Raw genomic sequence first — 57,486 nt, forward strand, 5'->3', positions numbered from 1 at the left:
GGTCCGCCCGTCCAGCCCGGCCGGTCCGGGCAGGCCCGCCGCCGCGCAGAACGTGGGGAACAGGTCGATCATCGACACGAACGCCGTGTCCTCGCGCCCGCCCGGGCGGGTCATCCCGGGCCAGCGGACGATCAGCGGGGTCCGGCTGCTCTGCAGGTAGCAGTTCGCCTTGGCGAACGGCACGGCGATCCCGTTGTCCGACAGGAACACCACCAGGGTGTCGTCTGCCGTGCCCGTCTCGTCCAGCGCGCGCAGCACCGCGGCGACCACGTCGTCGCAGCGGCGGGACGAGCTCAGGTACTCGCGGTACTCCCGCGCCACCTCCGGCAGGTCGGGCAGGAAACCGGGCACCCCTCCGACGTCGTCCGCCGGCCCGAAGACCTTCGACGGGGCCGGGTAGGAGGCCCTGGCCTCGGCCGGGAAGCGGTCCAGCTCGTCCTGGCCACCGGAGTACGGCCGATGCGGGTCGTGCGCGTTGGCCATGAGGAACCAGGGCCGCCCCCGCGCGGCCGCCTCTTCCATGAACCGCCGCGACGCCTCGCCGTAGGCGCGCGGATCCCGTCCCATCCCCAGCTCGCGCATGCCGAGCGCGTGGTCCCAGCCGAACGCCTCCACCGGCTGCAGATGCTCCACCTTGCCGAGGATGCCCGACATGTACCCGGCCTCGCGCAGGACCCGGGTGAGCACCGGCACTCCGTCGGCGATCGGCTCGAAGCCCTGCGCGCCGTTGCGATGCGGCCAGCGACCGGTCATGATCGCCGAGCGGCTGGGCTGGCACACCGCGATGGCGACGTGCGCGCGCCCGAAGGTCGTCCCCTCGGCGGCGAGCCGGTCCAGGGTGGGGGTCACCTCCGCCGGGCCGCCGAAGCAGCCCGGCGTGTCGCCGCCCATGTCGTCCGCGGTGATCAGCAGGATGTTCGGTGGCATGCGGCCTCCTCAGCGGCCGGCCGCGGCGATCCTGCGTTCCCACGCGGCGTGCCGCGCGGGCGTCCAGGCGGCCTCCGTGGCGTGCCACGAGACCGGCGTGGCGCCGGTGGCGGTGGACAGCCGCTCCGCGAGGTCGTCCGCGAGGTGGGCGCGGCCGGTGGCGCGCAGGTGCTCCATGTAGCGGACCGGGTCGTTGTAGTAGGTCGGCCCGACCTGCAGCGTCGCCTGCATGGGGTCGGGCAGCGCGCCCGGCCGGCCGGCGTAGGTGTGCCACCATTCCGACAGGTGCGTACGCATCTGCGCCGCCAGCTCCGGCTCCTTTTCAAGGAGATCGGTGGTGAGGTGGGGGTCGGCGGTGACGTCGAAGAGCTGCTCCCACTCGGCGCGGAAGCTGCCCGGATGGTAGGTGCGCACGTAGAGGTGGTCGCGGGTGCGGACCGCCCGCTGGTAGGTGTGGGCCCCGTGGCCGAGCACCAGGTACGGGCGCGACGGGATTTCCGAGCCGCGTACCGCGTCGGCGAACGAGGCGCCCTGCCACCCGCCCGGGATCGGGATGTCCAGCATGTCGCAGAGCGTGGGCGCGAGGTCGATGTTGTACAGCAGCGCGTCACAGCGCCGCGCGTCCTCGGGCAGGTCGTCGGTGACGCCCGGCCAGTAGACGACCAGCGGCACCCGGTGGACCGGCTCGTTGGCGTGCCCGTGCTCGGCGTAGGAGCCGTTCTCGCCGAAGGACTCCCCGTGGTCGGCGCTGACGATGATCGCGGTCTCCTCGGCGATGCCGAGCTCCTCGAGCGTGGCCAGCAGCTCGCCGAACAGGCTGTCCCAGTACATGATCGTGCCGTCGAACCCGTTGATGAGGTGCTCGAAGTCGGCGCGGGTGCGGATGGCCTCCGGCATGTTGTGCGGGACCGGGGAGCTGCGCGGCAGGACCGAGTAGTGCAGGTCGAGCGCGCCGCGCGGCCCGTAGACCTCCGCGTGGCCGTCGATGGCCTCCTGGTCCGGCCAGGCCGGGGGCGGCCCGGAGGCGGCCGCCCGCTCGGTCCAGCCCGGCTCGGTCAGGTACGGCGTGTGCGGCTCCCAGTACGTCAGGTGCAGGTACCAGTCGTCCTCGTGCGCGTGCCGGCGGATCCAGTCCAGCCCGACCCGGTTGATGTCGCGCCCGTCCTCGTCGTTGAGCTGGTTGCCGGCCCGGATCGATTCGCGGAAGTTGCCCAGGAAGTAGTAGGCCCGGTGCCGCTCGGCGAACATCGACACGGCTGCCGTGTAGTAGCCGTGCTCCCCCAGCCGCTGGCCGAGCAGCGGGCGTTCCGGATGGTTGCCGTGGCCCGGGTCGAGGCGGAACCTGGCGGCCTCGCCGAAGTGCCCGACGACGCCGTTCGTGATGCCGAACTGCCCGCTGGTCAGCGCGGTGCGCGAGGGCAGGCAGGGCGAGTCGCAGCAGTAGTAACGCTCGAACACCACGCCCTTGTCGGCCAGCGCCTGCAGGTTCGGCGTGGTCGGCCGTCGGTAGCCGTAGGGCTGCGTGTGGTCGGCTCGGAGCGTGTCGACGTCGATGTAGATGACGCGCATGGAGACCCTTCGTGTGTCGGTCAGTCGAGATCGCGGGCGCAGCGGAAGCCGGTGTTGCCTCCGGAGGTGTCCGGCGAGTTGTGCGAGCGGGCGGCGACCCGGTAGCGGTTGCAGTAGGAGGCGTGGCAGAGGTACGAGCCGCCGCGCGTCACGCGGTCGGTGCCCGAGGGCGGCCCGGCCGGGTTCCGCGCCTGCGCGGGGTGGTCCGTGCCCCACCAGTCGGCGCACCACTCCCAGACGTTGCCCGCCATGTTGTGCAGGCCGAAGTCGTTGGGCGGGAACGCGTGCGCCGGGGCGGTCCCGGCGTAGCCGTCCTCGGCCGTGTTCGTGACCGGGAAGCGGCCCTGCCAGATGTTGGCCAGGTGCCGGCCCCCGGGGGTGAGCTCGTCGCCCCACGGGTAGCGCCGCTGGTCGTGTCCGCCCCGGGCGGCGTACTCCCACTCCGCCTCGGTCGGCAGCCGCTTGCCGGCCCAGCGGGCGTAGGCGTCCGCGTCGTGCCAGGACACGTGGACGACCGGATGGTCGCCGCGGTCGTCCAGGCCGCTGCCCGGCCCCTCGGGATGGCGCCAGTCCGCTCCCCGGACGGCCGCCCACCACGGGGTGACCTCGGGCCGCGGCGAGATCCGGCGCAGGTCCCGGTTCAGGAAGCGGACGAAGACGTAGGACCAGCCGATCCGTTCGGCTTCCGTGACGTAGCCCGTCTCGGCCACGAATCCCGAAAAATCATCGTTCGTCACTGCGCAGCGGTCGATGAGGAACGGCGAGAGCTCCACCGCGCGGACCGGGCCCTCACCGTCGGAGGGGAAGCCCTCGGCGTCGTCGCTGCCCATCCGGAAGCGCCCGCCGGGCAGCCGCACCATCCCGGCGCCGGATCCGCGCCCCGCCTGCGGCGGGGGCCCCACCGGCGTGGACGCGCCGGACGACGGACGTCCCGGCGTGCAGCAGCCGCTCATGCCACCGCTCCGGCGGCGAGGTTCGGACGGGAGCATGGATGGCTTCGTACGCCTGTGCGCATGGTGGAACTCCTCGTGAACGCCGCCTGCGGGCGGGCTGCGCTTGGGTCGTCATGCCGACCGACGCACCGGCCCACGCGGGACCGGCGCCGGGTCTGGAAGGTCAGGCCTTCGTGCCCGGGACGGCTTCGAGCCGTAGCAGGCTCGTCTCGAAGAGCCCGCACATGTCGGTCGCCGGGTCGCGGAGCCACTGCAGTTGCAGGCCGTTCATCAGAGAGACCAGTTCGGCGGCCGTGGCGGCCGGATCGAGGGACGGGGACAGCCGCCCCTTCTCCTGGTCGGCGACGATCAGCCGGGCGATCCGCTCCCGGACTCGCTGGTTGCGCTGGTAGAAGAAGTCGTGGGCCGGGTGCGCCGGGTTGAGGCTCTCGGCCGACTGGACGGTGAACAGCCGGACGAGGCCGGGCTGGGTCTCGTTGCGGCGGCAGAACGCCATCAGCCATTCCCGGGTGGTGACCTCCACCCCCTGGAACTGCGCTTCGACGTGCTGCTCGTCTTGGAGGTCGCGCTGCTGGAGCACCGCGAGGATGAGGGATTCCTTGCTGTCGAAGTGGTGCAGCAGCCCCGGCTGGGAGACCCCGACCTTCTGGGCCACCTCGGCCAGGCTCGTGCCCCGGAAGCCCGCGACGGCGAACGCGTCCGCGGCGACGGCGAGGATCTGCTCCCGTCGCGCGGCGGCCGGGCGGCGGACCCGGCCGGTCTCCACTCGTGCCATGCGTTCCTCCTCTTCGGCGCCGACTGACCCAACTCGCAACCTACCGAGTACTCGGTAGGTAAGGAAGTCTCTACTCGTTAGTAACTTATCGGCGTCATGGCAGCCCGAAGGCCCGGGCACCGACGCGGTGCCCGGGCCTGGGATCCGAGGGGGCCTACTTGAGGCTGTCCGGGACGCCGGACTTGTCGCCGAGGCCGACGAGGTAGTCCGCGTACTCCTTCACGTTGTCCTTCTTGACGAGCTTGCCCTGCAGCGTCTCGCCGGCCTGCACCTGCTTGCCGCCCAGCACGTCGGAGGCCAGCGAGACCACCTTCTGCCCGAGCGCGAACGGCGACTCGGCGTTCGTGGCGTACATCTCCCCCGCCGCGACGGCGGCCAGCGCGTCGGCGATGCCGTCGTTGCCGACGACCTTGACCTTGCCCACCAGGTTGCGGGCCTTGAGCGCGGACAGCACGCCCATGGCCATCTCGTCGTTGGCCGCGTACACGCCGTCGATGTCGGGGTTGGCCTGCAGCACGTTGGTCATGACGTTCAGGGCCTTGGCCCGGTCGAAGTCGGCCGCCTGCGTGGCGACGACCTTGATGTCCTTGTGCGTGGCGATCTGCTGCTGGAAGCCCTTGCTGCGGTCCTGGGCCACGTTGGTGCCGAGGATGCCCTGGATCTCGACGACCTTGCCCTTGCCGCCGACGGCCTCGGCCAGCGCGTCGGCCGCGTTCTTGCCGGCCTGGACGGCGTCGTAGCCGACGAACGTGGCCAGCTTGCCGCCGGACGGCTTGCGGTCGAAGGCCATCACGGGGATGTTGGCCGAGTTCGCCTGGGTGACGGAGCTGCTGGCCGACTGGCTGCCCACCGGGTCGAGGATGAGGATCCCGGTCTGCTTGGAGATGGCGGTCGTCGCCTGGTTGAGGAAGGTGGCGTCGGAGTTGTCGGCGTTCTGGACGTTCAGGGTGATGCCGCTCTTGGCGGCCTGGGCCTCGGCGCCGTCCTTCACGCTGATGAAGAACGGGTTGCCGAGCGTGCTCATGATGATCGTGGCGTCCTTCTTGCCGGACGCCTGCGGGGCGCCCGTGGACGCCTCCTCGCCGCCCCGGCTGCAGGCGGTCAGGGAGACGGCGGCGAGGATCGCGACGGCGACGAGTTTGCGGGGAGTGCGCATGGATCTTTCCTTCAGATGTGCTGGGCGAGTTCCGGGGTACGGACGGGGGATTCGGTTCTGCGCGGCACGAGCCTGCGCAGGAGGTCCACGTTGCGGTCGAGGAAGACGGCCAGGAGGATGACCAGGCCCTTCACCACGTCCTGCAGGAACGGGGAGACGTCGAGCAGGTTCATGCCGTTGTCGATGACGCCGAGCACGAGCGCCCCGACGAGGGTGCCGAGCAGGGTGCCGCGGCCGCCGGCCAGGCTGGTGCCGCCGATGATGACGGCCGCGATCGCGTCCAGCTCCAGGCCGGCGCCGGCGGTCGGCTGGGCCGTGGACAGCCGGGCGGTGATGATGAACCCGGCCAGGGACGCCAGCACGCCGCTGATGACGAAGGCGAGGATCTTGACGCGGTGCACCCTGATGCCGGACAGCCGCGCGGCCTCGACGTTGTCGCCGGTGGCGTAGACGTAGCGGCCGAAGCGGGTGCGGGCCAGGACGTACCCGAAGATCCCGAACGCGACCAGCATGATCCACACCGGCACCGGCACGCCCGCGAACCGCGCCTGCCCGATCCCCTGGAAGTCGTAGTCCGTCACCGGGATCGGGTTGCCCGAGGTGAGGTGCAGGGTGAGCCCCGCGAACACCGACATCGTGGCCAGCGTCGCGATGAACGACGGCATCCTGGTCCTGGTCACGAGCAGGCCGTTGACCAGCCCGATGGCCGCGCCGGTCGCCAGGCCCGCGGCCAGCGCGGGGACCAGCCCGTACGTGCCGAGCGTCATGGCGGTGACGACGGCGGAGAAGCCGAGCGCCGAGCCCACGGACAGGTCGATCTCGGCGAGAATGATCACGTAGGTCTGCCCGGCCGCGAGCAGCGCGGCCACGGACGTCGCGAGGGCGACGTTGAGCAGGTTCGTCGGGGTGAGGAAGACCGGCGAGGCCACCGAGAGGACGATCCCTACCAGGAGGAGCATCCACACCGCGCGCAGCCGGCCCGCGACGGTCTTGAGCTTCGAGGTCATGCGGCACCTACCAGTGCGTGCTTGAGGATGGACTGCTCGTCGAGGTCGTCGCCGGTCAGCTCGGCGACGAGCCGTCCCTCGCGCATCACGACCACGCGGTCGGACATGGCGACGAGTTCCGGCAGGTCGGAGCTCACGAGCAGGACGGCCACGCCGTCCGCGGTGAGCTGGTTGATGATCCGGTAGATCTCGGTCTTGGCCCCGACGTCCACGCCGCGGGTCGGCTCGTCCATGAGCAGCACCCGCGGCCGGGTCATCACCCACTTGGCGAACAGGGCCTTCTGCTGGTTGCCGCCGGACAGCGAGCTGACCGCGATCGACGGGGAGGCGGCGCGCACCCGCAGCTCGGAGATGACCGCGCCGGTGGCCGCGCGCTCCTTGCCGCGCCGTACGACACCGCTCCCGGAGCTGAACTCGCGCAGCGAGGCCAGCGACACGTTCGCCTCGACCGACTGGCCCATGCACAGGCCCTCCGCCTGCCGGTCGGGCGACAGGTAGGCGATCCGGCTGCCGATCGCGTCCTGGACGCTCTCGACGCGTACGCCGGAGCCGTCCACGGACACGGAGCCGCCGGTCAGCGGCTGCAGGCCGAACAGCGCGCGCAGCAGGTCGCTGCGCCCGCAGCCGACCACGCCGCCGATGCCGACCACCTCGCCGGCCCTGACCTGGAGGTCGATGTCGCGGAAGCGGGCGCCGCCCCCGCCGCGCACCTCCAGCACGACCTCGTCCCTGGCGTTGCGCTCCTTGGGGTAGAAGTCGTCCACGGCGTCGCCGACCATGGCGGTGACGACCTCGGCCGGGGTGAGCCGCTCGGTGGGGTCGTCGAGCGTGACCCGGCCGTCGCGCAGCACGACGATGCGGTCCGACAGGGCGAAGACCTCGTCCAGCCGGTGGCTGATGTAGATCACCGAGACGCCGGCCTCGCGCAGCCGGTTCACCTGGGCGAAGAGCTGCTCGGACTCCTGCTCGTCGAGCGCCGCGGTCGGCTCGTCGAGGATGATGAGCCGCAGCTCGTGCGTCATGGCCTTGGCGATCTCGAGCATCTGCCGCTCGGCCACGCTCAGCTCGCTGACCTGGCGATGCACGTCGATCTCCATGCCGAGGCGGCGCAGTGCCTGCCTGGCCTCGGCGGCCATGCGCTGCTTGGAGACGAACAGGCGGCCGAAGACGCGCTCGCGGTCCAGCACGTACATGTTCTCGGCCACGCTGAGGTGCGGGAACAGGTTCTGCTGGAACTCCTGGTAGATGACCTCGATGCCGTGCGCCATCGCGGCCTGCGGGTCCTTGAACGCCGTCGCGGTCCCGTCGATCAGCAGCCGCCCCGAGTCGGGCTGGTGCGCGCCGGAGATCACCCGGGTGAGCGTGGACTTGCCCGCCCCGTTCTCCCCGACGAGCGCCACGACCTCGCCGGGACCGACGTCGAAGCTGACGCCGCGCAGGACGCTGTTGTCGCCGAAGGACTTACGCACATCGGCCAGCTGGAGATGCATGCCAGGCTCCCGATCAGTACACGACGCCCGCGGTGAGCAGGACGTTGGCGTACGGGGTGAACTCGCCGGAGCGCACGGCCGCCCTGGCGCCGGCGGTGGCCCGCTTGAACTCGGTGTGCGGCAGGAACTCCAGCGTCAGGCCGAGCCGGTCGAACCGCTCCTCGATCGCGGCCAGCATGTCCGGGCTGTGCTGCTTGATCTCCTCGGACAGCAGCACGCCCTCCACGGCCACCTCGTCGAGCACCGCGTCCAGCAGGTCGAGGAAACGCGGCAGGTTCTCCCTGACGGCCAGGTCCACGCGCTCCACCTCCCTCGGGATGGGCAGCCCCGCGTCGGTGACCACGATCGTGTCGGTGTGGCCGAGCTCGGAGATCACGCGGGCGAGCTGGGCGTTGAGCGTTCCTTGGTTGCGCCTCATCGGGTGGCTCCTTCCATGGAGGTGTTGACCAGTGGCTCGACCTCGTCCCTGCCGGGGAGCGAGGGGCTGGCTCCCGCCTTGGTGGTGGCCAGGGCGCCGGCCGCCATGCCGTACTGGATGGCGGTGTCCACATCGAGGCCGGCGGCGAGGGCGCCGCCGAAGAAGCCGGTGAACGCGTCGCCGGCCGCCGTGGTGTCCACGGGCGTCACGGCGTACGCGGGGAAGTGGCGGGTGCGCTCCTTCGTGACCGACAGGGCGCCGCCCGCGCCGAGGGTGATGATCGCGTGGCGCACGCCGCGCTCCAGGAACCAGGCCGCCGCCCGCTCCGCCGACTCCAGGTCCGTGACCTGCACGCCGGTCAGCACGGTGGCCTCGCTCTCGTTCGGCGTCACGATGTCGAGATACGGCCACACGTCTTCCGGCAACTCCTGGGCGGGCGCCGGGTCCAGGACCACGGTCAGCCCGGCCGCCGCGCCCTCCCGCGCCGCGTGGCAGGCGACCTCCGTCCGGATCTCGAGCTGGAGCAGCAGGACGCCGACCCGGTCGCGGACGCGCTCGATGCTCTCCGTGACCATCGCCTCGTCGAGGGAGGCGTTGGCGAGCGCCGTGATGACGATGTCGTTCTCGCCCGAGGCGTCCACCCGGATGTGGGCGACGCCCGTGCGGCCCTCGACCGTGCGGACCTCGGTGAGCGTGACGCCGTGCGTCTCCAGGCCGGACAGCACGATGTCGCGGAACGGGTCCTGGCCCACGCAGGCGGCCATCCAGGTCGGCGCGCCCGAGTGGGCCGCGGCCACGGCCTGGTTCGCGCCCTTGCCGCCGAGCACGAGGGTGAAGTCGTCGCCGAGCACGGTCTCACCGCGCCGCGGCAGCCGCCGGCTGAACGCCGTGACGTCCGCGGTGATGCTCCCGACGACGAGAACACCGGTGGGTTCCATGGGGGTTCCTCCAGATTCGGGGATGGGTGACCCGAGGGCACGGCCCATGCGCCGTGTCCTTGCGGGTGCGGGGTCGATCAGATCCCGGCGGGGTGCCAGACCGTCTTGGTCTCCATGAACGCGGTCATGCGTCTCGTCCCTTGGTCCTCCGCCGCGGTGAGCACGCGTTTGAAGTTCTCGGCCGCGGCCTGCTCGCAGGCCTGCTTCAGCTCGGGGGCCGCCACGCCGGTGAGGTCGAGCCCGTTGACGTCCATGTGCGCCGCCAGCCCCGGGGCCAGCTCGGCCTGGTGCCCGGTGAGGAGGTTCACCACCCCGCCCGGCAGGTCGGAGGTGGCCAGCACTTCGGCGAACGTGATCGCGGGCAGCGGCGCCCGCTCCGCGGCGACCACGACGCAGGTGTTGCCGGTGACGATCACGGGTGCGACGGCGGTGACGAGGCCGAGCAAGGGCTCGGCGGGCGCGATGACCGCGACCACCCCGACCGGTTCCGGCGAGGACAGGTTGAGGTACGGACCCGCGACCGGGTTGGCCGTCCCGCGCACGGCGGCGATCTTGTCGGACCAGCCCGCGTACCAGACGAGCCGGTCGACGGTGGCGTCCACCTGCTCCAGCGCCTGCTTGCGCGGGCCGCCGAGCTCGTCGGCGAACTGGGCGCGGCGGCCCTCCAGCATCTCGGCGACCCGGTAGAGGATCTGGCCCCGGTTGTAGGCGGTGGCGCCCGACCAGCCGGGGAACGCCTTGCGCGCGGCCACCACGGCGTCACGGGCGTCCTTGCGCGAGGCCCTGGCGGCGTGCTCCGTTCTGGTCACGGGGTAGGACCTCCCGCTCTCCGAGCGCGGGAACGCTCCACCGATGAAGAGCTTGTACGTTTTGCGCACGGTCACGCGTCGATCAGACATCGAGGTAGGCCTCCAATCCGTGCAAGCCGCCCTCGCGGCCGTATCCGGACTCCTTGTAACCGCCGAACGGCGAGGCCGGGTCGAACTTGTTGAACGTGTTGGCCCAGACGACCCCGGCCCGCAGCTTGTCGGCCATCCACAGGATGCGTGAGCCCTTCTCGGTCCAGATGCCGGCCGAGAGCCCGTACGGGGTGTTGTTGGCCTTCTCCACCGCCTCGGCGGGGGTGCGGAACGTCAGCACGGACAGCACCGGCCCGAAGATCTCGTCCCGGGCGATGGTGTGCGACTGCGCGACCCCGGTGAAGATCGTGGGCGGGAACCAGAACCCCCGCTCGGGCAGCTCACACGCCGGCGACCAGCGCTCGGCGCCCTCCGACTCCCCGACCGCCGACAGCTCGCGGATCTTGGCCAGCTGCTCGGCCGAGTTAATCGCGCCCACGTCGGTGTTCTTGTCCAGCGGGTCACCCACCCGCAGCGTGGCCAGCCGCCGCTTCAACGACGCCAGCAGCTCCTCCTGGACCGACTCCTGAACCAGCAGCCGCGACCCGGCGCAACACACGTGACCCTGGTTGAAGAAGATCCCATTCACGATCCCCTCCACCGCCTGGTCGATCGCGGCGTCCTCGAACACGATGTTGGCCGCCTTGCCGCCCAGCTCCAAGGTCAGCTTCTTGCCGGTGCCCGCCACCGCGCGGGCGATGATCCGGCCGACCTCGGTCGAGCCGGTGAAGGCCACCTTGTCCACCTCCGGGTGGCCCACCACGGCCGCGCCGGTCTCGCCCGCGCCGGTCACGATGTTCACCACCCCCGGCGGCAGCTCGGCCTGCCGGCAGATGTCGGCGAACCACAACGCGCTCAGCGGCGTCGTCTCGGCCGGCTTGAGCACCACCGTGTTCCCGCACGCCAGCGCCGGCGCGATCTTCCAGGCCAGCATCAGCAGCGGGAAGTTCCACGGGATCACCTGCCCGGCCACGCCCAGCGGCTTCGTGCCGAACCCGGCGTACTCCAGCTTGTCGGCCCAGCCCGCGTAGTAGAAGAAGTGCGCCGCCACCAGCGGCACATCCACATCGCGCGACTCGCGGATCGGCTTGCCGTTGTCGAGCGACTCCAGCACCGCCAGCTCACGCGCCCGCTCCTGGATGATCCGCGCGATCCGGAACAGGTACTTGGCCCGCTCCGCGCCCGGCAGCGCCGACCAGCCGCCGAACGCCTTACGGGCGGCTCGCACCGCCCGGTCCACGTCGTCGGCCGAAGCGGTGGCGACCTCGGCCAGCGTCTCCTCGGTGGCCGGGTTGACCGTCTTGAACGGGGCGCCCGCCCCGTCCACGAACTCGCCGTCGATGAACAGCCCGTACGACGCCTTGATGTCGACCAGGTCACGCGACTCGGGCGCGGGGGCGTACTCGAAGATCGCCATCATCAGTCCAGGGTGAAGTAGTCGGGGCCGGCATACCGGCCGGTGGCCAGCTTCTGGCGCTGCATCAGCAGATCGTTCAGCAGCGAGGAGGCGCCCAGCCGGAACCAGTCCGGCGACAGCCAGTCATCGCCGGCCGTCTCGTGTACCAGCACCAGGTTCTTGATGGCGTCCTTGGTGGTGCGGATGCCGCCCGCGGGCTTCACGCCCACCTGCCGGCCGGTCGCGTCACGGAAGTCACGCACCGCCTCCAGCATGATCAGTGTCACCGGCAGGGTCGCGGCCGGGGCCACCTTGCCCGTGGAGGTCTTGATGAAGTCGGCGCCGGCCAGCATCGCCAGCCAGGACGCGCGTCGCACGTTGTCGTAGGTGGCCAGCTCGCCGGTCTCCAGGATCACCTTGAGATGCGCCGGGCCGCACGCGGCCTTGACCGCCACGATCTCCTCGAACACCTTCAGGTACCGGCCGGACAGGAACGCGCCCCGGTCGATCACCATGTCGATCTCGTCGGCGCCCGCCGCCACCGCCAGCGCGGTGTCGCTCACCTTGACCTCCAGCGAGGAACGGCCGCTGGGGAAGGCGGTGGCGACCGAGGCGACCTTGACGCCGGTCCCGGCCAGCGCCTGGACGGCGACCTCGACCAGGTCGGGGTAGACGCACACGGCGGCCACCCGGGGTGCGCCACCGCCGGGGTGGACGGCCTTGGTGCACATCGCCCGCACCTTGCCGGCCGTGTCGGCTCCTTCGAGGGTGGTCAGGTCGACCATGGAGATGGCCAGGTCGATGGCCTGCGCCTTGGCGGTGGTCTTGATCGAACGGGTGCCGAGCATCGCCGCCCGCTGGTCCGCGCCGACCCGGTCAACCCCGGGCAGGCCGTGCAGGAAAGCTCGCAACGCCGCCTCGGAAGAGGCCACGTCCGCGAGCGAAGTGGTCGCTACGCTCATCGCGATCGGGTCTTTCTCGTGCGTGAGGGGGCCGGCCAGCCGCCCGGCGGGGCGGTGGAGGCGCGTTCGATCAGCTTGGTGTCCAGGACGACGCGGCTGGCGTTGCCGCCGGTCTCGTCGGGGTCGAGCCGGCGCAGCAGCAGGCGCATGGCGAGCACGCCCTGCTCGACCATCGGCCGGTCGATGACGGTCAGGGGCGGCTTGAGCAGCGGGCCGGTGTCCAGGTCGTCGAAGCCGATCAGGCTGATCTGGCCGGGGATGTCGATCCGCATGTCGTGCAGCGCCTTGAGCACGCCCAGCGTCATGAGGTTGTTGGCGGCGAAGATGGCGGTGGGCGGCTCGGGCAGCGACAGCAGGGACAGCGTGAGCTGGTAGCCGCTGTGCTCCTTGAAGTCGCCGACCAGGTCGTACTCGGGCGGCACCTCGACGCCCGCCTGGGCGAGCGTCCCGACGAACCCTTCGCGCCGCAGCCGCCCGGGGGTGGTGTCCAGGGTGCCGCTGATCGCGGCCACCTTGGTGTGCCCGAGGGCCAGCAGGTGCTCGGCCGCCTGCTTGCCGCCGCCCTCGTTGTCGACCAGCACGGCGTCGAACCGTTCGCCGCCCGCCAGATCGCGGTCCACGAACACCAGGGGCACGTCGGCGTCGCGCACGTGCAGCGGCGTCTGATCCTGCTCGGTGGCGGGGGCGAGGATGATGCCGTCGACCCTGCGCACCAGGTCCGCCAGCACGTCGTCCTCCTGCTCGCTGCTCTCGTCGCTGTTGGCGAGCAGGATGCGGTAGGGCTCCGTACGGGTGACGGACTCCATGCCCTTGACCACCGCGGCGAAGTAGGGGTTCGTGATGTCCGGGACGACGACGCCGATCGTGTTCGTGCGCCCGGACTTCAGCGACTGCGCCGCGGCACTCGGCCAGTAGCCCAGCTCGTCGATGGCGGCCTGGATCGCCTCGTACGAGCGCACCCGCTGGCCCCGCAGGAAGCGCGAGACCGTGGCGGGAGAGACCCCCGCCCGAGCTGCTACGTCATGGATGGTGACCAAGTGAGCTCCAAACTGAAATCGATGTCAGTGATGATGGCAGGATCTGGCCACGGAGTGTCAATGCCATGTTTCCAAGTCGTTACTTACTCGGACATTTGCCCAAATCAGAGCCCCGTCCGCCCGCTCTCCCCATGGACTGACTGAAACCGTTATCAGTAGAACGGGCTTGACGGAAACATCGGATGTAGTGGCACTCGCCGGCGCGGCAGCAGATCCCCTGGAGTCCCCGTCCGGCACTCCCGCCCGTGACCGCCACAGCCGCCAGGGCCTGGGCTGGGAGAGCAGCTTCGGGCCGGGCCGCGCGACTGATTCGCAACTCAGGAAACCCTTGACCACATCCGATGTTTCGCCTACGTTACCCGCAAGTCGACAGTTGCGAAATCTTTCGCACAGCGCCTACACGACAGAGGGTGTCACGGATGTCCGATTCCCGTATCGACGAATTCCGGCAGCGCAGGTTCGGCCTGTTCATCCACTGGGGGCTCTACGCGCTGGCCGCCCGCCACGAGTGGGTCAAGCAGCGCGAGCACATGTCCGACGAGCAGTACCAGCGCTACTTCGAGCGCTTCGACCCCGATCTGTACGACCCCGACGCCTGGGCCGAGGCCGCGCAGCGCGCGGGGATGCGCTACACCGTGCTGACCTCCAAGCACCACGACGGCTTCTGCCTGTGGGACTCGGCCCTGACCGACTACTGCGTGAGCGGCACCCCGTACGGCAAGGACCTGATCGGCCCGTTCGTCGAGGCGTTCAGGGGCAGGGGCCTCGGGGTCGGGTTCTACTACTCGCTGCTGGACTGGCATCACCCGGACTTCCCGATCGACGGGCTGCACCCGTCGTACGTCGAGGGCGGCACGTTCCCCGACCGCGATGTCACGAAATATGCGGACTATCTGCATGGGCAGGTCGAGGAGCTGCTCACCCGCTACGGCCCCATCGACACGCTGTGGTTCGACTTCTCCTACGCCGGCCGGGTCAAGCAGGGCAAGCCGGTCTACGGCGGCAAGGGCAAGGCCGAGTGGCGCTCGGAGGAGCTGGTCGACAAGATCCGCCGCATCCAGCCGGACATCCTCATCAACAACCGGCTGGAGCTGCCGGGCGACTTCACCACGCCGGAGCAGTTCCAGCCCCCCGCCCCGCTGTCCACGGTCTGGGAGGCCTGCCAGACGCTGAACGGAAGCTGGGGCTACGACCGGGACAACAAGGCGTGGAAGTCGCCCGGCCTGCTGATCCGGATGCTGATCGACTCGGTCTCCAAGGACGGCAACCTGCTGCTCAACGTGGGGCCCAACGGCCGGGGCGAGTTCGAGCCCCGGGCGCTCGACACGCTGCGGGAGATCGGCGACTGGATGCGGCTGCACGGCCGGTCGATCCACGGGGCGGGGACGAGCCGGTTCCAGGCTCCCGAGCACTGCCGCTACACCCAGCGCGGCGACCGGCTCTACGTGCACGTCTTCTCCTGGCCGTACCGGCACCTGCACCTGCCGGGGCTGGCGGGCAAGGTCCGCTACGCGCAGCTGCTCAACGACGCCTCGGAGATCCGCATGTGGGCGCCCGACCCGAAGGTCGACAACGGGAACGTCAACTTCTTCACGATCCCCGAGGGCACCCTCACCCTCGAGCTTCCCGTGGAGCCGCCGGACGTGGCCGTCCCGGTGATCGAGCTCTTCCTCTGAAAAGGCTGAAAGGCGATACCCCCCATGGACAACCCCCTGCGCGGCCTGAACACCGCCGGCCTGAACCGGCGCCAGCTGCTCAGCCTCGCCGCCATGGCCGCGGCGGCCGTACCCCTCACCGCCTGCGGGAGCGGCGAGCGCACCCGCCAGGCCGGCCCGGCCTCCTCGGCGTCCGGCGACTCCGCGGTCATCAACCCGGACCGGCCGGAGAGCGCGCTGTTCCCCTACGCCGAGGCGGAGAAGCTCTTCGACTCGCTGCCCTGGCCCAAGACCGACGTGCCGGAGCCCACGTCCAAGGTCACCGTCACCGTCGCGATCATCCCGGGCCAGCGGCACGAGGTGCGGCACGCGCAGTTCGCCAAGTTCATCAAGAAGCGGCATCCGAACATCGAGATCAAGGTGGAGGTCACGCCGTTCGACGACTTCCGCACCAAGTACCTGACGGGCGCCGCCAGCGGCGTGCTGCCCGACATCATGTACTCGCAGTTCCAGTGGGGGCAGAGCTTCATCAAGAACAACCTGTACCTGCCGCTGGACGACTACATCGCGGCCACGCCCGAGTTCAACCGCGCGGACTTCTCCAAGGCGGCGCTCAGCTACTGGGAACGTGACGGCAAGCTCTACGCGCTGGGCACCGACTCGGCGCCCAAGCTGCTCTTCTACAACAAGGAGATCTTCGAGAAGGCGGGCGCGAAGGTCCCCGACGCCTCCTGGACCTGGGACAAGCTCATGGAGGCGGCACGCGGGCTGGTCTCGGGCACGGGCGCGCAGAAGGTCTTCGGGTTCACGCCGGTGCCCAAACCCACCAGTGACCTCACCGCGACGTTCCTGCTCGCCCACGGCGGCCGCTACCTGACGGCCGACGAGACCAGGTGCGTGATCCAGGAGCCGGCCAGCCGCGACATCCTCAAGCGCTGGATCGACCTGCTGATCAAGGACAAGGCGATGCCCGACCTGGCCGAGACGCAGGCGACGGCGAAGGTGGAGCCGTTCACGCTGGGCCGGGGCGCCCTGTACGTCGGCGGCGCGTGGAACATCGTCACCCTGCTCACCCTGCCCGCCGAGCAGCAGTTCGAGTGGAGCCTGACGCACGTGCCCAGCGGTCCCGAGGGCCGGTTCACCCCGGTCCTGGGCAGCGCCTTCGGCATCACCAGCAGGACGCGCAACCCCGAGGCGGCGTGGATCGTGCTCAACTCCCTGCGCTCCTACGCCGGCCACCGGTTCTTCCTCGACACCCCGCCGTCGCGGCTGTCGGCGTTCGAGGAGAACCTCCAGGACCTCAAGCTCGACAAGGAGGTGATCGACACCACCAAGGACTCGCTGCACAAGTACGGCACCAGCGACGGCGTGCTGCGCCTGCCCGCGACGCCCAAGCTCGAGGACCTGACCAAGCCGATCTGGGAACGGGTCATGTCGGGGTCGCTGTCGGTGGACGAGGGGCTCAAGCAGGTCGCCGAGCGGGTCACGCCGATGCTCGCGGAGAACGTCTGATCATGGCCGCCTCCCCGCTCGCCCGGCGCGAGGCCCGCCGGTTCCACCTGTTCGCCCTGCCGTGGAGCATCGGCTTCGTCTTCTTCACCGGCGGGCCCATCGTCGTGTCGCTGGTGCTCAGCTTCACCCGCTACGAGCTGCTGGAGTCCCCGCGGTGGGTGGGCCTGGACAACTACGCCCAGCTGCTGCGCGACCCCGACTTCTGGATGGCGACGCGGAACACCGTGTACTTCGGCGCCGCCTCCGCCGCGGCCGGTGTCGTCTACAGCCTCGCCGCGGCGCTGCTGCTCAACATCAAGGTGCGCGGGCAGGCGATCTTCCGGACGATCATCTACATGCCGTCAGTGATCTCCGGCATCGCCACCGCCCTCCTCTGGATCCACGTGCTCCATCCCGACTACGGCCTGGTCAACTACCTGATCGGCCTCGTGGGCGTGCAGGGGCCCGGGTGGTTGACCGACGCGAGCTGGGCGATCCCCGGCCTGGTCATCATGACGACCTGGACCACCGGGAACGCGATGATCATCTTCCTGGCCGGGCTGCAGGGCGTGCCCGCCTCGCTGTACGAGGCCGCGCACATCGACGGCGCCGGCTGGTGGAGCAGGTTCAGGCACGTGACGGTCCCGATGATGTCGCCGGTCATCTTCTTCAACCTGGTCGTGGGCTTCATCGGCAGCCTGCAGGCGTACCAGCTCATCCTGTTCATGACCGACGGAGGGCCGGCCAACTCCACCCTGGTCCTGGGCCTGTACGTCTACCGCTACGCCTTCAAGTACTTCGAGATGGGCTACGCCTCGACGATCGCCTGGGCGCTGTTCTTCCTCGTCATCGTGTTCACCGTGATCCAGTTCGGGCTCGCGCGCCGCTGGGTCCACTACGAGGTCAAGTAGGTCACGAGATGGCAATCAAGGTCCTGCCCGCACAGGCCCGCCCGGTGGCGAAGCGGCCCGTCGCCCCCGCCCAGGCCGAGCGGATCCGCCGGGTCCAGCGGCTGACGGCCTACGCGCTCCTCGTCCTGGCCTCGGCGGCCAGCCTGCTCCCGCTGCTGTGGATGCTGACCACCGCGCTCAAACCGGCCGGAGCCGTGCTGGAGTTTCCGCCGAGGTTCCTCCCCGACGTCTTCACCTGGTCCAACTTCCCCGACGCGTGGACGAGCCTGCCCTTCAACACCTTCCTGGTCAACAGCGTCGTGGTGACCACGCTGTCGATCGTGGGCAACCTCATCTCCTGCATCCTGCCCGCCTACGCCTTCGCGCGGCTGCGCTCGCGGATGCGCGGCATGGCCTTCACGCTGATGCTGGGCACGATGATGATCCCCGCACAGGTGGTCATCGTGCCGAGGTTCCTGCTGTTCTCCCAGCTGGACCTGGTGGACACCTTCTGGCCGCTGTTCCTGCCCAACTTCTTCGGCACCGCGCTGTACATCTTCCTGCTCAGGCAGTTCTTCACCACGATCCCGCAGGAGCTGGTGGAGGCGGCGCGCATCGACGGCGCGGGAGAGCTGCGGATCCTGTGGCGGATCATGATCCCGCTGTCCAAGCCGGCGATCGCGACCGTGACGCTGCTGTCGTTCGTCGGGGCCTGGGGCGAGTACATCGATCCGCTCATCTACCTGCGCTCCACGGAGAACTACACGATCCCGCTCGGCATCTCGCTGTTCCGCGGCCAGTACTCCGACGACTACAACCTCATGATGGCGGTGTCCATACTCGCCCTGGTCCCGGTCATCGCGGTGTTCCTGGCGGCGCAGAAGTACTTCATCAGGGGGATCATGCTCACCGGCATGGCGGGCAGGTAGGACACCGTTTGCGAAACATGGCGAAAACTGGCGGCGTTCCGGAGCGCCACGCCCGTCACTCCGCCCACGCCTCCTTGCCGGTGGTGACCGGGCCGCCGGTCTTCGCCGACTCCCCGATGGCCAGGCTGAGCAGGTGGTCCTGGCAGGCCTCGGCCAGCGGGTACGGCGGTGGCCCCTCCTGGCGGGCCCAGGCGCCCGTGCGTTCGAGGAGGTCCGCCACCGCGATGTCGTCGTCCGACCGGGACGCGCCCTCGAACGGGTTGCGGTAGACCACCCGCCCGTCGAAGCTGATGTGCTTGAGGTCGCGCAGCTCCAGGTTGAGGTCGACGCCGGTGTCCCGCCGGATCAGCGCGGACTCCACCGGCGTCGTGGGGTCGACCAGCCGGATCACCCGGTCGTCGACCAGCTCGCCGATCGAGCCGCGCACCACGATGCGCCGCGTCCGCAGGGGATTCCACCACTGGTTGTCGGTGAAGTCGTACAGGCCCATCCTGCCGCCGAAGTCGAGGGTGGCGATGGTCGTGGTCAGCCGCTGCGGCGTGTCGTCGCCGCTCCACCCGCCGAACCCCAGCGGGTCGGCGAGCGGCGCCTCGAACGCGCCGGCGCGCACCTCGGCGGCCTCGAACCCGATGCCCAGCAGGCCGCGGATCAGCGACACCGCGTGATAGAGGTGGGTCGAGGAGACCTGGACCGAGGTCGGCTCGCCGATCACGCCCTCCCGGACGAGCGCCAGCCGGGCCGCGTGCCCGGGCATCAGCAGATACTGCTCGGCCACCTGGACCAGACCAGTGCCGCCCACGTCCCGCCACAACGAGCGCAGCCCGGCCAGGTCCGGCGCGGGTGGCGTCTCGGCGAGGACCGGGATCCCGTGCCCGGCCACCTCTCGGATCGCGTCCGGCATCGCGGCCCACGGCACCGCCGCGGCGAGGTAGTCGGGCCGCTCGTGCCGCAGCAGCTCGCCGATCGAGCGGAAGGCCGGCACACCCCATTCGGCGGTGACCTCTTCGGCCCGCTCCGCGCTGCGGGTCACGACGCCGCCGACCCGCAGCCGGTCCGGCATCGCCGCCGCCAGCCGCAGGAAGAACCGGGTCCGCCGCCCGCTGCCGATCGCGCCGAACGTCGTGGTCATGAAGCCGGGCCTCCTCGGGACGTACGGGATCGACTCCGGAACAGCGTACTCGGCGGCGCCGAGGCCATGATCGCCGTCTTCCGCATCTCCTGACTCTCCCGGGTCACAGATCTGTCAACCATAAATCTCGGCAAACCGTCGAACTGCTCCCCCACGGGCTCGCGTATCTCCCGGAGACCGGACTTCCACCCGGGTCATGAGACTTGTAAGGAGCAACAGCATGCGGAATCCGCTCGGGGGGAGACGACTCAGGTCGTGGCGAGCAGCCGTTTCCTTAGGGGGAAGCATCGCACTTGTCCTGACCGGCTCCTCACTGCCCGCGCAGGCGGGCACGGCGGCGGCGGCGCAGACCATCGTCTGCCCCAGCGTGGCGGACAAGCTCCCCGAAATACCGGCGGGGGCCAGGGCCGAAGTCGACAGGAACCTGGCCCTCCTGGAAACCCAGATCCAGGAGGCCAACAACCGCCTCGCCCGCTCAGCGGGAGAAGGAGGCCCCAACTTCGTCCAGAACGCCATCCTCGGCCCGCTGGCCGGCAAACGCGCCGCCACCCTGGACCGCATCGCGATCGCCATCGGCCGCACCGGTGGCCAGCGTCCCAACGGCCTCGGCAACCTGTCCACCTGCAGACTCACCGGCACTGCCAACGGCGGCAACAACGGCAACGGCGGGAATGAGGGCAACGAGGGCAACGGCGGGAACGGGGGTAATGGCGGCAACGGCTCCTCCCCCTCCCAGGCGCCGAGCCAGGGAACAGGGTCGGGGTCCGGGCAGACCATCGTCTGCCCCAGCGTCGCGGACAAGCTCCCCGAAGTGCCCGCGTCCGCCAGGGCCGAAGTCGACAGAAACCTGGCCCTCCTGGAAACCCAGATCCAGGAGGCCAACAACCGCCTCGCCCGCTCAGCGGGAGAAGGAGGCCCCAACTTCGTCCAGAACGCCATCCTCGGCCCCCTGGCCGGCAAACGCGCCGCCACCATCGACCGCATCGCCATCGCCATCGGCCGCACCGGCCAGCGCCCCACCGGCCTCGGCAACCTCGCCACCTGCACACTCGGCAACGGCGGGAACAACGGAAACGGCGGCAATAACGGCAACGGCGGAAATGGGGGCAACGGAGGCAACGGCGGCAACGGCTCGCCCAGCCCCGAGCCCAGCGGCGGTCAGGGCGACGGGAACGGCAACGGCAACGGTGAGGACCCCGCGAACGGCGTCGGACCGTTCGCCCAGGACTTCGTCGACATCCGGCAGGTTCAGCCGGGCCAGTCCAACCTCGCCGAGTTCGGGGCCGGCCGCAACGGCTCCCGCGGCACCTTCGTCGCCCAATGCGGAAGGAACGAGAACCGCCACAACAACTCGGACAACTTCATCGTCACCCCCGGCGTGAGCGACGGGGCGCACCACCTCCACGACTACGTGGGCAACCTGACGACGGACGGATTCTCCACCGACGAGAGCCTGGCCGCAGGGGGTACGACCTGCCAGCGGGGCGACCTGTCCGCGTACTTCTGGCCCGTGCTCAGGGACCGCACGTCGAACGAGAACGCCGACGACGAGCACGGCAACATCGGCCGGGTCCTGACGGCCCGCTCCGTACAGCTCCAGTTCCGGGGCAACGCGAGCTCCCAGGTCACGGCCATGCCGAGATTCCTCAGGCTGATCACCGGCGACGCCAAGGCCGCGACGAACGGCGGCGGCAACGCCCGCGCCGCGTGGACCTGCACGGGATTCCAGAACCGGATCACCGACAAGTACCCGCTGTGTCCGCGCGGCAGCCAGGTCGTCCGGATCCTGGACTTCCCGAGCTGCTGGGACGGGCAGAACATCGACAGCGCCAACCACCGCACGCACGTGGTCTTCCCCGGCCAGAACGGCGCCTGCCCCCAGGGCACCCAGGCGGTTCCCCAGCTGCGCATGACCCTCGCCTACTCGGTGCCGCAGGGCCAGTCGTTCGCCGTGGACGCCTTCCCTGAGCAGAAGCACAATCCGATCACCGACCATGCCGACTTCGCCAACGTCATGCCCGACAACCTGATGCGCGTCGTCGTCGACTGCATCAACCGGGGCCGCCGTTGCTGATCTGACACCCGGCCGGGCCACCCCCTTCCCGGGGCGGTCCGGCCGTTCGGTGCTGATCAGGCGGTGGTGAAGCGCTCGGGGCGGAAGTCCTTCAGGAGGGGATGCCGGGCGCCGGTGAGCACCTCGTACGCGGTGAGCTCGCCGGCGATGAGTCCCAGCGTGGCCCCCGAGTGGGTGAACGCCACGTGGCACCCGGGCACCCCCTCCAGCTCGCCGAACACCGGCTCGCCGTCCCCCGGGATCGGCTTGCGGCCGAGCCGCCACGACGCCGCCTGGAGGGAGACCTCCCCCTGGAGCAGGGCGGACGCCTCGGCGACGAGCTCCTTGACGTACGCCTCGTCGATCGAGCAGGAGCCGTCCTCGTGCTCGGCGATGTGCTCTTCGTACCAGGAGTGGTCGATCGCGAACGTCGAGCCCGGATTGGGGCGCATGGCGGCACGGGGGGTGTTCAGCACCGTCACAACCTCGGTCTCGACCGGCTCCGTGACAACGAGCATGGACAGCGGGGACGCGTCCGGCAGGTCCACGCCCAGCTCCGCGAGCACGGAAGAGGTCTGTGCGCCGCAGGCGACGACGACGGCGTCACCGCTCCAGGACGTGCCGTCGGCGGTGCGTACGCCGCGTGCCCGGCCGTCCCGCACGGTCACCGAGCAGCGACCCGCGCCGGTGACCAGCCGTCCCCCGCCCCGGACCAGCTCGTCGGCGAGCTCCTGGATCAGGTGCGGCAGGGAGACCCAGCCCTCGCCCGGGTTGTGGATCGCGAGCCCGCCGCGCGCCCCCGCCCGCACCCCGGCGACCCGCCCTCCGACATCCGCCCGGTCGAGGAGGTGGGACTCGTAGCCACGCTCGATCTCGTGCTCGTGCCGGGCACGGGTCCGCTCCGCGCCGTCGGGGGTCGTCCACCACAGGCCGCCGTCGAAGCGCAGCCACTCCACGGCCGGGTCGGCGGCGAACAGGGTGCGGTAGCGGTCGATGCCGAGCAGGCGCAGGAGATGGTACGGGCCCGAGCGCGCGCCCGCCGAGTTGAGCCAGGACAACGAGCGACCCGACGCCCCGCTGGCCAGCTCCGCCTCGGTGACCAGGACGACCTCGGCGCCGCCCCGCACGAGGTGCGCGGCGGTGGACACGCCGAGGATGCCGCCCCCGAGGACGACGACGCGCGCGGGCGCGGTGTGATCTGTCACGTGACTCCTCACTTCTTCGCGTTGGTGTGCGCCCGCTCGATGACGTCCAGGACGTCGACCGCGTCGCCGGGATCGACGGGCAGGTCCGCGCCGTCACGCAGGGCGAGGGCGAGCAGGCGGTAGAACTCGGCGTAGTTCCCGCGCTCGGGCTCGACGGACGTCGTCTCGGAGCCCTGGCCCAGCCGGCCCCAGCAGTCTTCGGGCTCCCGTCCGAACGCCGGGTCGGCGGGGCTCGTCCCGGCCTTCAGCGCGGCCTCCTGGCCGTCCAGCCCGTGCTTGACGTACCCGTTCTTCGAGCCCAGGACCCGGAACCGGGGGCCGGGCAGGGCCGCGACGCTGCTCATCGTCAGGCGCGAGCTCGTGCCGCGGGCGTGCCGGAGGATCACCACCGTGTCGTCGTCGGCGTCGCAGCCGGCGCGCGGGTCGCGGCGGTTGACGTCGGCCAGGACCTCCGTCACGGGGCCGAACAGCTGCAGGGCCTGGTCGATCAGGTGGGTGCCCAGGTCGAAGAGGATGCCGCCGCCGTCGGCGACGCCGGTCTCGCCCTTCCACCCGCCGAGCCCGTCCGGGCGCCACCACTCGAAGCGGGACTCGAAGGCGTGGACCGTGCCCAGCCGCCCTTCGGCGATCAGGCGCCGCAGGGTGCGGAAGTCGGCGTCCCACCGGCGGTTCTGGAACACCGTGAGGCGGCGTCCCAGGTCGGCCGCCAGCGCGATCAGCTTGCGTCCATCGGCGGCGGTCGGCGTGAAGGGCTTGTCCACGACGACGTCCAGGCCCGCCCGCAGGGCGTTCCCGGCCAGCTCGACGTGCGTCGAGGGCGGCGTACCGACGACGACGAGATCCAGGTCGGAGGCGTGGGCGGTGACGGCGTCAGCGGTCGCCGCCACCGTGGCGGACGGGTGGGCGGCGCGCGCCGCCGCCTGGCGGTCCGGATGGCCCGTGACGATGAGCCGCAGGTCGTACGCCGGGTCCGCGGCGAGGAACGGCGCGTGGAAGAAGCGTCCGGCCGTGCCGAAGCCGATGACGGCGACGCGAATCGGGGAATCGTTGCGCATGGCTTCCTCAGTCCTCAAGGCCGTAGGCGTCGCGGGCGGTCTCGGCCGAGATGACGCCCTCGCGCAGGTCCTTCTCGACCAGCTCGGACGCCCGGCGCGACGGCGGGCCGTACCCGCCGGCGCCCGGGGTGGTGATCGTGACGACGTCGCCGGTGTTGAGCACCGTGTGCCCGTGGTCGATGGGCCGGGCGCCCTCGCTGACCGCCCAGCCGCCGCTCGCGCCGGGCCCGCCGCCGAACAACCCCCACGGCCGGGACCGGTAGCGGGTGCCGTCCAGCCAGAACCCGATGCCGTCCGCCTCGACCCGCACCACGCGCCGGATGGCCATCCCGCCCCGGAACTCGCCGACGCCGCCGGATCCGTCGACCAGCTCGTAGGCCTCCACCGTCAGCGGATATTCCTGTTCGAGGCTCTCGACCGGCAGGTTGCTGGTGTTGGTGACGTGTACCTGCACGCCGTCGAGGCCGTCCTTGGTGGCGCGGGCGCCGGACCCGCCGCCGATGGTCTCCAGGTAGACGAAGTACTTGCCGGTCCGCGGGTCGAGCCCGTCGAAGTGGAAGCCGGTGTTCGAGCCGTTGTGCGCGGCCGTGACCCGGTCGGGCAGCGCGGGGGCGAGGGCGCCGTGGATGAGGTCCACGACCCGCTGGCAGGTCTCGGTGCGGGCGTTGACCGCGGCGGGGGCGACGGCGTTCAGGATGCTGCCGCGGGGCGCGTCGATGTGGATCGAGCGGATGACGCCGGCGTTGGGCGTGATGTCGGGATCGATGAGCGTCTTCACGGCGTAGTACACGGTGCTTTCGAGGGCGCCGTACACCATGTTGACGCTGGCCCGGACCTGCGGCGGGTTGCCGGAGAAGTCGAAGAAGAGCTCGTCGTCGCGCACGGTGATCGCCACGCGGAGGGTGAGCTCCTCGTCCAGCTCGGGGCAGTCGAAGCGGTCCTCGAACGTGTAGAGGCCGTCCGGGACCTCGCGGATGGCGGCCCGGGTCTGGCGGTCGGCGTGGTCGAGCAGCGCCCGCGCGGCGGCGGCCATCGTCGGGATCGTGTGCCGCGCGCACAGCTCCCGGTAGCGGATGACCGCCGCCCGGTTGGCCGCCAGCTGGGCCTGGAAGTCGGACCGGCGCTCGTCGGGCACCTGGCAGTTCAGCAGGATCAGGTCGAACAGATCCGTCTGCAGCTCCCCCGCGCGCAGCAGGCGTACCGGCGGGATGCGCAGGCCCTCCTGGAAGATGTGCGCGTGCCCGCGGTCGCCGAAGTCGGCGTGGTGGGCCAGGTTCGCCGCCCAGGCCACCAGCCGGCCGTCGGCGAAGATCGGGCAGGCGAGCACGATGTCGGGAATGTGGGTTCCGCCGCCGCTGTGGGGGTCGTTGGCGACGAACGTGTCCCCGTCGGCGATCTCATCGACGGCGTAGCGCTCCACGATCTTCCCGACCACGCCCATGAGGACGCCGAGGTGGGCCGGGTTGTGCTCGCCCTGCGCGATCAGCCGGCCCTCGGCGTCGAAGAACCCGGCGGTGCAGTCGCGCCGCTCCTTGATGTTCGTGCTGTACGCGGCCCGCACCATGGTCTCGACCATCTCCTCCACGACGGAGGCGAGGGCCGCTCCGATGACCTCGACGGAGATCGGGTCCAGCGGGGTCGTGCCGGTGGTGTTCATGACGCTCCGATGACAAGGTTGCGATGGGCGTCGACCCGCGCGGTGGAGCCGGGCAGGACGAGGGTGGTGGTGTCCATCTGCTCGATGATCGCGGGGCCTTCGACGACCGTCCCGGGCGCGAGCGCCGTCCGGTCGTACACGAGGCACTCGTGGAAGCCGCCCAGCTCGGGGAGGTAGACCTCGCGACTGCGGGGCTGCTCGCCCTCGGGCCGGCCGCCGACGACCGGGCTCGACGACGGCCGCGCGTCGATCTCACCCCAGGCCTGTACGCGGAACGTCACGGCCTGGACGGGGTTGCCGGGATTGGCATAGCCGTAAGCCCGCTCGTGCGCCGCGGCGAAGTCGTCGAGCGCGGCGGCCACGCTCTCCGCGGTGACCGGCCCGGCGGGGAAGGCGACGGTCAGCTCGTGGTTCTGGCCCGCGTAGCGGAGGTCCAGCTGGCGGCGCGTGCCGCGGGCCCGCTCCTCGATGTCGCTCGCCTCGAACCACCGCTCCGCCTGGGCGTCCAGCTCGGCGAAGACGGCCGCGACGTCGCCCGCTGACGGGTCCGCCCCGCCGAGGACGGCCGCGACGTCGCCTGCCGACGGGTCCGCCGCGCCGGTCCCCAGCGGCATGACGGCGGTGCGCGAGAAGTCGCTCCTGACGTCGGTGAGCAGCAGGCCGAGCGCCGACAGTGCCCCGGGCGACTCGGGCACGAGGATGGTCGTCATGCCGAGCTCGGCCGCCAGCCGGGAGGCGTGCAAGGGGCCGGCGCCGCCGAAGGGCACCATGACGTAGTCGCGCGGATCGTGGCCGCGCTGGACGGAGATGACGCGGATCGCCCGGGCCATGTTGGCGGTGACGACCCTGATGATGCCCTGCGCCGTGTCCTCGATGCTCATGCCGAGCTCGGCGGCCAGCGTGCCCACCGCCCGGCGCGACGCCTCCGGGTCGATCTTCATGCGTCCGCCGAGGAAGTACTCCGGGTTGAGTACCTGGAGGACGACGTTCGCGTCGGTGACCGTGGGCAGGTCGCCGTGGCCGTAGCAGGCGGGGCCGGGGAAGGCCCCGGCGCTCTGCGGGCCCACCTTGAGCAGGCCGCCGCTGTCCAGGCGCGCCACCGAGCCGCCGCCGGCGCCGACGGTGTGGATGTCGAGCATGGCCGTACGGATCGCGCGTCCGTCCAGGTCGAGGCCGGAGCTGGTCCTGGGCGCGCCCCGCTGGACGAGGGAGACGTCGGTGGACGTGCCGCCCATGTCGAAGGTGATGATGTCCGGATGCCCGGCGGCGCTCGCCAGGCGCGCCGCGCCGACGACTCCGGTGCTCGGGCCCGACAGGACCATGCGGACGGGGTACTTCTCGGCCTCGGCGAAGGACACCACGCCGCCGTTGCTCTGGGTGACGTACGGCCGCGCCGCCAGGCCTTTCTCGCCGAGTCGTTCACGCAGCCGGGCCAGGTAGCCCGAGACCTTCGGGCCGAGGTAGGCGTTGGCGACGACGGTCGACAGCCGCTCGTACTCGCGGAACTCCGGCAGCACCTCGGACGACAGGGAGACGTAGGCGCCCGGGAACTCCTCCTCGATCCACCGCGCGAGGTGCCGCTCGTGGTCGGGGAGGACGTAGCTGTACAACAGGCACACGGCGACGGCCTCGACCCCCTCGTCGCGCAGGCGGCGGATCTGCGCGCGGACCTCGTCCTCCTCGAGCCGGGTCCGCACGGTGCCGTCGTGCCTGACCCGCTCGGTGACCTCGAGGCGCAGGTCGCGCGGCACGAGGGGGGCGGGCTTGTCGGCCTGGAGGTCGTACAGCCTGGGCCGGCGGCCGCGGGCCAGCTCCAGCAGGTCGCGGAAGCCGCGGGTGGTCAGCAGGCCGGTCCGCGCGCCGGTCTCGGTCAGGAGCGCGTTGGTGCCGACGGTCGTGCCATGCGCGAAATATGAAATATCGGCAAATCCGCCTGCGTCGGCGATGCGGAGCAGCTCGGAGACGCCGTCGATGATCGCTCTGCCGGGGTCGTCCGGGGTGCTGGAGACCTTGAAGACGCGTAGTTCGTTGCGTTCCGTGTCGTAGAGACAGATGTCGGTGAAGGTGCCGCCGGTGTCGATACCAATGCGAAGGGCCATCGCCTTCGTTTCCTCTCGCCGGAGTTCGGCAGTTGCGATGTTCTCTGGGAGAACGTTCTCTGAACGTAGCCACCGAGGCACGGCACCGTCAAGACAGCGACCGCCTCACGCGGAGTTCGCTGAGCCCGCACGCTCGCCGCCCGCACGCTCGGGGTCGACGTGCGAGCGCACCGCACGGCGCGGGACGCACGGTCGCTGCCCGCGCGCTGGGGCGGGCAACGCACTCGCTGGCCGCACGCTCGGGAGCGACACGCTGGGGCGGGCAACGCACTCGCTGGCCGCACGCTCGGGAGCGACACGCTGGGGCGGGCAACGCACTCGCTGGCCGCACGCTCGGGAGCGACGCGGTGGGGCGGGCAACGCACTCGGGGCGAGGCGCACTGGGGCGAGGCGCGCCCAGGGACGGCGCACTCGAGGCGGGGCGCTCGGGCGGGGCGCTCAAGGCGGGGCGCTCGGGCGGGGCGCTCGGGTCGAGCCACGCACTCGCCACCCGCACGCTCGCTGCCCGCATACTCGGGCGGGGCGCACTCGGAGCGTTGCGCACTGGGGCAAGGGGCACTCAGGGCGGGGCGCTCGGGCGGGGCGCTCGGGGCAAGCAACGCACTCGCCGTCCGCACGCTCGCCGGCCCGCCCGCTCGGGGACGACGCGCGAGCGCACCGCACGACGCGGAGGGCGCCGATCGCTGGCCGCGCGCTCGGAGGCGGCGCGCTCGGGGGCGGGCGCGTCTCGTGTTGGGCGTTCGGGTTCCGGCGGAGGCGCCGGCGCCCCGGCGATGCGCTAAGCGGGGGGTGCCGCGACCGAGCCGCGGACGATCAGGGACGACTGCAGGATCGTCTCGCTGGGCGCGCTGCGCGAGCCCGGGCCGGCCAGCCGGCCGAGGAGGACCGTGCCGGCCGCCGCGCCGAGGTCGTAGGCCGGCTGCGCCACCACCGACAGCTGCGGCCGCACCAGGGTGCTCCACTCGTGGTCGTCGAAGCCCATCAGGCTGACGTCCTCCGGGCAGCGCCGGTCGCCGTCCATGATGGCGCGGAACGCTCCCCCGGTCATGACGTTGGTGGTCGCGAAGACGGCCGTCACCTCCGGTCTCGTGACGAGCAGGTCGCGGACCCGCTCGCACGCCGCGTCGGCGTCGTCGCAGCGCAGGACCCACCCCGGGTCGCAGGTGACGCCCGCCTCGTCGAGCGCGTCCAGGTAGCCCTCGAACCGCAGCGAGCTGGGGAACTCCGCCGCGCTCCTGCGCCGCCGGGCGGAGCGGCTTTCGCTGGGCGTGGCCGAGGTCACCACCGCGACCGCGCGATGACCGAGATCCAGGAGGTGGCTCACGGCGCGTTGCGCGGCGGCCCGGTTGTCGAGCAGCACCGAGTCGACGGCCCCGGCGCCGTCGTTGCGCCGGTCGAGCAGGACCAGCGGAACGCCCGCCTCGCGGACCCGGCGCAGGTGGCCGCCCTCGGAGACGCTGGCCGAGGCGACGATCATGCCGTCGACGCGCTTGGCCATCAGCGCCTCCACCGCCGAGCGCTCCCGCGCCAGGTCCATCCTGGTGCTGACCAGCAGCATCTCGTAGCCGGCGGCCCGCGCGCGGTCGGAGATCCCGTTGACCGCGCGGGCGAAGAAGGGGTTTTCGATGTCGCTCACGACCACGCCGATGACGCGGGTCGAGCCGGTCACGATGCTGCGCGCCACGTCGTTGGCCCGGTAGCCCAGCCGTCTGGCCGAGTCCTGCACCCGCCGCACCAGCTCGGGCGACGGGGTGCCGTAGCCGCCCAGCACCCGGCCGGCCGTGGCGGGCGACACTCCGGCGTCGCGCGCGACATCGATGATCGTCGGTCGCCCAGCGGCCACGTCCAGCGCCTCCCCCGCTCCGATGGTGGCGGCCCGTCCTCTACCTCGACGATCATCGTAGCGGCCCGCACTTGAATACTAGGTGACGAGTGCTTGACACATCGTCACGCCGATTCTAGCTTCTTGGGAGAACGTTCTCCCGACTGTGCCACCCATACGCGGTCCGCCATCGCCCGGACGCGGCACCCGCCAACGACCCGCGTCGGCCGCGCCCGCCACGACGACCCCGCGTCCGCCGTGCCAGGCTTCCACCTGCGAAGACTACCTGCGCCGACCAGCTCGTCCGCGCCGGCGGCGGGCACCTCGACCACCCTCCCCGCCGCCGCCGCATCCACCGTTTCACGAGGAGACCCCATGAGCACCCCCGTAGCCAACGACCCGGACGTCGTCCACACACCACGGGCTCGCCGGCGCCTGTTCGCCTCCACCATGATCGGCAACGCCGTCGAGTACTACGACTTCACGCTGTACGGGACGCTCGCCGCGGTCATCGCCTCGCACTTCTTCCCGGAAGGGGAGAGCACGGCCGCCCTGCTGGCGGCGTACGTGGGGGTGGCGCTCTCCTACTTCATCCGGCCTCTCGGCGCGATGGTCCTCGGCCCGCTGGCGGACCTGAAGGGCAGGCGGCCCGTCCTCGTCCTGACGATCGTGCTGATGACGGTCGGCACGGCGGGCATCGGGCTGCTGCCCACGTACGCGGCGGCCGGGGTCGTGGCGCCGGTCCTGCTGCTGACGGCGCGGGTCGTGCAGGGCCTCGGGGCCAGCGTGGAGTTCACCACCGCGGCCAACTTCCTGCTGGAGCACGAGGACCGGCGCCGCCGCAACTACGTGCTGGGCAGCCTGAACTCCACCGCGTCGATCGGGTCGTTCCTCGCGGCCGGGGTGGCGTTCCTGCTGACCCAGACCATGTCGGCGGAGACCTTCGCGAGCTGGGGCTGGCGGATCCCGTTCCTGCTGGCGATCCCCCTGTCCGCGGTGGCGGTCTACATCCGCAACCGGCTGAACGAGAGCCCCGAGTTCGAGGCGGTGCGGCGCCTCACCGAGCAGCAGGAGGTGCCCCAGACCCCGCTGCGGACGGCGGTGCGCTACTACTGGCCCGACATGTTGCGCTCGATCGGGCTGAGCGCGGGCCAGCGGATCGGGTCGTTCGTCATCCAGGCGTACTTCGTCACCGCGCTGATCAGCGCCGGCTTCCCCACCTCGCTCGCCCTGCTGGCGTCGATGATCACGTACGTGGTCGGCCCCGTGCCGAGCATCTACGGCGGCCACCTCGCCGACAAGTACGGCGCCCGCGTGCCCCTGCTCATCGGCTACGGGCTGTTCGTCGTGCTGACGGTGCCCACGTTCATCGGCATCGGCAGCGGCTCCATCCTCATCGCCGTGCTGGCGGTCGTGGGCTTCACGATCATCAACAACCTCATCTCGGCGCCGATGCTGGCGGCCGCCATCCTCAGCTTCCCCCCGGAGGTCCGCTCCAGCGCGGCGGCCCTGAACTTCAACGTCGCGACCTCGCTCATCGGCTCCACCGCCGGCCTCGTCGCCGTCTGGCTGCACGACATCACCGGGAGCGACGTGACCTTCGGCTGGTACATGACCGCGTTCTGCCTGCTGTCCCTCCTGATCGCCATCTTCGCGCTGCCGACCGGCGCCCGCCGCGAGCTCCCCACGAACCTCCTGGCCGAGCGGAAGTGACCGCTACATCGCCATCTCCGACACCGAGCGGCGGACCGAGTCCTTGTCGTCGGAGGTGACGCCCAACCGCATGATCATCTGCGGGTACTCGTCCGAGCAGAGCTCATGGCGCAGGAACTCGCGCAGCAGCTCCATCTCCAGCGCCTGGGTGTGGAAGGCGGCGCTGACACCGTAGGCGGCGGCCTCCAGCAGCACGTGCTGGAGCGCCTGCCCGGCGTCGATCCACTCCTGGCGGCCGTCGCCCCGCGTGGTGAGCAGCGCCACCACTCCGGCGCCCGTCTCGGTCCGCTGTTCGGCCTGGCTGCCCCAGTCGTGCCCCCAGGAGTAGTCGCGCTGGGGGAAGTCCGGGTCGGTGCGCACCACCCGGCGGGGGTAGCCCTCGGCGGGCACCCCGTCCTTGCGGCCGCTGCCCGGCGGCCGGGACCAGCGGACCACCTCCAGGCTGAAGCGGCGGTCCTGCGCCTGGATGCCCTGCGCGGCCTGGGTGAGGGCGGCGATGACCCGGACCGCGTCCGGAGAACGGACGGGGGTCAGCCTGGCGCCCTCCTCCATGGCCGCACGGGTCAGCCGTTCGATCAGCCTGTCGGGCACCGGCACGTCGGCGAAGCCGGCGCGGTGGGTGCGGCGCCGCTTGATCTCCCTGCCGAGGGTCTTGAGGGACTCGTCAGGGGCCGTTTCGGCGCCCGGCCGGAGCCTGGCGAGCAGCGAGGGGCGATCCGGGTCCGGCAGCGTGCACACCACGGGCTCCCAGCCCTGGCAGCGCATGGCCGTACGGAGGGTGTAGAGCGCCGCGCCGCAGCTGATCAGCAGCTCGCGGCCGGAGGTGTCGCTCACGCGCAGTTTCCTGTCCGGGTCCGCCCGCAGGCTGATCTCGTCCCCCGAGGTCGAGAAGATCCAGGGCTGCGTGTTGTGGATGGACGGCGCCCAGCGCGCGGCCTCCAGCGCGGTGTCGATCGCGTGCTTCGCCGATAGGACAGCCATGACTCCCACCTCCGTCGGGGCCCTGTGTCCAGCGCATCACACCGCCCACTTCGCGGTCAGGGCCGAAGGTCCCCGGCCGCCAGGGCCGTCAGGCCCTCTATCAACGGGGGCGAAGGGGACTTTCGCCTCTAACGCGCAGGTGGCCCGAGCGGGGAAGTTGAGGGTATGCAGCTCGATTCGTCCGGACTTCAGGTGCTCTCCCGCGAGGAGTGTCTCGGCCTGCTGTCCACGACCCCCATCGGCCGGATCGTGTTCACCGAACATGCCCTGCCGGCCGTGCAGCCGGTCAACTTCCACCTCGACGGCCGGTCCATCGTGATCCGGACCTCGATCGGGTCGAAACTGGCGGCCGCCACACGGTACGCCGTGGTGGCCTTCGAGGCCGACGAGTTCGATTCCGAGCTGCGTACCGGCTGGTCCGTCACCGCGGTGGGGCAGGCGCGGGCCGTGACGGACCCGGACGAGATCCACCGACTGGCGGCGCTGCCGTTGACCGCCTGGGCGCCGGGGACCCGGGACCACTACATCGTGGTCGACGCCGAGCAGGTGTCCGGCCGGCGCATCAACCACTGAGGACGCCCCTCGTTTGACGAATCCAGGAAAAAGCGCGGGATTCATAGCAAGCCATCAGGCAACAGTAATAGCAACATCACTGTCTGTAATCGGGGTGAAGCAATGCGCAAAGTGATCATTCTGACTGTGGCCGTGGCCGCCGCCGCCGCGCTGACGATGGCGGGCCTGGCGGTCCTTCGAGGCGGCTCGCGTTCGGCCAAAGCCCGCTAGTCCGGGCTGGGTCCAGGGCCCCGAAGTCCCGCAGTTCGCGTCGCGGGCTGCGGGTGGGCCGTCACTTCCGCATCCCGCACGGCATGCTCCAGCCCTTGAACCAGTGGGCCAGGTACCGCTGCATCCGGAACATCTCGGCATGCCGGGCGTCGCGCACCCTGATGGCGAAGTCCGCGGTCTCGGAGTGCTGGGCCCGCCCCGACATCAGCAGTTGCTGGGACATCGTCACCGCGGCCATGTGATGCGGAATCATGTCGAGCAGGAACGCGTTGTCCAGCGCGTCGCCCGACAGCCCGGACAGATCGCGGATCATCGGCTGGTAGCCGGTCGCCGTCCCCGAACGCCCTGGGTACCACTTGCCCAGCCAGGCTCTCGTCGCGGCGAGATCGGCGCCCTGCCGGTCGATGATCGCGGTCCCGAGAGCGCGCATCTCCGGCCGGTCCGAGCGCCGCAGCTGGCGCGCCGCCGTCACGGCTTCCTGATCGTGAGCCACCATGCGGGCCAGATAGCCGGGCTCGTCGGTGACGTTCATGCTGCGCGTCGACCCGTACGGCCCGGTCAGACTCCGATCCGTCGGTGTGGCGTTGTGCTGCTCGACGATGGCCTGCTGGGCGATGCCGGTGGCCGTTGCGGCAAGGCCGGTCACCGCGACGGCCGCCAGCGCGGAACCGGCCGCGATCCCCACCACTGCCGAACGTTTCATCTCGGCTCCCCGTGTTCGATTCCCCTTCCTCTCCATGCTCGGGGTGGCTCACGGCGTCCGACAGGGCCTTACGCCCCGTACGGTCGGGACCAACGTCCTTCCTGCGGAGCCGGAGCCGCTCTCACAGGGGGATCCGCCAGCAAAGCCGGGTCCCGCCCGCCTCGGGCGTCGTGAGCTCCGCGCTGCCGCCCAGCCGGGTGGCGCGTTCCTCGATGTTGCGCAGACCGCTACGGCGTGCCGTCTCCCCCAGGCCGACGCCGTTGTCCGTGACCACCAGCGCCAGCTCGGCGCCCACGACCTCGGCGAGGACGTCGGCGCGCGTCGCGCGGGAGTGGCGGACCACGTTGGACAGGGCCTCGCGCAACACGGCCAGCAGATGATCGGCGACCGGCTCGGGCACCAGCGCGTCGATCTGCCCCTCCATACGCAGGCCCGGCATGAAGCCCAGATGGCCCGCGGCGCCCTCCACCAGCTCCACGATCCGGCCCCGCAGGCTCGGAGCGCCCTGCTCGACGGAGCCCTGCAGCGCGAAGATGGACGAGCGGATCTGCCGGATCGTCCCGTCCAGCTCGTCGATCGCGTGCTGGACCCGCTTGGCCGCCTCCGGCCGCTCCACCAGCCGGATCGTGCTCATCAAGGTCATCGCGGTGGCGAACAGCCGCTGGATGACCACATCGTGCAGATCTTTGGCGATGCGGTCGCGGTCCTCCAGCAGGCTGAGCCGCTCGGCGTCCCTGCGCGCCTCGGCCAGCTCCAGGGCGATCGCCGCCTGACCGGCGAACGCCTGCAGCATCTGCTCGTCCGCCCCGCTGAACGGCAACCGCCCGCTCCGCTTGGCCAGCACCAGCACCCCGCGTACGTTCGGCGCACCGCCCAACGGCACCATCATCACCGGCCCGTAACCCAGCCGCCGCAGCGGCGAGCCGGGGCGCGGACCGCTCTGCATGTCCGGGTCGGACATCGGCTCGCCCTGGACGAACACGTCGCCCGCGAGCGTCTCCGACACCACGAAGACGGCGCCCAGCAGCTCCTGCGCGCCCTCGCCGTCCGCGGACTCCACGATCAGCGACTGCCTCGACGGCTCCGGCAGGAGCACCTCGACCAGGTCCGCATCGGTCATGGCCAGGGCGGAGCCGGCCACCACGCTCAGCACCTGACGCGGGTCGGTGCCGGACAGCAGGCGCGTGGTCACCTCGGCCGAGGCCTGCAGCCAGGTCTCCCGCCGCCGGGACATCTCATACAGCCGGGCGTTGTCCACGGCGACGCCGGCCGCGGTGGCCAGCGCCACGACGATGGCCTCGTCCTCCTCGTCGAACTCGCCGCCGCCGCGCTTCTCGGTCAGGTAAAGGTTTCCGAAAACTTCGTCGCGCACCCGGATCGGGACGCCGAGGAAGGTGCCCATCGGCGGATGTCCCAGCGGGAAGCCGTACGACTCCGGGTGGTCGGCGATGCGGCCCAGCCTGAGCGGCCGCGCGTCCTTGATCAGCAGGCCGAGCAGGCCCAGGCCGTGCGGCCAGTGCTCGATCCTGGCGATCTCCTCCTCGGTCAGCCCCACCGGGATGAACTGGACGAGCGTGCTCTCGTGGCCGACCACGCCCAGCGCGCCGTAGCTGGCGTCCACGAGCTTGGTCGCGGTCTCGACGATGCGGCGCAGCACGGTCTCCAGATCGAGCTCGCTGCCCACCGACACCACGGCCTCGAGCAGTACGTGCACCCGGTCCCGGGTGGCCAGCACGGTGTTGAGCCGTACCTGCAGCTCGGCCAGCAGCTCGTCGAGCCGCACGTGTGGCATCACCGGATGGTGCTCGCTCTCCACATCTTCAAGTGTCGCACCAGGTCAGGCGCGGCGCCTCCCACGGTGCTCCTGGCATCGGATAGCGTCGTAGGTGTGATTCGTGTGTTCCTCGTCGACGATCACGAGGTCGTCCGGCGGGGCGTGGCCGCGTTGCTGGAATCCGAGGACGACATCGAGGTCATCGGAGAGGCCGGCACGGCCGAGTCCGCGATCGCCCGCATCGCGGCGCTGAGGCCCGAGGTGGCGGTGCTGGACGTGCGGCTGCCGGACGGCAGCGGGGTGGACGTGTGCCGCGAGGTGCGGTCGAGGGTGCCGGGGCTGGCGTGCCTGATGCTGACGTCGTTCGCCGATGACGACGCGCTGTTCGCCGCGGTGATGGCCGGGGCGGCCGGCTACGTGCTCAAGCAGATCCACGGCTCCGACCTGGTCGGCGCCGTCCGCACGGTCGCCTTGGGACAGTCGCTGCTCGACCCGCAGACCACCGCCGCCATGCTGCAGCGCCTGCGCGAGCAGGCCGCCAGGAAGGATCCCCTCGCCGCGCTGTCGGACCAGGAGCGGCACATCCTCGACCTGATCGGCGAGGGGCTGACCAACCGGCAGATCGGCGAGCAGCTGTTCCTGGCGGAGAAGACGGTCAAGAACTACGTGTCCAACCTGCTGGCCAAGCTCAACATGCAGCGCCGCACCCAGGCCGCCGCGCTGGCGGCGCGGCTGCGGGACGACCGTCCCGAATAACCCGTTCAGGGCACGTCTCCCGCGGTGGAGGCCGGGGGAAGGACGGGTTCGAGGTGGAACATCCCGGTGACCACCTCATGGGACCCTTCGGCGGGGCGCAGACGCCCGGCGACGGCCAGCAGCACGTCGTGCGCCGTGACCAGGCCGATCAGCCCGCCACCGTCGACCACCGGCACGGCATCGCACCCGGCGTCCAGCATCGCCGCCGCGACCCTGGTCAGCGGGGTGTCCGGGCGGACCACCGGCCTGCGCTGGCACCCGAGCAGCATCCGCACCTGACGGCTGGACTGCTCCTCCGGACCGCCCGACCAGGACATCGCCACCTGCTCGCGCGTCAGGATGCCGAACACGTGCCGCCCCTCGACCACCGGCAGGTGATGCACGTCCGCGCGGCGCATCAGCTCCCAGGCCATCAACGGTGACTCGTCCGGCTTGACCGCCACCAGGACCCGGCTCATCACCCGCTCGGCGGCCAGCATTTCGACCGTCATGACCCCTCCTTTCTCCCACCTCTACCTTCGCGGCGGCGAGCCCGCCGCGCCCGGGGACGAAGTCCCGAATGGGGGTGACGTTGGTCCCGATCTCGCGTGATTCAGGGGATTGTCGCGTCGGCGAGCAACTGGGCGAATCGACGGGGCGTGCCCGCCTGGGACCACATCGTCCGCTGCCGGGCCGCGCCCGTCCCCCGGCGGGCGAGCCGGTTGAGCAGCAGGGCGATCGGTTCGGGCTCGGGCAGGCGCGGCAGGAGCATCTCCAGCAGGTCGCGCTGGGGCAGGGCCCGCGCCGTGTACGGGTCGAGGGCGAGCGCGTCCAGGCCGAGCCGGGCGGCGGCGGCCAGCTCGGCGACGATCTGCCGGTCGCTCAGCGCCTTGATCGGCACATCTCGGGTCATGTCGGCGAGGGCCAGGGCGACGAGTGCCCGCGCCATGGCCGCCAGCAGCACAGTGTCCTCGACCGAGAGGCAGGTGTCCATGACCCGCAGCTCCACGGTCGGGTAGCGCGGCGACAGCCGGGCGTGGAAGTACACGCTCCGTTCGTCCAGGGCACGGCCGCGGCGGATCAGGTGGCACACGGCGGCGTCGTAGTCGGCCGCCGACCGCCACGCCCGGGGAGGCGCCGCCGTCGGCCAGCGGCTCCACTGCCGGTAGCGGCGGCTGGCCCAGCCCGTGTCCCCGCCGCCGGCGATGGGAGAGTTGGCGCTGAGCGCCAGCAGCGTGGCCAGGTAGGGCCGGAGCCGGGTGAGGATCTGCACGCCCAGCTCGCGGGAGGAGACGCCGACGTGTACGTGGCAGCCGCAGGTGCCCGAGCCCGCGACCAGGCCTCCATGGCGGGCCGCCAGCGCCCGGTAGCGGTCGTCGGCCGTCAGAGCGGACAAACCGGGCATGTGCCGCGGGGGGATGCCGCACGCGGCGAGATGGCAGCCCAGTTCCCGCGCCGCGCGTGCGGCGAGCGTCCGGTGGCGGGACAGCTCCTCGGCCACCTGCGCCAGGTCCGTGCACACGCCGGTGACCGTTTCGAGCTGGTAGCGCATGACCTCGGCTTTGATGTGCGGATCGCCGCCGAGCAGCGTCAGAACCGCCGGCGCGGCCAGGGCCGGGCGGCCTTCGGCCTGGTCCAGCAGCAAGAACTCCTCTTCAACGCCCACCGTCAGCGTCCGGACCACAGGGGTGGCGGTGCCATCCGCTCTCATCGCAACCTCCCCGGAAGCGATCTGCGTACGGGGCGATCGACCCGTTCCTACCGCACCACGGCCACGACGCAGCGGGCGTGGTGCAGGACCGCGTGGCTGACCGAGCCCAGCAGCGCCGAGCGGATGACTCCGCGCCCGTGCGAGCCGACCACCACCAGCGCGGCCTTGGCCGAAGCGGCCACCAGGGCGTCGACCGGGTGGGCGCGCCGCACGTCCTCGATCACCTCCACCCGCGGGTACGCCTCCCGGAACCGGGCGATCCTGGCGGCCACGACCTGGTTGGCGGCCGCGGTGATGTCGTCGGGGTCGTAGTTGACCTGCGGGGCGTACAACTGCACCGGCGGCTGCCAGGCGTGGATCGCGCGCACCGGGCCGCCGCGCAGCTCGGCCTGGCGGAAGGCGAACTCGAGCGCGGGCTCGCACTCCGGCGAGTCGTCCACGCCGACCACCACCTCACCGCGTACGGACTCCTGCTCGGGCCGCACCACGACCACCGGGCAGTGCGCCTGACCGGCCACGTGCAGGCTCACGGACCCGAGCAGGGCCCCCTCGAACCCGCCCAGCCCCCGGCTGCCGATGACGATCTCGGTCGCGTCCTTGGCCTGCTCACGCAGCGCCACCGCCGCGGGCCCCTCGACGACCTCGGTCGAGATCTCGACGTCCAGCTGCCGCTCGCTCGCCAGCTCGGCCGCCTCGGTGACCATCGTCTGCGCCATGCGGTCGAGCACGTCCGGCTCGGGAGCGGCGTGGAACCTCGAAAAACGGTACGAATCACGGTTCACGGCGTGCACGATGCGCAACGGCTCGTGCCGGCGCTTCGCGTCATCCACCGCCCAGGCCACCGCGGCGCACGACGCCCGCGATCCGTCGACACCTGCAATGATCATTTCGGTCCCCCCTCTCCCCCCATCGCACCGCGCGCGACCTCGCCACCCCAGGGCCATAAGTCCCTCGCGGGCGGGGCCAACGACCTGATCGTCCGGCTCACCGCACGCGGTCACCCGGCGCGCGCCGATGGGCGGCGTGATCGCTGATCACGCCGCCCATCACCGGATCACCGGTCAGGTCAGGAAGCTGCCGTACGGGCCGTTCAGCATGCCGTTCTTCTGGGTCTGGTTGAAGACGCAGTTCGGGTAGGAGTAGAAGGTCGCCGACATGCACGTCCCGTCGGTGGAGGTGGCGTCGGGCAGGCCGAACGCGTGCCCCAGCTCGTGCACCATTCCGCCGTACCACCGGTTCATCGCACCGTTGATCCCCGCGGCGCCGTCGGCGTCGTGTCCGCTGAGGATGACCCATCCGTTGCCGCCGCCGCCACCGGCGCCGTCGCCTTCGGCGCTGATCTCGCCGACGTTGACCCAGCGGTTGTCCGGGGCGCCGAGGCCGAGCTTACGGCGCAGTTCGGCCTGCATGTTGCAGACCGTCCACCAGTACTTCTCCCCGCAGTTCGGCGTGTTCTCGTACCAGGTCCGCGGCTGGTCGCCGTTGACGACCTCGACGACCGGGTTGTTCAGCGTGAACGTCTTGCCGAGCTGCTGCTTGAAGAAGCGCTGCGCCTCCTGCATGACCTTGGCGATGCCGTCCGGGTAGCGCTGGTCGTAGGCCACGTCCGAGGGCTTGAGCCAGTAGACCCGCACGGTCCGCGACGGCGGCGGGCCCGACGTCGGGGTCACGGTCGGGGTCACGGTCGGAGTCGCCGTGGGGGTCACGGTGCCCGTGCAGGTGACGCCGTTGAGGGTGAAAGTGGCCGGCACCGGGTTGGTGGAGTTGTTCCACGTGCCGTTGAACCCGAACGAGGCGCTGCCGTTCGTCGGCAGGGAGCCGTTCCAGCCGACGTTGGCGGCGGTCACCGCGCTGCCGCTCTGGGTCACGACGGCGTTCCAGGCCTGGCTGACCGTCTGCGCGGCGCCGAAGCTCCAGCGCAGGGTCCAGCTCGTGAGTGGATCACCGAGGTTCTTGATCGCGACGTTGGCGCTGAAGCCGCCGGTCCACTGCGAGCCCAGGGTGTAGGTGACCTGGCAGCCGGCCGCGGCCGCGTGCGCCGTGATCGTGCTCGCCACCGCGGCACCGGCCATGCAGACGGCCAGGACCCCGGCGATGAGGCCCCTGCGTAATCCTCGTAAGCGCATACGCCTTCTCCGTGTGAGGGGGAGCCCGAAAAATGTGAACCTTAACAACGAGTACGGTGATGATCCGCACCGAACCTGTCAATGAGCGCGGGCGGAAGGCTGCTGCGGACGTGGGGAAATGCTTTTGGGACTCTGAAAGTTTCAGGCAGCCAGATGTTCGCGCAGCAGCGCGAAGAACGTGTCGCCGCGGACGATCTCGAACGGATCCCCCAGGAGGCCCGCGAGCTCGGCGATGTCGGCCGGCGTCCAGTTCCAGGCGTTGACCGCCCCGGCGATGAACAGCGGCGTGCCCCCGTCCCATCCCTCGATCCGCCGCACCAGCGTGTCCCGGTACTCCTGCGCCTTGCCCTGCGGCGAGAAGTTCCCGATCACGGGCAGGCCCGCCGGATGGATCAGCAGGTCGCCGGTCTCCCACGACTGGATGATGCCGCGCACCGGCGTGTCGCGCCGGTAGGCGGCGACGATGCGCTCGTCGAAGGCCACCCAGCCGTCGCCCTCGGGCCGGCGGTGGTTGTAGGCGTAAACGAGATCCATGCCGGTACGGCGCAGGAATCGGCCGGTGAGCCGCGTGTACGCGGCCAGCGCCGCCGCCGGCCAGGACCCCGGGTAGGTGTAGCCGGCGCCGGACGGGCCGGCCACGAGCAGGTCGTTGGCGGTGGCCGTGCGCTGGTAGTACGCCAGCAGCGCGGGCCCGATGTCGGCCAGCAGCGGGCTGACCGTCCAGTTGACCGGCACGCCGCCGCGCTTGGGGTCGTCCCAGATCTCGCGCATCCGGCGCTGGCAGTACTGGATGTTGTCGCCCTCGCCGACCGTGAGCGTGAGATAGACGCGGTCGCGTAACCTGGCCGGCGGTCGCGGGCGTACCCGGTCGGAGATCCTGGCGGAGACCCCGGCGTGGACGGTGGCGTTCATGTAGTAGTCGGCGGGGACCACCTCCACGCCGTGCTGCGAGGCCCGGTCGACACCGCCCCACTCGCCCGCCACGTCGTTGGAGAACCAGCCCGCGTACGGCGTGGCGGGCTCGACCCGGCCGAAGATCTCGTCGAGCAGCTCACCGGTGGCGCCGCTGGGCGGCAGCCAGAAGACCATGGCGCGGGTGGCCACCGCGTAGTCGCGGAAGTAGGGGAACGGCTCGACCCGGGTGGGCGCGGTCGTCGTGGCCGTGACCAGGTACTGGTTCCACAGGTCCACCTCGACGAGCAGTTGCCGGGCGCCGGCCGGGGCGGTGAAGCGGTAGATGAAGTAGTTGCCGCCGTCGGCGAAGCGGTTGGCGTCGCCGCCGACGGCGGAGTTGAGACCGTCGAAGAGGTAGGGGGCCTCGGCGTCCGTGCCGGGGGTGAACGCCGCGATCTGCGTCCCGTCCGCGCTCACCTTCACCGAGCCCACCGACGCGCCCCAGCCGTCGTCGCCGAGCGAGTCCTGGAAGCGCAGGTAGACGCCGTCCTGGGCGGTCGGCAGCTCCTGGCTCAGGTCGAACGTGCGCACCGCCCGGTTGGAGGAGTCGCGTACGCGCTCGCTCTCCCGCGCGAGCTCGCGCCACCGCACGCCGTCCACCCGCACCGTCCTGGTGGGCGGGAGCCCGGCGAGCAGGGCGTGGGTGCAGCGGGGGAACAGGTGGTCGAGCTGCCAGCGGTACGTGGCCAGGACGTCGGCGGGGTCGAAGCGGCCGCGCAGGTCCGCGACGGTGCGCAGGCCGTGCGCGGCGGCCTGCTCGGCGGTCGCGGCGACGGCGTCCTCGAGGCCGGCCAGGGTGGTGGCGACGTTGACGGAGTCGGGGACGTCCGGGTCGTGCAGGATCGCGCCGCGCACCTCGGCGCGGTAGCGGGCGACCAGGTCGAGGGGGCGGTCGTGACGGGTGACCGCCGCGCCGGTGGTGGACAGCCAGCGCTCGTCGTGTCCGGCGGCGTCGTAGTTGAAGTAGAGGCGCGGCCGGCGGCGGTTGACGACGCCCTGGAGGGTGGTCAGGAGCAGCTGGTCGTCGCCGTGGAGGGTGGTGAGGTCGGCGAAGTCGAGGTGGGTGGGTCGGCCGAAGTTCGGCAGGAAGGTGGGGAGGGTGCGGGCGGCGGCGGGGCCCTGGAAGGTGAGGCCGAGGCCGCCGGCCGCGAGGACCGCGCCGTTCGCCCGTAGGAAACTGCGTCGTGACACCATCGACGATCTCCGCTCCTCATGGGGGGACAAGGATTGACACCGCTGTCAACTGTCCTCGAACGTAACAACGTGACGTGATGTTGTCCATGGTGTAAAGCTCCCCGGACACCGCCGGGGAGCGGTCCCTTACAGCCCCTGGACCAGGGCCACGATCACCGCGGTCAGCGCCACCGGACCCATCACCGCCACCGTCACCACGGTCGCGTTGCGGCCGGGCAGCAGGCGGGCGAGGGTGCGCGTGGCGACCTGCCGCACCACACCCGCGCCGGGCAGCACGAACAGCCCCAGCGTGAACGCGCCGGCGGCGAGGGACTCCGCCTGGCTGGCGCTCACCCGGCCGGACAGGTGCAGCAGGCTCGCGACGACGATGCCGAACGCCAGCGACAGGAACAGGTGGCCCACCGCGACGAGCGCGGACCTGCTGAACGGCTGCCCGCTCTCGCCGAAGAAGTGATCGCCGGCGCGCAACGCCAGCGAGAGCGCCGCCGCCACCAGCCCCACGGCGACCGGCATGACGACGGTCGCCGCCACCAGCGTCACGAGCATCAGCACCCCGACGAACCCGCTGCTGGCCAGGAACCGCTTGAGCTCGAAGGGCTCCGCGGGAGGCGGGGCCGGGCGGGGCTCCCGCGGCCGGTCGGCGTGGAGGGTCGGCGCGGGAGCGGGCACGTAGGGCGGCGGCCGCTCCTCCTGGCGGCTCGGGGCGTATTCGACCGGCGGGAGCAGGTCGGAGACGATGTCCATGGTCAGCGTGCCGCTCGCGATCCGCTTGGTCCTGTCCGGGCGGCCCGCCGGATCGAGCGCCCTGGCCAGCCGCAGCAGCTCTCCCGCGCCGGGCCGCGCCGCCGGATCGACCTGCATCGCCCGGCTCAGCCAGCCCCGCAGCCACGCCGGCGCCTTGTCGAGCTGCGCCCGGCCTTCCATGGTGTTGAAGCAGATCGCCTCGAACGTCCCCGTCCCGAACGGCGGCAGCCCCGTGGCCGCGAAGAACACCGTCGAGGCCAGCGCGTGCACGTCGGCCGCCTGGGTGATCTGCGAGTCACGGATGATCTCCGGCGCCAGGTAGCCCGGCGTGCCGACGAACATCCCGGTCTGCGTCAGCCGGGCCGCGTTCACCAGATGCGCGATGCCGAAGTCGATGACCAGCGGCTCGCCGTCGACCAGCATGACGTTGGACGGCTTGAGGTCACGATGGATCACGTCGGCCGCGTGGATGTCCACCAGCGCCTGGCACAGCCCCTGCGCGAGCTTGACGACCTCGCGCGCCTCCAGCGGGCCGTCGGCCAGCACGGTGTCCTCCAGCGTGCGGCCCGCGGCGAAGCGGGTCACCACGTAGGGCCGGTCGCCCGCCAGCTCGGCGTCGATCACCTCGGCCACGTAGCGGCTGCGCACCCGCCGCATCGTCTCCACCTCGCGGAACAGCCGGTCGCGCGACTTGAGATCGGCGGCCACGTGCGGGTGCAGAACCTTGATCGCGACCTCGCGGCCCGCGCCGTCCAGACCGAGGTGGGCCACCCCCATGCCGCCCTCGCCGATCTTCCCGATCACCCGGTACGGGCCGAGATGCTCGTGCGTCTGCGTGCTCATTCCCGCCGTCATCCTCCGTGTTTCCCCCGGTACGCCGCACTTCCGTACGCGCTGGCCCGGATATTCTCCCGCAGCGTTTCCCCCGAGATGCACAGTAAGCGAAGATCGGCCCGAGCGCGGCGCTCCCGGCGGTTTCAGGTGGAGGCGCGGTGAATGACGTGCGGGGACAACGAGGCCGGCGTCAGGCGCGGCTTGCGGCCCGACAGGTTCGCCACGACCGCGTCGGCCAGGGAACGGCCCACCTTCTCCAGGTCGAAGGCGATCGTGCTGAGCGGCGGATCGGCCGCTTGGGCGAGGGGGATGTCGTCGGTGCCGATGACCGCCAGATCGCCGGGGGCGGTGAGCCCGGCGCGGCGCAGGCCCATGAGGAGGGCGATCGCGACCTCGTCGTTGTAGGCGCACACGGCGGTCACGGACTCCCGCCGCCAGCGCCTGGCGGCGCGGGCCATGGCGGCGCCGTCGAGCCTGGTGTCGAGCGCCGTGGGCGGGTCGACACCGGCGTGCGCGCAGGCCTCGGCGACCCCGGCCAGCCGGTCGCCGGCGATCTTGCGGAGCAGCGGGTGCTCGGGCATGGCGTAGCCGAGGCGCCGGTGACCCAGGTCGATGAGGTGCTCGGCCTGGAGGCGGCCCATGAGCCGCATGGTGGGGTGGGCCTCGAACTCGGTGGTGAAGACGAGGTCCGCGCCGGCCCGGCGCAGGGCCTGCACGGTCTCGTCGTCGAGCGGGTCGAGGCTGACGACCACCGAGGCGTCGATCGCCGCGCAGACGTCGGGCAGCGGCCGCCCCGGCGCTCCGGCCAGGTGGGTGACCAGGGTGAGGCCGGCGTCGGCCAGGGCGGTGGCGAACTGCTCGACGAAGCGGTTGATGCCGGGGCCGATCGACAGGTGCGGGATGGACAGCAGGACGACGTCGCTGCGCCCCGCGGCCAGGGAGCGGGCCGAGCCGCGCGGGCGGTAGTCGAGCCGCTTGACCGCGTCGAGGACGCGGCGGCGGGTCTCTTCCGGGATCGACTGCCCCGGGGTGTCGTTGAGCACATAGCTCACGGTCGCGGCGGAGACGCCGGCTGCTCGGGCGACATCGGCGCTGGTGACCCGCTTCGCTGGGCGTCTCATGTCGGCATCGTAGGAGATTCCGGCCGGCTGTGTGACGGGCGCCTCCGTTGCGTACTTGTTACGGGGAGACGTCTTGCGATCCCTGCGGCGGTCAACGGTAGGTTACTGATGCGCTTAAGTAATGAGCTGCACTTTCGACCCTGACTGCTTTGGGAAGGGTGTTCATGGCCACTCCCCCCTCTCTCGGACCGCTCGAAACCCGGACCCCCGACGACCTGCCGAGGGCGAGCGCGGGCTACGTCTTCTGGATGATGGCCGCCAACTTCGGCATCTCCATGGCCTTCGTGGTCCCGCTGTCGTTCTCGCTGGCGGTGCGGATCGACGAGCTCGCCCCCGGGCACGAGGAGGTGCTCGGATACGTCACGGGCACCGCCCAGACCATCTACCTCGTGCTCAGTCCCCTGCTCGGCGTCTGGAGCGACCGCACCCGCAGCCGCCTCGGCCGCCGCCGCCCCTTCCTGCTCGCCGGCGCGGTCCTGGGCCTGGCGGCGCTGGTCGGCATCGCGCTCGCGCCGACCCTGCTGCTCGTGGGAGCCGGCTGGATCCTCGCGATGCTCGGCTGGGCGACCGCCTCCCAGGCGATCCTCAACGTGCAGGCCGACCGCATCCCCGAGGCCCAGCGCGGCAAGATCGGCGGCCTCACCGGGCTGACCGGCCAGATCGCCCCCATCGTCGGCATCGGGATCACCACCGCCGTGACGGGCGACACGTTCCTCGTCTTCGTCCTGCCCGGCGTCGTCGGCGCGGTGCTGCTCGGCGTCTTCCTCGTCGTGGGCAAGGAGGACGACACGCGCGGCGCCGTCCACACCACGCCCGTGTCGGCGCGGACGCTGGCGTCCAGCTACGTGTTCAACCCCCGCAAGTACCCCGACTTCGGCTGGAACTGGCTGGGGCGCCTGCTGTTCTTCATGGGGCTGTACTTCAACACGACGTTCACCACGTTCTTCTACGCCCAGCGCCTGGACCTGCCGGTGCGGGAGGTCGCCGGAGCGGCGGCCGTCATCGGGATCCTCGGCGTCGCCGCGGCGGCCCTCGGCGCGATCGGCGGCGGCTTCCTGTCGGACAAGCTGCGGCGGCGCAAGCTGTTCGCCCTCGTCGGCGCGCTGTTCTTCGTCGCGGGCGCGCTGGTGGAGGCCTTCGCGTACTCCTTCCCCGTGCTGATGATCGGGTCCGTGCTGATGCAGCTCGCGATCGCGTTCTTCAGCGCGGTCGACCAGGCGATCGTGCTCGCGGTGCTGCCGAGCAGGGAGGAGGCCGGGCGGTACATGGCCGTGGTGTCGTTCGCCCACAAGCTCCCGAGCGCGGTCGCGCCGCTCGTCGCCCCGTTCGTCATCGGCATCGGCGCGAGCGGCGGCGACAAGAACTACACGCTGCTCTACCTCACCGGCGCGGTGCTGGCGCTCATCGGCGGGTCGCTGGTGTTCACGCGGGTGCGGTCGGTGCGATGAGGATGAGCGAGCACGCGCCGTACGACCTGCGGATCGCCAGTGGCGGCGATCAGTTCCCGGTCGCCGAGGAGCGGCCGATGCTGTCCTGGAAGCTGCCGCGGACGTGGAGCGGGCAGGACGGCTACGACCTCCAGCTCCGCGTGGACGGCGTCGAGCGGAGCGTGGCGAACGTCGTCTCCGCCCGGCACCTGTTCGTCGAGTGGCCGCTGCCGCCGCTGCGCAGCCGGCAGTCCGTGGCCTGGCGGGTCCGGACGCGTCGCGGCGGGCGGTCCTCTGGCTGGTCGCCCTGGCACGCGTTCGAGTCCGGCCTGCTGGAGCGGGACTGGTCGGCGCGCTGGATCTCCCCGCGGGAGGACGGCGGGGACTCGCGCCCGGCCTACGTCCTGGCCGGCGGCGTGGACCTGCGCGGCGACATCGCCCACGCCCGGCTCTACGCCACCGCGCTCGGTGTCTACGAGGCGTTCGTCAACGGCACCCGGGTGGGGACGGCGGAGCTGGCGCCGGGCTCCACCTCGTACGGGGACACGCTGTACGCCCAGGCCGCCGACGTCACGGCGCTGCTGCGCGGCGGCGGCAACGACCTGGAGATCCTGCTGTCGGACGGCTGGTACCGGGGCAGCGTCGGCACCTGGCGCAAGCGCGACTCGTGGGGCACGACCACCGCGGCCCGGCTCCAGCTCCACGTCCGCTACGCCGACGGCACCGAGGCGGTCGCCGTCACGGGCGCGGACTGGACCTCGCGCCGCGGCAGCATCGTCGCGGCCGACCTGATGAACGGCCAGACGACCGACTTCACGGCCCCGCCGGGCGCCACCCGGCCCGTCCTGGTGGACGCGGTCACCGCGCCGCCGATCAGCTGGTCACCGGCCCCGCCGGTGCGCCGGATCGAGCGGATCGCCCCGCGTTCGGTGACCCGGCACGGCGACGGCGCCTGGATCGTGGACTTCGGCCAGAACGCCTCCGGCTGGATCGCCCTGGCGGGCCTGGGCCCGGCCGGCACCCGTACGGTGATCGACTACGGCGAGCACCTGGACCCGGCCGGGGACCTGACCACGACGCACCTGGACAGCCGGCGGCCGGGCGAGCCCGCGATCCCGTTCGTGCAGCGCGACGAGGTCGTCTCCTCGGGACGGCCCGGCGAGGTGTTCGAGCCCCGGCACACCGTGCACGGCTTCCGCTACGCGCGCCTCTCCCGCGCCGTGGACCCGGCGGACATCGTCATGCGGGTCGTGCACACCGATCTGCGCCCGACGGCGACGTTCGCCTGCAGCGACGACGACCTCAACCGGCTGCACGAGGTGGCGCGCTGGAGCTTCCGCGGCAACGCCGTGGACCTCCCGACCGACTGCCCCACGCGCGAGCGTCTGGGCTGGACGGGCGACTACCAGATCTTCGCGCCGACCGCGGCCCGCCTGTACGACGTCGACGGCTTCAGCCGCAAGTGGCTGCGCTCCGTCCGCGACGACCAGCTGGACGACGGCCGCGTGGTGAACTCCTCGCCCGACGCCAACCGGCTGAAGGTCCACGACGAGCCGATGGCGAACGGGATCACCGGCTCGGCCGGGTGGGGCGACGCGATCGTCCTCGTCCCATGGGTGCTCTACACGACCTACGGCGACACGGCCGCCCTCGCCGAGAACTGGCCGGCGATGCGGCGCTGGGTCGAGTGGGCACTGGCGACCGCGCGCGACGCCCGGCACCCCTCCCGCGTCGAGCGTTCGGCCGAGCCGCTCGCCCACGAGGAGTTCGTCTGGGACGGCTCCTTCCACTGGGGCGAATGGCTGGAGCCGAAGGAACGCGCGGCGGACGGGTCCCTGATCGATCCCGTGATGAGCGATCCCATGGCGTGGTACCTGGCGGACAAGGGCGAGGTGGGCACCGCGTACCTGTTCCGCTCCGTCCGCACCCTCGCCGACGTGGCGCGGGTGCTGGGTCACGCCGGCGAGGCGGCCCGCTACCGCGAGACGGCCGAGCGGGTACGCCGGGCGTGGCGGACGGAGTTCCTGGACGCCGAGGGCCGGACGAAGGCCGGCACGCAGGCGAGCTACGTGCGGGCCCTGGCGTTCGAGCTCGTGCCCGAGGACCTGCGCGAGCGGGCGGCCCGGCACCTCGTCGCCCTGATCGACGCGGCCGGCGGGCACCTCGGCACGGGCTTCCTCTCGACGGCCGACCTGCTGCCCGTCCTGGCCGACTCCGGCCACCCCGACGTCGCCTACCGGGTGCTGCTGCAGCGCTCGTCCCCCTCGTGGCTGGGCATGCTCGACCGGGGCGCGACCACCATCTGGGAGGACTGGGACGGGGTGTCCGAGGACGGCACGGCCACGGCGTCACTCAACCACTACAGCAAGGGCGCGGTCATCCGCTTCCTGCACACCCACACCCTCGGCCTGCGGCAGGAGCCGGGGTCGGCCGGCTGGGAGTCCTTCGTGGTCGCGCCGGTGCTCGACGAGACGATCACCTGGGCCACGGGCACCTTCGACGGCCCGCGGGGGCGGATCGCCGTCGACTGGCACGTCGAGGACGGCCACCTGACCATCGCGGTCGAGGTGCCCGGAGGCTCCGAGGCACGGATCCGCTTCCCGGACGGCAGCACGTTCCACACCGGCCCGGGACGTTTCTCTCGACGACGTCCCATCAACTGAAGGAGTTCACGCATGTCCATTGCCGATGTGTCGGGCAAGTCCCTGGCGGAGCTCGTCTCCCTGCGCGGGCGGCGCGCGGTCGTGACCGGCGGCGGTCGCGGGCTGGGCCGGGCGATCGCGCTCCGCCTGGCCGAGGCGGGCGCCGACCTGCTGATCGGCGACATCGACGAAGAGCTCGCCGTCACCGCCGCCAAGCAGCTCGCCGAACGCCACGGCGTACGCGCGATCGGCACCGCCATGGACGTCACCGACGCGGCGTCCGTGGCCGCGGCGGCCGACCTCGCCGTGTCCGAGCTCGGCGGCCTGGAGATCTGGGTGAACAACGCCGGGATCTTCCCGAGCGTCCCGCTGCTGGAGATGAGCGAGGAGACCTGGGACCAGGTGTTCGCGGTGAACGCGCGCGGCGTCTTCGTCGGCGCGCGTGAGGCGGCGCGGCGGATGTCGGCGGCGGGCCCGAGCGGTGTCACCGGCGGCGCCATCGTGAACATCATCTCGACCGCGGGTTTCCGCGGGAGCGCGCCGGGCCTGGCCGCCTACGTCGGGTCCAAGCACGCCGCCCGCGGTCTCACGCGCGAGCTGGCCCTCGAACTCGCTCCGCTGGGCATCCGCGTGCTCGGGGTGGCGCCGAGCTACGTCCCCACGGAGGGCAACATGATGGCGGCGGCGGCCGTGCCGGCCGGCGAGCTCCCGCCGACCAACCTCATGCTGAACGGCCCGGTCGGCCGGATCGGCGTGCCCGACGACATCGCGCGCGTCGTCCTGTTCTGCGCGTCGGACCTGGCCGCCTTCATGACGGGCAGCACGCTGCTCGCCGACGGCGGCGACACCGCCTGACGCGCGTTCAGCCGCCGTCGACCGGCGCCGGGATCCGCGCCTCCACCTTGAACGACGCGCGATCGGCCCGGTAGACGTCGCGCGCGAACTCGATGCAGCGCCCCTCGCTCGTGTAGGTGCGGCGGGTCAGCAGGATCCCGCTGGAGGCGCTGCGCACCTGCAGCCGGGCGCAGGAGGCGTCGTCGATGACGATGGACTCGATGACGGCGGAGGCATCGGCCGGCACGACGCCGTAGTGGGCACGCAGGATGTGCCAGAGCGAGCCGGTGAGGGGCCGCTCCAGCAGGCCGGGCGTGATCGCGCTGGGGAAGTAGGTGGTCTCCAGCGCGATCGGCTCGTCGTCGGCGAAGCGCAGCCGGTGCAGGGCGTGCACGGTCTCCTCGCCGGCCAGGTCGAGCGCCTCCCGGGCCGAAGGGGTCGGGGGGCGCTCCTCGGCCCAGATGAGCTGGGCCGACGGCCGCCGCCCGGCCAGGATGATCTCGTCGGAGAAGCTGCCGATGTGGAACGGCACCCGCGGTTCGGCCACGAACGTGCCGCGCGGCGGCCGCCGGTAGACGTAACCCTCCTTCTCCAGCAGCGCCAGGGCCTGCCGGGCGGTCATCCGGCTGACGCCGAAGCTCTCGCTGAGCTCCCGTTCGGACGGCATGAGCGTGTGGGGGCCGAGCTTCTCGCCGGTGATGCGGTCGCGCAGCTCCGCGGCGATCGTCACGTAACGGGGTGAGCCCATGCTTGACACCTTAGCCCACTTGGACGATACCTTGCGGTCTACACCAGATGGTATATACCAAGAGGGAGGTTGCGATGAGAGACGACACAGCGCGCACCGACAGCGACGGGCTGGCCCGGTTCGGTTACGAGCAGTCCTTCGAGCGGCGGACCGGCCGGTTCGCCTCGTTCGCCGTGGCCTTCGCGTTCGTCTCGATCGCGACCGGCATCTTCACCACCTACGGGTCCGTGCTGAGCTCCTCCGGGCCGCTCGGCATCTGGACCTGGCCGATCGCGGTGGTCGGCCAGCTCGCGGTGGCGTTCGTCATCGGCTCGCTGGCCTCCCGGATCCCGGTGACCGGCTACGCCTACCAGTGGACCTCCCGCCTGGCCAACCCGGTGCTCGGCTGGATCATCGGCTGGATCTCGTTCATGTTCCTGGCCGTCGTCGTCGTGGCCGTGGACTACACGGTCGCCTCGACGGTCCTGCCCGTCCTGCTGGACTACACGGCCAACGGCGGCATCACCTGGGCGGTCACCGCGGTGATCCTGCTCGGGCAGGCCGCGCTCGTCGGGGGCTCCACCCGGTGGTCCGAGAAGGTCAACAACACCGCCGTGTCGGCCGAGCTCGCCGGCATGGTGCTGCTGACCGTGCTGCTGCTCGTCGTGGCCGCGGTCCGCAACGACATGGACTTCGGCAACCTGTGGAGCAGGGGCGCCCTGCCCGCCGAGGGATACTGGAGCTTCGGCGACCTGACCACGGCCGGGCCGTGGGTGCTGGGCTTCCTGCTCGGCGCCTTCACCATCGTCGGGTTCGAGTCGGCGGCCAACCTCGCCGAGGAGACCACCGACCCCGAGCGGGTGGTCCCGCGGGCCATGTGGCAGGCGGTCCTGGCCTCCGGCGTCCTGGGCTTCCTGTTCCTGGTCGCGGTGACGCTCGCGGCCGGCGACCCCGCGGCGCTCGCCGCGTCCGGCACCCCGATCGCCGACGTCATCAAGCAGACCCTCGGACCGGTCGTCGCCACGCTCCTGCTGCTGCTGGTCGTGCTCGCGATCTTCGCCTGCGGCCTGGTCATCATGATGACCGGCACCCGCCTGACCTGGGCGATGTCCCGCGACGAGCGGTTCCCCGGCTGGCGGCAGTGGCAGCGGGTCTCGCCGCGCTTCGGCACCCCGCTGCGGGCGACGGTGTTCTACGTGGTGCTCGCCGAGGTGATCCTGGGCCTGTTCTCGGCCTTCTCGGAGGACGCGCTGTTCACCCTGTTCGGCGCGGCCACGCTGCTGCCGGCCGTCATCTACGCCGCGACCGTCGCGCTCTACCTCGCCAAGCGGCGGCACCTGCCGGCCAACGGCAAGTTCGACCTCGGCGCCTGGGAGAAGCCCGTCCTGGCGGTGTCGGTCGTGTGGCTGGTGTTCGAGCTGTCCATCTTCCGCGACGCCTCCTTCCGCGACGCCTGGCTCTACGTTCTGGTGATGGTCGTGATCGGCGCCGCCTACCTGGTGACGCTGCTGGCGACCCGTGGCCGCCGGGCGCTGGACATGCCCGACATGCACTCGATCGACGGCGCTTTCGCGCAGAAGGAGCAGATCTGACGATGCACGTCCTCGCGATCGACCAGGGCACGTCAGGGACCAAGGCCATCGTCGTGGACGCCGGTGGCGCCGTCCTGGCGATCGCCGAGGAGGCCCTGCGCCCGCGTTACCTGGAGGGCGGCGGCGTCGAGCAGGACCCGCGTGCCCTGCTCGACTCCGTCCTGACCGCCGGACGGCGCGCGGCCGCCGCGGCGGGCGTGCCGCTGGACGCGGTCGCCCTGGCCAACCAGGGCGAGACCGTGCTGGCCTGGGATCCCGTCACCGGCGAACCGCTCACCCCCGCCATCGTCTGGCAGGACCGCCGGGCCGAGCCGCTGTGCGCCGCGCGGGCCGAGCACGCCGGCCGGGTGGCCGCGCTGACCGGCCTCGTGCTCGACCCGTACTTCTCGGCGCCGAAGATGCGCTGGATCCGCGAGGAGCTGACCACCGAGGGCGTCGTGACGACCACCGACACCTGGCTGGTCCACCGGCTGTGCGGCGCGTTCGTCACCGACGCCTCCACCGCCAGCCGCTCCCTGCTGCTCGGGCTGGAGGACGCGCGGTGGAACGGCGAGCTGCTGGAGCTGTTCGGGCTCGGCTCCGAACGGCTCCCCGAGATCGTCGCCAGTGACGCCGTCGTCGGCACGACCACCGCGTTCGGCCCGGAGGTCCCCGTGACCGGGCTGATCGTCGATCAGCAGGCCGCGCTGCTGGCCGAGGCGTGCCTGGAGGCGGGCACCGCCAAGTGCACCTACGGCACGGGCGCGTTCCTGCTCGCCCAGCTCGGGACGTCCCCCGCGCGCTCGGCGTCGGGGCTGGCCACGTCGATCGCCTGGCGGCTGCACGGCGAGACGCGCTACTGCGTGGACGGCCAGGTCTACACCGCGGCCTCGGCCGTGCGCTGGCTCGCCGACCTCGGCCTCGTCTCCGGCGCGGACCAGCTCGACGCCGTCGCGGCGCCCTCCGGCGACGGCGTGCTGTGCGTGCCCGCGCTCGCCGGGCTGGCCGCGCCGTGGTGGGACGCCGGCGCCACCGCCTCGTTCACCGGCATGACGCTCAGCACCGGCCGCGGGCACCTCGTACGGGCGCTGCTGGAGGGGGTCGCCGCGCAGGTCGCCGAGCTGGCCGCGCTGGTGGGGGCGGATCTCGGCGCGCCGCTGTCGCGGCTGCGCGTGGACGGCGGCCTGACCCGCTCGCGCGTCCTCATGCAGGCGCAGGCCGACCTCGCCCAGCTCCCCGTGGAGGTCTACCCGTCGCCGCACGCGACCCCGCTCGGCGCCGCCGCCTGCGCGCTGATGGCCCTGGACCCGGCCCTGGACGCCGCCGCGGCCGTCGGCGGCTGGCGGCCGTCGGCCGTCTACGAGCCCGCCTGGCCCGCGGACCGGGCCGCCGCGCACCTGGAGCGGTGGCGGGCCGCCGCCCAGGCCACTCTGTCGTCGAAGGAGAACTCGTGAACACGTACGACGTGGCCGTGATCGGCGGCGGCATCGTCGGCTCGGCCATCGCGCGCCTGCTGGGCGGCACCGCGCTGTCGGTGGCGCTGGTGGAGGCGCGCGACGACGTGGGCGACGGCACCAGCAAGGCCAACACCGCCATCCTGCACACCGGCTTCGACGCCAAGCCGGGCACCCTGGAGTCCCGCCTGGTCGCCCGCGGCTACGACCTGCTCGGCCGCTACGCCGAGGCCACCGGCATCCCGGTCGAGCGCACCGGCGCGCTGCTCGTGGCCTGGACGCGGGAACAGCTCGACGCCCTGCCCGGCCTGCGGGCCAAGGCCGAGCGCAACGGCTACACCGCCTGCGAGATCGTCGACGCCGCCGAGGTCTACCGCAGGGTCCCGGCCCTCGGCCCGGGCGCGCTCGGCGGGCTGACGGTCCCCGGCGAGTCCGTCATCTGCACCTGGACCACGAACCTCGCCCTGGCCACCGACGCCGTCAACCGCGGCGTGAGGCTGCTGCGCGGCCACCGCGTCACCGCGGTCCATCGCGGTCCTGACGCCACCCGGCTGGTCACCACGGCGGGCGAGCTGTCCGCCCGGTGGGTGGTCAACGCCGCCGGGCTGGGCGCCGACGCGCTCGACGCCCTCTTCGGCCACGACCGCTTCACCGTCACGCCGCGCCGCGGCGAGCTGCTGGTCTTCGACAAGCTCGCCCGGCCGCTGGCGCCCTGCATCGTGCTGCCGGTGCCGTCGTCGGCCGGCAAGGGCGTGCTCGTCAGCCCTACCATCTACGGCAACGTCATGCTCGGCCCGACCGCCGAGGACCTGACGGACAAGGCCGCGACCGGCACCTCGGAGGCGGGGCTGGAGTTCCTGCGCGAGAAGGGCGCCGAGCTCATGCCCCGGCTGATGGCGGAGGAGGTCACCGCGACCTACGCGGGCCTGCGCGCCTCGATCGGCCGCGACGACTACCTGATCGACCTCGATGCCGGGCAGCGCTATCTCCTGGTCGGCGGCATCCGCTCCACCGGCCTGACCGCCGGCATGGCGATCGCCGAGCACGTCGCGGACCTGCTCAAGGGCCACCTCGACCTCGTCGAGCGGGCCGGCCTGCCCGCGCCGCCCCGCATGCCCAACCTGGGCGAGGCGTTCCCGCGCCCCTACCAGGACGCCGCCGCGATCGCCGCCGACCCCGAGTACGGGAGGGTCGTGTGCTTCTGCGAGCGGGTGACAAGGGGGGAGATCCGCGACGCCCTGGCGTCGGTGATCCCGCCCGCCGGGGTGGAGGGCCTGCGCCGCCGCACCAGAGCCATGAACGGACGCTGCCAGGGCTTCTACTGCGGTGCCCGGGTACGCGAGATCTTCGAAGGGGAACAGAAATGACTGAGCGCGTACGGGTGGCCGTGATCGGCGGGGGCCCGGCCGGGCTCACCGCCGCCGCCACGCTCGCCCCTTCCGTGGACGGCGACGTCCTGGTCCTGGAGCGTGAGCCGGAGACCGGCGGCATCCCCCGGCACAGCGACCACCCCGGCTACGGCCTGCGCGACCTGCGCAGGTTCGTCTCCGGACCCGCGTACGCGCGCCGGCTGACCCGCCGCGCCCGCGACGCCGGGGCCCGGCTGGAGACCGAGGCCATGGTCACCGGCTGGGCCGGGCCGCGGACCCTGGAGGTGACCTCGCCGCACGGCCGCCGCCTCGTCCAGGCCGACGCGGTGGTCCTGGCGACCGGCGCCCGGGAGCGGCCCCGCCCCGCCCGGCTCATCCCCGGCGACCGTCCCGACGGCGTCTACACCACCGGCCAGCTGCAGAACCTCGTCCACCTGCACCACCGCGAGGTCGGGCGGCGCGCCGTGGTCGTCGGCGCCGAGCTGGTCAGCTGGTCGGCGGTCCTGACCCTGCGCGAGGCGGGCTGCCGCACGGTGCTGATGACCAGCGAGTACGAGCGGCCGGAAGCCTACGCGGCCTTCCACCTCCCGGGACGGCTGGCCTTCGGCGTGCTCGTCCGGGCCCGCACCCGGATCGTCGCCGTCAACGGCAGGGGCCGGGTGACCTCGGTCGACATCGAGGACCTCGGCACCGGGCGGCGCCGGCGCGTCCCCTGCGACACGGTGATCACCACCGGCGACTGGATCCCCGACCACGAGCTGGCCCGTACGGGGGGCCTGGAGATGGACGCGGCCACGCTCGGGCCGCGCGTGGACACCTCCCTGGCGACGAGCCTGCCCGGGGTGTTCGCGGCCGGGAACCTCCTGCATCCGGTCGACACCGCCGACGTCGCCGCGCTCGACGGCCGCCACGTGGCCGCGGCCGTGCTGCGGCACCTGGCCGGGGACCCCGTCCCCGGCGGCGGGGTGCCGCTGGTGGCCGAGGCGCCCCTGCGCTGGGTCGCGCCGCAGCTCGTCCGCCCCGGCGGACCGCCGCCCTCCCGCGGCAGGCTGCTGCTGTGGGCGGACGCCTTCCGGACGCTTCCGCGGGTCACCGCCACCCAGGACGGGCGCGTCCTCGGCCGTGTCCGGCTCCCGTGGCCGGCCGCCCCCGGCCGGGTCTTCCGCGTCCCCTTCTCCCTCGTGGCGGACGCCGACCCCGCGGGCGGCCCGGTGCGACTCTCCCTGGAATGACGGCTGTCCCCGCGGGCGGCCCGGCGTGCCTGCCGCCTGGAGCGACGGCTGTCCCCTCGGGCTCGCCCTGGAGTGACGGCTATCGCTGCGGTTTGCGGCCGGCGAGCGACCTCCAGCGGGCCCGCAGCGCGTGGGCGGCGGCCTTGGGCCGGCGGTCGCGGGTGAAGACGCCCTTCTTGTTGCCGTCCACGCGGTGGATGCCGTGGGAGGTCTGGAAGTCGGCGAAGTTCCACACGTGCTCGCCGACGAACGCCTCGATCCGGTCGAAGACGCGGTGGTTCATCTCGAGGTAGGCCTGCTGGTACTCCTCGGTCCACGGCGTGTCCCACACCGAGTGCAGGCCGGGCATGGTGTCGGCGCCGTACTCGCTCATCATGATCGGCTTGCCGAACCGGTCCGCCCAGCCGCGCAGGTCGTGCTCCAGGTAGGTCTCGGCCGTGGCCAGGTCGCCGGTGGCGACGTACCAGCCGTAGTAGCGGTTGATGCACAGCACGTCGAAGAGGTCGGCGATGCGGTCGTTGTCGTGCGTGGCGAAGAGCACCGCCGCGTAGCTCACCGGGCGGGTGGGGTCGAGCTCGCGGGTGAGCTCCACCAGCGGCTCGAAGTACTCGCGGGCCCCCTCCTCGTTGGAGGCCGGCTCGTTGGCGATGCACCACATGACGACGCTGGGATGGTTCTTGTCGCGGGCGACCAGCTCGCGGATCGCCTGGGCGTGCGCCTCGCGGGTGGCCTCGCCGAAGGTGTCCGGCGAGAAGGTGGGCCGGGGCGGGGCGCCGGTGAGCCCGGACGCGACGGCGAGGTTGAGGCCCACGGCGGCGGTCTCGTCGATGACGACGATGCCGTGCCGGTCGGCGAACTCCATCACCTCCTCCGCGTACGGGTAGTGCGAGGTGCGGAAGGAGTTGGCGCCGATCCAGTCCATGAGCTGGAAGTCGTGCACGAGATAGGCGTTGTCGTGGCCCTTGCCGCGCACCGGCGTGTCCTCGTGCCTGCCGAAGCCGGTGAAGTAGAACGGCTCGCCGTTGATGAGGAACTCGGTGCCGCGCACCTCCACCGTCCGCACGCCGAACGGCTGCGGGTAGAGGTCGCCGTCGATCTCGGCCACCAGCTCGTACAGATAGGGCGCGCCCGGCCGCCACAGGGTCACGTTCTCGATGCGTATGGTGCCGGTGGCGCCCTCGCCCGCCGCGACCTCCGCGCCGCCGGCGTCGAGCACCCGCACTCGGACCGGCACGGGCTCGCTCGTCTCCACCGCGTACTCCACCGTCCCGTCCATGGCGGTGACGATGGTGATGTCCTCGACGTGGACGGCGGGACGGCTGCAGAGCCACACCGAGCGGGCCA

At 71.8% G+C, this 57,486-nt stretch carries 46 protein-coding genes (2 of these 46 running past the window's edge); 15 read left to right on the top strand and 31 right to left on the bottom strand.

Annotated features, from left to right (window positions below):
- The 13 genes from H4W80_RS08840 to H4W80_RS08900 form a co-directional block, all read right to left on the bottom strand.
- On the bottom strand, positions 1 to 927 hold the 5' portion of the coding sequence (locus H4W80_RS08840; protein WP_192784631.1) for a sulfatase family protein. Its footprint begins 441 nt before the window's first position; 927 of the gene's 1,368 nt are visible here — the first part of the coding sequence; the start codon lies at positions 925 to 927; its stop codon lies beyond the left edge, outside the window.
- Positions 928 to 936: 9 nt separating this feature from the next.
- Positions 937 to 2,496 carry a sulfatase family protein gene (locus tag H4W80_RS08845; RefSeq protein WP_192784632.1) on the bottom strand — a complete coding sequence of 520 codons (1,560 nt, stop codon included), beginning with the start codon at positions 2,494 to 2,496 and terminating at the stop codon, positions 937 to 939.
- Between the two features lie 20 nt (positions 2,497 to 2,516).
- Positions 2,517 to 3,449, bottom strand: coding sequence for a formylglycine-generating enzyme family protein (locus H4W80_RS08850; protein ID WP_192784633.1), 933 nt, complete (start codon positions 3,447 to 3,449; stop codon positions 2,517 to 2,519).
- A gap of 163 nt (positions 3,450 to 3,612) precedes the next feature.
- A complete protein-coding gene (locus tag H4W80_RS08855) occupies positions 3,613 to 4,224 on the bottom strand; it encodes a TetR/AcrR family transcriptional regulator (protein ID WP_192784634.1) in 612 nt (203 codons plus the stop codon).
- 154 nt (positions 4,225 to 4,378) lie between these two features.
- Positions 4,379 to 5,380 (bottom strand): substrate-binding domain-containing protein, encoded by a 1,002-nt coding sequence (locus tag H4W80_RS08860; protein ID WP_192784635.1) that lies wholly within the window; start codon positions 5,378 to 5,380, stop codon positions 4,379 to 4,381.
- Between the two features lie 11 nt (positions 5,381 to 5,391).
- Complete coding sequence (locus H4W80_RS08865; protein ID WP_192784636.1) at positions 5,392 to 6,387, bottom strand: ABC transporter permease; 996 nt, start codon at positions 6,385 to 6,387, stop codon at positions 5,392 to 5,394.
- Positions 6,384 to 7,877 (bottom strand): sugar ABC transporter ATP-binding protein, encoded by a 1,494-nt coding sequence (locus H4W80_RS08870; protein WP_192784637.1) that lies wholly within the window; start codon positions 7,875 to 7,877, stop codon positions 6,384 to 6,386. Before H4W80_RS08870 ends, H4W80_RS08865 begins: the two co-directional genes overlap by 4 nt.
- A 13-nt stretch (positions 7,878 to 7,890) precedes the next feature.
- Positions 7,891 to 8,295, bottom strand: a complete 405-nt coding sequence (rbsD, locus tag H4W80_RS08875; protein WP_192784638.1) for a D-ribose pyranase — start codon at positions 8,293 to 8,295, stop codon at positions 7,891 to 7,893.
- Complete coding sequence (locus H4W80_RS08880) at positions 8,292 to 9,233, bottom strand: ribokinase (RefSeq protein WP_192784639.1); 942 nt, start codon at positions 9,231 to 9,233, stop codon at positions 8,292 to 8,294. The genes rbsD and H4W80_RS08880 overlap by 4 nt, the downstream gene beginning before the upstream one ends.
- 77 nt (positions 9,234 to 9,310) lie before the next feature.
- Positions 9,311 to 10,132, bottom strand: a complete 822-nt coding sequence (locus H4W80_RS08885; RefSeq protein ID WP_192784640.1) for an aldehyde dehydrogenase family protein — start codon at positions 10,130 to 10,132, stop codon at positions 9,311 to 9,313.
- Complete coding sequence (locus tag H4W80_RS08890) at positions 10,125 to 11,552, bottom strand: aldehyde dehydrogenase family protein (protein WP_192784641.1); 1,428 nt, start codon at positions 11,550 to 11,552, stop codon at positions 10,125 to 10,127. The genes H4W80_RS08885 and H4W80_RS08890 overlap by 8 nt, the downstream gene beginning before the upstream one ends.
- The gene (gene deoC, locus H4W80_RS08895) at positions 11,552 to 12,490 is read right to left on the bottom strand and encodes a deoxyribose-phosphate aldolase (protein WP_192784642.1); all 939 of its coding nucleotides are present in this window, start codon (positions 12,488 to 12,490) and stop codon (positions 11,552 to 11,554) included. Before deoC ends, H4W80_RS08890 begins: the two co-directional genes overlap by 1 nt.
- Complete coding sequence (locus tag H4W80_RS08900; RefSeq protein WP_192784643.1) at positions 12,487 to 13,527, bottom strand: LacI family DNA-binding transcriptional regulator; 1,041 nt, start codon at positions 13,525 to 13,527, stop codon at positions 12,487 to 12,489. Before H4W80_RS08900 ends, deoC begins: the two co-directional genes overlap by 4 nt.
- 419 nt (positions 13,528 to 13,946) lie before the next feature.
- Between H4W80_RS08900 and H4W80_RS08905 the strand changes: the two genes are divergently transcribed.
- Genes H4W80_RS08905 through H4W80_RS08920 form a run of 4 tightly spaced genes read left to right on the top strand, consistent with a single transcriptional unit; the run spans position 13,947 to position 18,492 of the window.
- A complete protein-coding gene (locus tag H4W80_RS08905; protein ID WP_192784644.1) occupies positions 13,947 to 15,203 on the top strand; it encodes an alpha-L-fucosidase in 1,257 nt (418 codons plus the stop codon).
- 24 nt (positions 15,204 to 15,227) lie between these two features.
- Positions 15,228 to 16,694 (top strand): ABC transporter substrate-binding protein, encoded by a 1,467-nt coding sequence (locus tag H4W80_RS08910; protein ID WP_192784645.1) that lies wholly within the window; start codon positions 15,228 to 15,230, stop codon positions 16,692 to 16,694.
- A 2-nt stretch (positions 16,695 to 16,696) separates the two neighbouring features.
- Positions 16,697 to 17,584, top strand: a complete 888-nt coding sequence (locus H4W80_RS08915) for a carbohydrate ABC transporter permease (RefSeq protein ID WP_192784646.1) — start codon at positions 16,697 to 16,699, stop codon at positions 17,582 to 17,584.
- Between the two features lie 8 nt (positions 17,585 to 17,592).
- Entirely contained in the window at positions 17,593 to 18,492 is a 900-nt protein-coding gene (locus H4W80_RS08920; protein WP_192784647.1) for a carbohydrate ABC transporter permease, read from the top strand.
- Positions 18,493 to 18,547: 55 nt separating this feature from the next.
- Here H4W80_RS08920 and H4W80_RS08925 read toward each other — a convergent pair whose 3' ends face one another.
- A complete protein-coding gene (locus H4W80_RS08925; RefSeq protein WP_192784648.1) occupies positions 18,548 to 19,621 on the bottom strand; it encodes a Gfo/Idh/MocA family protein in 1,074 nt (357 codons plus the stop codon).
- A 220-nt stretch (positions 19,622 to 19,841) separates the two neighbouring features.
- On the opposite strand from H4W80_RS08925, the gene H4W80_RS08930 reads away from it, so the two are divergent.
- The gene (locus H4W80_RS08930; protein WP_225963331.1) at positions 19,842 to 21,695 is read left to right on the top strand and encodes a DUF1996 domain-containing protein; all 1,854 of its coding nucleotides are present in this window, start codon (positions 19,842 to 19,844) and stop codon (positions 21,693 to 21,695) included.
- 56 nt (positions 21,696 to 21,751) lie between these two features.
- Here the strand turns inward: H4W80_RS08930 and H4W80_RS08935 are convergent, their stop codons facing one another.
- The 5 genes from H4W80_RS08935 to H4W80_RS08955 all read right to left on the bottom strand — a co-directional run bounded on the left by H4W80_RS08935 (position 21,752) and on the right by H4W80_RS08955 (position 29,533).
- Positions 21,752 to 22,879, bottom strand: coding sequence for an NAD(P)/FAD-dependent oxidoreductase (locus H4W80_RS08935; protein WP_192784649.1), 1,128 nt, complete (start codon positions 22,877 to 22,879; stop codon positions 21,752 to 21,754).
- Positions 22,880 to 22,887: 8 nt separating this feature from the next.
- Positions 22,888 to 23,934: a Gfo/Idh/MocA family protein gene (locus H4W80_RS08940; protein WP_192784650.1), complete on the bottom strand. Its 1,047-nt coding sequence runs from the start codon at positions 23,932 to 23,934 to the stop codon at positions 22,888 to 22,890.
- Positions 23,935 to 23,941: 7 nt separating this feature from the next.
- Positions 23,942 to 25,591 (bottom strand): hydantoinase B/oxoprolinase family protein, encoded by a 1,650-nt coding sequence (locus H4W80_RS08945; RefSeq protein WP_192784651.1) that lies wholly within the window; start codon positions 25,589 to 25,591, stop codon positions 23,942 to 23,944.
- On the bottom strand, positions 25,588 to 27,690 hold the full coding sequence (locus H4W80_RS08950; protein WP_192784652.1) for a hydantoinase/oxoprolinase family protein: 2,103 nt from the start codon (positions 27,688 to 27,690) through the stop codon (positions 25,588 to 25,590). The genes H4W80_RS08945 and H4W80_RS08950 overlap by 4 nt, the downstream gene beginning before the upstream one ends.
- 778 nt (positions 27,691 to 28,468) lie before the next feature.
- Positions 28,469 to 29,533, bottom strand: coding sequence for a LacI family DNA-binding transcriptional regulator (locus tag H4W80_RS08955; RefSeq protein ID WP_192784653.1), 1,065 nt, complete (start codon positions 29,531 to 29,533; stop codon positions 28,469 to 28,471).
- 354 nt (positions 29,534 to 29,887) lie between these two features.
- Here H4W80_RS08955 and H4W80_RS08960 point away from each other — a divergent pair, with 354 nt between their 5' ends.
- The gene (locus H4W80_RS08960; RefSeq protein ID WP_192784654.1) at positions 29,888 to 31,225 is read left to right on the top strand and encodes an MFS transporter; all 1,338 of its coding nucleotides are present in this window, start codon (positions 29,888 to 29,890) and stop codon (positions 31,223 to 31,225) included.
- 3 nt (positions 31,226 to 31,228) lie between these two features.
- Here the strand turns inward: H4W80_RS08960 and H4W80_RS08965 are convergent, their stop codons facing one another.
- The gene (locus tag H4W80_RS08965) at positions 31,229 to 32,206 is read right to left on the bottom strand and encodes an Acg family FMN-binding oxidoreductase (RefSeq protein ID WP_192784655.1); all 978 of its coding nucleotides are present in this window, start codon (positions 32,204 to 32,206) and stop codon (positions 31,229 to 31,231) included.
- 165 nt (positions 32,207 to 32,371) lie between these two features.
- Between H4W80_RS08965 and H4W80_RS08970 the strand changes: the two genes are divergently transcribed.
- A complete protein-coding gene (locus tag H4W80_RS08970; protein WP_192784656.1) occupies positions 32,372 to 32,779 on the top strand; it encodes a pyridoxamine 5'-phosphate oxidase family protein in 408 nt (135 codons plus the stop codon).
- A 271-nt stretch (positions 32,780 to 33,050) separates the two neighbouring features.
- Here the strand turns inward: H4W80_RS08970 and H4W80_RS08975 are convergent, their stop codons facing one another.
- Positions 33,051 to 33,692, bottom strand: coding sequence for a DUF305 domain-containing protein (locus H4W80_RS08975; RefSeq protein WP_192784657.1), 642 nt, complete (start codon positions 33,690 to 33,692; stop codon positions 33,051 to 33,053).
- A gap of 121 nt (positions 33,693 to 33,813) precedes the next feature.
- The gene (locus H4W80_RS08980; protein WP_192784658.1) at positions 33,814 to 35,484 is read right to left on the bottom strand and encodes a sensor histidine kinase; all 1,671 of its coding nucleotides are present in this window, start codon (positions 35,482 to 35,484) and stop codon (positions 33,814 to 33,816) included.
- Positions 35,485 to 35,580: 96 nt separating this feature from the next.
- On the opposite strand from H4W80_RS08980, the gene H4W80_RS08985 reads away from it, so the two are divergent.
- The gene (locus tag H4W80_RS08985; RefSeq protein WP_192784659.1) at positions 35,581 to 36,222 is read left to right on the top strand and encodes a response regulator transcription factor; all 642 of its coding nucleotides are present in this window, start codon (positions 35,581 to 35,583) and stop codon (positions 36,220 to 36,222) included.
- Between the two features lie 5 nt (positions 36,223 to 36,227).
- Here H4W80_RS08985 and H4W80_RS08990 read toward each other — a convergent pair whose 3' ends face one another.
- The 7 genes from H4W80_RS08990 to H4W80_RS09020 all read right to left on the bottom strand — a co-directional run bounded on the left by H4W80_RS08990 (position 36,228) and on the right by H4W80_RS09020 (position 44,885).
- Positions 36,228 to 36,713, bottom strand: coding sequence for a CBS domain-containing protein (locus tag H4W80_RS08990; protein WP_192784660.1), 486 nt, complete (start codon positions 36,711 to 36,713; stop codon positions 36,228 to 36,230).
- Between the two features lie 101 nt (positions 36,714 to 36,814).
- Positions 36,815 to 37,912, bottom strand: coding sequence for a carboxylate-amine ligase (locus tag H4W80_RS08995; RefSeq protein ID WP_192784661.1), 1,098 nt, complete (start codon positions 37,910 to 37,912; stop codon positions 36,815 to 36,817).
- Between the two features lie 47 nt (positions 37,913 to 37,959).
- Complete coding sequence (locus H4W80_RS09000) at positions 37,960 to 38,799, bottom strand: universal stress protein (RefSeq protein ID WP_192784662.1); 840 nt, start codon at positions 38,797 to 38,799, stop codon at positions 37,960 to 37,962.
- 174 nt (positions 38,800 to 38,973) lie between these two features.
- Positions 38,974 to 40,038 (bottom strand): cellulose-binding domain-containing protein, encoded by a 1,065-nt coding sequence (locus H4W80_RS09005; protein WP_192784663.1) that lies wholly within the window; start codon positions 40,036 to 40,038, stop codon positions 38,974 to 38,976.
- Positions 40,039 to 40,179: 141 nt separating this feature from the next.
- The gene (locus tag H4W80_RS09010) at positions 40,180 to 42,186 is read right to left on the bottom strand and encodes a GxGYxYP domain-containing protein (protein WP_192784664.1); all 2,007 of its coding nucleotides are present in this window, start codon (positions 42,184 to 42,186) and stop codon (positions 40,180 to 40,182) included.
- Positions 42,187 to 42,312: 126 nt separating this feature from the next.
- Entirely contained in the window at positions 42,313 to 43,773 is a 1,461-nt protein-coding gene (locus H4W80_RS09015) for a serine/threonine-protein kinase (RefSeq protein ID WP_192784665.1), read from the bottom strand.
- Between the two features lie 134 nt (positions 43,774 to 43,907).
- Positions 43,908 to 44,885, bottom strand: coding sequence for a LacI family DNA-binding transcriptional regulator (locus H4W80_RS09020; RefSeq protein ID WP_192784666.1), 978 nt, complete (start codon positions 44,883 to 44,885; stop codon positions 43,908 to 43,910).
- A gap of 164 nt (positions 44,886 to 45,049) precedes the next feature.
- On the opposite strand from H4W80_RS09020, the gene H4W80_RS09025 reads away from it, so the two are divergent.
- The 3 genes from H4W80_RS09025 to H4W80_RS09035 are packed head-to-tail and all read left to right on the top strand — an operon-like array spanning position 45,050 to position 49,809.
- Positions 45,050 to 46,333: an MFS transporter gene (locus H4W80_RS09025; protein WP_192784667.1), complete on the top strand. Its 1,284-nt coding sequence runs from the start codon at positions 45,050 to 45,052 to the stop codon at positions 46,331 to 46,333.
- 2 nt (positions 46,334 to 46,335) lie between these two features.
- Entirely contained in the window at positions 46,336 to 48,975 is a 2,640-nt protein-coding gene (locus H4W80_RS09030) for an alpha-L-rhamnosidase (RefSeq protein WP_192784668.1), read from the top strand.
- Between the two features lie 12 nt (positions 48,976 to 48,987).
- On the top strand, positions 48,988 to 49,809 hold the full coding sequence (locus tag H4W80_RS09035) for an SDR family NAD(P)-dependent oxidoreductase (RefSeq protein ID WP_192784669.1): 822 nt from the start codon (positions 48,988 to 48,990) through the stop codon (positions 49,807 to 49,809).
- 7 nt (positions 49,810 to 49,816) lie between these two features.
- Here the strand turns inward: H4W80_RS09035 and H4W80_RS09040 are convergent, their stop codons facing one another.
- On the bottom strand, positions 49,817 to 50,536 hold the full coding sequence (locus tag H4W80_RS09040) for a GntR family transcriptional regulator (protein ID WP_192784670.1): 720 nt from the start codon (positions 50,534 to 50,536) through the stop codon (positions 49,817 to 49,819).
- 74 nt (positions 50,537 to 50,610) lie between these two features.
- Between H4W80_RS09040 and H4W80_RS09045 the strand changes: the two genes are divergently transcribed.
- The 4 genes from H4W80_RS09045 to H4W80_RS09060 are packed head-to-tail and all read left to right on the top strand — an operon-like array spanning position 50,611 to position 56,142.
- Positions 50,611 to 52,107: an amino acid permease gene (locus H4W80_RS09045; RefSeq protein ID WP_192784671.1), complete on the top strand. Its 1,497-nt coding sequence runs from the start codon at positions 50,611 to 50,613 to the stop codon at positions 52,105 to 52,107.
- 2 nt (positions 52,108 to 52,109) lie between these two features.
- Positions 52,110 to 53,540, top strand: a complete 1,431-nt coding sequence (locus H4W80_RS09050; RefSeq protein ID WP_192784672.1) for an FGGY family carbohydrate kinase — start codon at positions 52,110 to 52,112, stop codon at positions 53,538 to 53,540.
- Positions 53,537 to 54,907, top strand: a complete 1,371-nt coding sequence (locus tag H4W80_RS09055; RefSeq protein ID WP_192784673.1) for an NAD(P)/FAD-dependent oxidoreductase — start codon at positions 53,537 to 53,539, stop codon at positions 54,905 to 54,907. The genes H4W80_RS09050 and H4W80_RS09055 overlap by 4 nt, the downstream gene beginning before the upstream one ends.
- Positions 54,904 to 56,142, top strand: a complete 1,239-nt coding sequence (locus H4W80_RS09060) for an NAD(P)/FAD-dependent oxidoreductase (RefSeq protein WP_192784674.1) — start codon at positions 54,904 to 54,906, stop codon at positions 56,140 to 56,142. The genes H4W80_RS09055 and H4W80_RS09060 overlap by 4 nt, the downstream gene beginning before the upstream one ends.
- A gap of 79 nt (positions 56,143 to 56,221) precedes the next feature.
- Here H4W80_RS09060 and uidA read toward each other — a convergent pair whose 3' ends face one another.
- A protein-coding gene (gene uidA, locus H4W80_RS09065; protein ID WP_192784675.1) for a beta-glucuronidase crosses the window boundary here: on the bottom strand, positions 56,222 to 57,486 show its 3' portion. It continues 481 nt past the right edge of the window; 1,265 of the gene's 1,746 nt are visible here — the last part of the coding sequence; the start codon falls outside the window, past its right edge; its stop codon occupies positions 56,222 to 56,224.

It is taken from the genome of Nonomuraea angiospora (assembly GCF_014873145.1).
Taxonomy (GTDB): Bacteria; Actinomycetota; Actinomycetes; order Streptosporangiales; family Streptosporangiaceae; genus Nonomuraea; species Nonomuraea angiospora.

Bases quoted from the DNA above. Each gene is read 5' to 3' on its own strand.
- H4W80_RS08845 (WP_192784632.1), bottom strand. From the start codon at position 2,496: ATGCGCGTCATCTACATCGACGTCGACACGCTCCGAGCCGACCACACG.
- H4W80_RS08850 (WP_192784633.1), bottom strand. From the start codon at position 3,449: ATGAGCGGCTGCTGCACGCCGGGACGTCCGTCGTCCGGCGCGTCCACG.
- H4W80_RS08855 (WP_192784634.1), bottom strand. From the start codon at position 4,224: ATGGCACGAGTGGAGACCGGCCGGGTCCGCCGCCCGGCCGCCGCGCGA.
- H4W80_RS08860 (WP_192784635.1), bottom strand. From the start codon at position 5,380: ATGCGCACTCCCCGCAAACTCGTCGCCGTCGCGATCCTCGCCGCCGTC.
- H4W80_RS08865 (WP_192784636.1), bottom strand. From the start codon at position 6,387: ATGACCTCGAAGCTCAAGACCGTCGCGGGCCGGCTGCGCGCGGTGTGG.
- H4W80_RS08870 (WP_192784637.1), bottom strand. From the start codon at position 7,877: ATGCATCTCCAGCTGGCCGATGTGCGTAAGTCCTTCGGCGACAACAGC.
- rbsD (WP_192784638.1), bottom strand. From the start codon at position 8,295: ATGAGGCGCAACCAAGGAACGCTCAACGCCCAGCTCGCCCGCGTGATC.
- H4W80_RS08880 (WP_192784639.1), bottom strand. From the start codon at position 9,233: ATGGAACCCACCGGTGTTCTCGTCGTCGGGAGCATCACCGCGGACGTC.
- H4W80_RS08885 (WP_192784640.1), bottom strand. From the start codon at position 10,132: ATGTCTGATCGACGCGTGACCGTGCGCAAAACGTACAAGCTCTTCATC.
- H4W80_RS08890 (WP_192784641.1), bottom strand. From the start codon at position 11,552: ATGATGGCGATCTTCGAGTACGCCCCCGCGCCCGAGTCGCGTGACCTG.
- deoC (WP_192784642.1), bottom strand. From the start codon at position 12,490: ATGAGCGTAGCGACCACTTCGCTCGCGGACGTGGCCTCTTCCGAGGCG.
- H4W80_RS08905 (WP_192784644.1), top strand. From the start codon at position 13,947: ATGTCCGATTCCCGTATCGACGAATTCCGGCAGCGCAGGTTCGGCCTG.
- H4W80_RS08910 (WP_192784645.1), top strand. From the start codon at position 15,228: ATGGACAACCCCCTGCGCGGCCTGAACACCGCCGGCCTGAACCGGCGC.
- H4W80_RS08915 (WP_192784646.1), top strand. From the start codon at position 16,697: ATGGCCGCCTCCCCGCTCGCCCGGCGCGAGGCCCGCCGGTTCCACCTG.
- H4W80_RS08920 (WP_192784647.1), top strand. From the start codon at position 17,593: ATGGCAATCAAGGTCCTGCCCGCACAGGCCCGCCCGGTGGCGAAGCGG.
- H4W80_RS08925 (WP_192784648.1), bottom strand. From the start codon at position 19,621: ATGACCACGACGTTCGGCGCGATCGGCAGCGGGCGGCGGACCCGGTTC.
- H4W80_RS08930 (WP_225963331.1), top strand. From the start codon at position 19,842: ATGCGGAATCCGCTCGGGGGGAGACGACTCAGGTCGTGGCGAGCAGCC.
- H4W80_RS08940 (WP_192784650.1), bottom strand. From the start codon at position 23,934: ATGCGCAACGATTCCCCGATTCGCGTCGCCGTCATCGGCTTCGGCACG.
- H4W80_RS08945 (WP_192784651.1), bottom strand. From the start codon at position 25,591: ATGAACACCACCGGCACGACCCCGCTGGACCCGATCTCCGTCGAGGTC.
- H4W80_RS08950 (WP_192784652.1), bottom strand. From the start codon at position 27,690: ATGGCCCTTCGCATTGGTATCGACACCGGCGGCACCTTCACCGACATC.
- H4W80_RS08960 (WP_192784654.1), top strand. From the start codon at position 29,888: ATGAGCACCCCCGTAGCCAACGACCCGGACGTCGTCCACACACCACGG.
- H4W80_RS08965 (WP_192784655.1), bottom strand. From the start codon at position 32,206: ATGGCTGTCCTATCGGCGAAGCACGCGATCGACACCGCGCTGGAGGCC.
- H4W80_RS08970 (WP_192784656.1), top strand. From the start codon at position 32,372: ATGCAGCTCGATTCGTCCGGACTTCAGGTGCTCTCCCGCGAGGAGTGT.
- H4W80_RS08975 (WP_192784657.1), bottom strand. From the start codon at position 33,692: ATGAAACGTTCGGCAGTGGTGGGGATCGCGGCCGGTTCCGCGCTGGCG.
- H4W80_RS08980 (WP_192784658.1), bottom strand. From the start codon at position 35,484: ATGCCACACGTGCGGCTCGACGAGCTGCTGGCCGAGCTGCAGGTACGG.
- H4W80_RS08990 (WP_192784660.1), bottom strand. From the start codon at position 36,713: ATGACGGTCGAAATGCTGGCCGCCGAGCGGGTGATGAGCCGGGTCCTG.
- H4W80_RS08995 (WP_192784661.1), bottom strand. From the start codon at position 37,912: ATGAGAGCGGATGGCACCGCCACCCCTGTGGTCCGGACGCTGACGGTG.
- H4W80_RS09000 (WP_192784662.1), bottom strand. From the start codon at position 38,799: ATGATCATTGCAGGTGTCGACGGATCGCGGGCGTCGTGCGCCGCGGTG.
- H4W80_RS09005 (WP_192784663.1), bottom strand. From the start codon at position 40,038: ATGCGCTTACGAGGATTACGCAGGGGCCTCATCGCCGGGGTCCTGGCC.
- H4W80_RS09010 (WP_192784664.1), bottom strand. From the start codon at position 42,186: ATGGTGTCACGACGCAGTTTCCTACGGGCGAACGGCGCGGTCCTCGCG.
- H4W80_RS09015 (WP_192784665.1), bottom strand. From the start codon at position 43,773: ATGAGCACGCAGACGCACGAGCATCTCGGCCCGTACCGGGTGATCGGG.
- H4W80_RS09020 (WP_192784666.1), bottom strand. From the start codon at position 44,885: ATGAGACGCCCAGCGAAGCGGGTCACCAGCGCCGATGTCGCCCGAGCA.
- H4W80_RS09025 (WP_192784667.1), top strand. From the start codon at position 45,050: ATGGCCACTCCCCCCTCTCTCGGACCGCTCGAAACCCGGACCCCCGAC.
- H4W80_RS09030 (WP_192784668.1), top strand. From the start codon at position 46,336: ATGAGCGAGCACGCGCCGTACGACCTGCGGATCGCCAGTGGCGGCGAT.
- H4W80_RS09035 (WP_192784669.1), top strand. From the start codon at position 48,988: ATGTCCATTGCCGATGTGTCGGGCAAGTCCCTGGCGGAGCTCGTCTCC.
- H4W80_RS09040 (WP_192784670.1), bottom strand. From the start codon at position 50,536: ATGGGCTCACCCCGTTACGTGACGATCGCCGCGGAGCTGCGCGACCGC.
- H4W80_RS09045 (WP_192784671.1), top strand. From the start codon at position 50,611: ATGAGAGACGACACAGCGCGCACCGACAGCGACGGGCTGGCCCGGTTC.
- H4W80_RS09050 (WP_192784672.1), top strand. From the start codon at position 52,110: ATGCACGTCCTCGCGATCGACCAGGGCACGTCAGGGACCAAGGCCATC.
- H4W80_RS09060 (WP_192784674.1), top strand. From the start codon at position 54,904: ATGACTGAGCGCGTACGGGTGGCCGTGATCGGCGGGGGCCCGGCCGGG.